Consider the following 49,862-nt stretch of genomic DNA (forward strand, 5'->3'; position numbering starts at 1 on the left):
GCCTTGCGCGGCGGTTGGCGGCCGCCCCCGAGCCCGCGCTCGCGGACGTCTGCCGTACCGCGGGGGAGGGCAGGACGCACTTCGCCCATCGCGCGCGGGTGCGGGAGGCCGGCCCGGCCGAGCTCTCATGCGGGATCATGCGGGATCAGAGGCCGCGGATGGCGTCACCGAGGTCGCTGCCGTAGGAGGACCAGCAGACCACCGATCCGTCGGAGTCGAGCTCCCCCATGTACCAGTCGTCGTCGCCCGCGGCCCTCACCAGGCACAGGCCGTGGAAGTCGATGATCACCTCGGGCGAGAGCGTCTCGTAGTCGGCCTGCCCGGCCCACTCGACCACGACCAGCCGCTCGAGCGGGAGCAGAGCCGCGGTCCCGTCCCCCGACAGCGCGCGTACGCGCTCGAGGGTCCAGCCGTCGGGCAGTTCGGAGTTCACCGCGCAAGGGTGGCAGACCGGGGCCGGCACGTTCCACGTGGTTATCCCGCCAGGCCGCCGAGCGCGTGATCGCGACCGGTCGACGGCGCGACGGCGCTAGGGCGCGGCACCCGCGGGGTCAGGCGGCCGGGGCGGCGGGAGCGGTGAGGTCCAGGCCCTGGGGGTAGAGGAGGACCGCGGCCGGGAGGGTGGCACTGCGGCCCGCGTGCAGGACGGTGAGCGTGCCGGAGCCCCGGCGGGCGGGGTCGGCGACCCGGCGCAGGGCCTGGGCCGCGACGGCGTCGGCCGAGCCGTGCAGGGTGAGGTGCGCGGCGGCGACGGGCGCGACGGCGGCGCGGATCCGGTCGGCGACCAGCTCGTAGTGGGTGCAGCCGAGCACGATGGCCTCCGTGCCGGCCGGGGTGCGGGCCGCCGCGTCCGCGACGGCCGCGTCGATCGCCGCGTCGTCGCCGTGCTCGACGGCGTCCGCCAGGCCCGGGCAGGCGACCTCGGTGACGGCCGCCGCTCCGGCGAAGTCCCGGATCAGACCGCGCTGGTAGGCGCTGCCGGTGGTGGCCGGGGTGGCCCAGATCGCGACCCGCCCGCCGAGCGCCGCGGCCGGCTTGATGGCCGGGACGGTGGCGATGACCGGCAGCGCGGGCTCCAGCTCGGCCCGGAGCGCGTCGAGCGCGTGGACGGAGGCGGTGTTGCAGGCGATCACCAGCGCGTCCGGTTCGAGGGCCGCCGCCGCCCGCGCGCAACCGAGCGCGAGCGCCGTGATCTCCTCGGGCGTGTGCGGGCCCCAGGGCATCGAGGCCGGGTCGGAGGAGAGCACCAGGTCGACGTCCGGTCGCAGGTTCCGAAGTGCGGAGGCGGCGGCCAGCAGGCCGATTCCCGAGTCCATCAGTGCGATCTTCACAGGGCAAGACTTTAGTCGATCCACCGCTGCGGGCCCCTGGTGCGGCAGACTGCCCGGGTGACCGTCCTGCTGTGGATCGCCGTCCTCTCCCTGCTGGTCTGGCTCTGGCTGGCCTGCTGCCACGGGTCGTTCTGGCGCACCGACGTGCGGCTGCCGCCCCGCCGCCCGCCGGCCCGGTGGCCGCAGGTCGCGGTGGTGGTACCGGCCCGGGACGAGGCGGAGGTGCTGCCGCTCAGCCTGCCGAGCCTGCTCGCGCAGAAGTACCCGGGGCGGGCCCGGGTGATCCTGGTGGACGACCACAGCTCGGACGGCACGGGCGCGCTGGCCGCCGCGCTCGGCCGGCCCGAGGGCCTGGAGCTGACCGTCACCACCCCTCCCCCGCTGCCGCCCGGCTGGACGGGCAAGCTGTGGGCGCTGCGGCACGGGGTCGAGCTGGCCGGCCCGGACGCCGAGTACCTGCTGCTCACCGACGCGGACATCGCGCACGGCCCGGACTCGCTCGCCGAGCTGGTGTCCGCCGCCGAGAGCGACCGGCGCGACCTGGTCTCCCAGATGGCCCGGCTGCGGGTCGAGACCGGCTGGGAGCGGCTGATCGTGCCGGCCTTCGTCTACTTCTTCGCCCAGCTGTACCCGTTCCGCCGCAGCAACCGGCCCGGGGCCCGGACGGCCGCCGCGGCGGGCGGCTGCTCGCTGGTGCGGCGGGAGGCGCTGGAGCGGGCCGGCGGGGTGGCGGCGATCCGGGGCGCGGTGATCGACGACGTGTCCCTGGCCCGCGCGGTGAAGGCGGCCGGCGGCCGGATCTGGCTGGGGCTGGCCGAGCAGGTGGACAGCGTCCGCCCGTACCCGCGGCTCGCCCAGCTCTGGCGGATGGTCTCGCGCAGCGCCTACGCCCAGCTGCGGCACTCCCCGGTGCTGCTGGCCGGGACGGTGCTGGGGCTGGCGCTGGTCTACCTGGTGCCGCCGGCGGCCACCGTGGCCGGGCTGGTCACCGGGCACGGCGCGGTGGCCGCGGCCGGTGGTGCGGCGTGGGCGCTGATGACGGGCACCTTCCTGCCGATGCTGCGCTACTACCGGCAGCCGGCGCCGGCCGCGCTGCTGCTGCCGTTCACCGCCTCGCTCTACTTGCTGATGACGGTGGACTCGGCGGTGCAGCACTGGCGCGGCCGGGGGGCGCGCTGGAAAGGCCGGACGTACTGAACGCGCCTGGTCCACACTGTTCGAATGAACCGTCAGACGATCTCCCGCCTCGCCCATGCCCACCACCCGATCGCCGCGCCGATCACCGACGAGTCGGTCGCCCGGCTGCTGACCCGGGCGACCGCGCACACCGGGACCGGCCGGGCGCTGGACCTCGGCTGCGGTGAGGGCGGCTGGCTGATCCGGGCGCTGACCGCGCACCCGCACTGGCAGGCGGTCGGGGTGGACCTCGACGCCGCGGCGCTGACCCGGGCCCGGGAGACGGCGGAGGCGGTCGGGGTGGAGCGCCGGCTCGGTCTGCACCACCTGGACGCCCGGGAGTTCAGTGCGCGGGAGCCGTTCGACCTGGTGCTGAACGTCGGGGCGACGCACGCCTTCGGCGGGCTGCTGCCGACGCTCGCGGCGGCCCGCGAGCACCTCGCGCCGGGCGGCCACGTCCTGGTCGGCGAGGGCTTCTGGGAGCGCGAGCCCTCCCGGGCCGCGCTGGACGGCCTGGGCGCGGCCCGGGAGGACTTCGCGGATCTGGCGACCACCACGGACCGGGTGATCGCGGACGGCTGGGTGCCGGTGTACGGGTACGTCAGCAGTCCCCAGGAGTGGGACGACTACGAGTTCTCCTGGACGGGCTCGCTCGCGCAGTGGGCGCTGGACCACCCGGACCACCCGGACGCGGCCGCCGCCCGGGAGGCCGCCGACCGGCACCGCACCGAGTGGCTGCACGGCTACCGGGGCACGCTCGGCTTCGTCACCCTGCTGCTGCGCCGCCAGGGCCCGCCGTCAGCGCCGCAGCAGCCGTAGCGCGGCCGGCTTGGTGAACTCGTACCTGGTCATCTGCTCCAGGTCCCGCAGCCAGCCGGTCACCCGCGCCGGGCGCGCGAGCACCCGGGTGTAGAGGTCCTCGAAGGCGGTGGTGACGCTGTCCAGCGAGAACCGCCCGACCACCCACTCCCGGCCCCAGTCGCCCAGCCGGGCCCGTCGGGCGGGGTCGTCGAGCAGGCCGCGGAGCTGGGCCGCCAGCGGCTCCGGCTCGCGCGAGCCGTCGCCGAAGCCGTACATGCAGCGCGAGGCGTGCGGTTCGACCAGCGGGCCCGGCTCGTGGACGGCGCTGTAGCCGGCGGCGCCGTGCACGACGACCGGCTTGGCGAAGGCGAGGCCGCGCAGGGCCGAGCCGCCCATGCCGAGCACGATGTCGGCGGCCTCGTAGGCGGGTCTCGGGTCGGCCAACTGCCCGGGCACCAGCACGGCTTGGCGGCCGAGCGCGGCATTGGCGGAGGCGGCGTCGGCGCGCAGCCGCTCCAGGCTGGGGCCGGCACCGACGACGACGAGCCGCACGCGCGGGTCGTCGAGCCGGCGGACGGCCTCGACGGTGAGCTCGGCGCCGGCGTCCTTCTCCAGCGCGGGGACCAGCCGGGTGACGATGACGAGCAGCAACTCGTCGGCCCGGATGCCGTGTTCGCGCCGGAACGCGGCGCCGTCCACCCGGCCCGGCGCGTCGGTGGCGGTGTTGACCGGCGGCTCGATCAGGCTGACGTCCTGGTGCCCGAAGGCCCGGCCGTCCCCCAGCAGCGCGCCGAGGCCCAGCACCAGCGGCTGGTGCCGGGGCAGGCCGCGCAGCATCCGGATGCCGTAGAAGGTGGTGACCACCGGCAGCCGGCCGTAACGCCCGGGCCCGAAGTAGGAGTTGCGGGCCGCCCGGACCTCCCAGGCGTGCAGCAGCTGGCTGCCGTGCTCGGCGGCGAGGCGGCCGAGCCGGCGGCGGACGTCCGCCCGCGGGGTGTCGGGCCCGCCCGCGACCACCACGTCGAGGCCGTGGCCGGTCGCGACGTCGAGCAGCGGGGCCGGGCCGGCCACCCCCTGGGCGAACAGCACCGGATCGTGCCCGCGGTCGCGCAGGGTGCGGGCGATGTCGACCGCGTTGAGCTGGGCGCCGCCCAGGGCGAGGTTGTTGAGGTGGACCAGCACCCGGACAGGGCTCACGGGTCACTCCTCCCAGTGGTGCGGGACGAACACCGGGGCGGCCAGCACCACCGCGCGCGGCGGCGAGTCCAGCATCGGCCCGAACACGTCGAACTGGCCGACCGAGTGCCAGCTCATCAGCGTGCCGCCGTCGGTCCGGCCGATGCTGTAGACGCCCGCCCAGAGCGTGTACCGGCCGCGCGGCAGCGGCAGTCGGGGAATCACGCAGGCGACCTGGTGGTCCTCCCCGGTGAGCCGGACCTCGTGGCTGATCTGGAAGATCGGGCTGGAGGTGCCCTCGCTGACGCCCAGGTGCAGGGTGGCGTCGCCCCGGTAGTCGCCGCCGAGGGTCAGCTCGACCGTCATCGGCTCGTCGGTGGTGAGGCTGTCGCGGTCCTCCCCCCGGACGGCGTGCTTGAGCAGTTGCAGCGGTTCGCCGGTGCGGCCGCCGGTCTCCGACTGCGCCTCGATGGAGTCCCGGTAGCCGGCCATCGCCTCCTTGATGCCCGCGTCCACCCGCACCGAGCCCTGCTCCAGCCAGATCCCGCGCCGGCAGATCGACTCCACGGCGGGCAGGTCGTGGGAGACGAAGACGATGGTGGTGCCCTGCTCGGCGACCTCGCGCATCCGGTCCAGGCAGCGCTGCTGGAAGACGGCGTCGCCGACCGCCAACACCTCGTCCACCAGCAGCACATGGGGTTCCAGGTAGGCGGCGACGGCGAAGCCGAGGCGCATCTGCATGCCGGAGGAGTAGAACTTCACCTGCCGGTCGATCGCGCCGCCGAGCCGGGCGAACTCCACGATGTCGTCGAAGCGGGTGGCCACCTCGCGCCGCCGCAGGCCGAGCAACGCGCCGAACAGGTAGATGTTCTCCCGGCCCGTCAGGTCCGGGTGGATGCCGGCCCGGATCTCGATCAGGGCGCCGATCCGGCCGCGCACGTCGATCACGCCGCCGTACGGGTACATCACCCGGGTCAGCATCTTCAGCAGCGTGGACTTGCCGGAGCCGTTGGATCCGATCAGACCGACCGACTCGCCCGGCTCGATGTGCAGGGTGATGTCGCGCAGCGCCCAGCGCCACTCCTCGCCCTTCTCGCCGCGCAGCCGGCGGGCCATCGAGTCGACCTTGTCGCGCAGCAGCATCCGCTGCTGGTCGGCCTTGAAGCGCTTCCACACCTGGTCGGTGCGGATGGTGCCCAGGGGGTGCGTCGGGCTAGGCGACATCGGCGATCCCCGTCTCCAGCTTCTTGAACAGCAGGTAGCCGCCGACCAGGAACACCAGCGAGGAGACCGCGGCGATCGAGGTGAGCGTGACGTCCGGCGCGTCGCCGTACAGCAGGGCGCCGCGGTAACCCTCGATGACGGCGCCCAGCGGGTTGAAGCCGACGTAGATCTCCTGCAGGCGCTGCGGGATCTGCGCCAGCGGGTACGCGACGGGGGTGGCGAACACGCCCATCTGGGTGATGATCGGCAGCAGGTGGCGGACGTCGCGCAGGTAGACCACGGCCACCGAGAGGATCAGCGCGACGCCGTAGGTGAAGGCGAACTGGATGGCCAGCAGCGGCAGCACCCAGAGGAAGGTGGCGGCCGGGGCGGTCCAGAAGATCAGGAAGAGCAGGCCGAGGACGCCGACGCCGATCACCATGTCCACGCTGGCGACCAGCATGGTGGCCAGCGGGAAGACCTCGCGCGGGCAGTACACCTTGTTCAGCAGGCTGAGGTTGTTGGCCAGGCTCAGCGCGCCCTGGTTCATGGTGTTGCTGAAGAACTGCCAGACGATCAGGCCGACGTAGGCGAAGAGCGGGTAGTCCACCGAGCCGGTGTCGATCTTCACGGCGCGGTGGAAGACGAGGGTGAAGATGGCGCAGAGCGCCAGCGGGGTCAGCACCGCCCAGGCGAAGCCGAGCACCGCCTGCTTGTAGCGGGCGCGCAGGTCGCGCTCGGCCAGGGCGCGTACCAGCTCCCGCGCGCCCCACAGCTCACGGGCCACCTGCGCGGGGCGCAGCCGGCGTTTGAAGACCAGTTCGGGTGGCGGCCCGTCGGCGACCGCGGGCCGCCCCGACGCGGCCGATGTCTGGCTGTCGCGCTCGTCGACGAGCTGCGCGCGTTGTCCCCCCACGGACCCCTGCCCTCTCCGGTACCGCCGGTATCGAGAAGTGGGCCCGCCACCATGGCAGTTCTCGACCCCGGCGGTGCGGCCCGGCGTCCACTCTGGCACAGAGTGTGGTCGCCGGGGGTCGGTTCGGTGAAGGTGATCGGTCGGTCGGGAGAGGGGTCAGTGCCGGGGGTTGCGCTGCTGGTCCTGCTCGACCAGCCGGTCGAGCTCGTCGGGCATCGCACCGACACCGCCGGCCTTGGTCGGCGAGGTCCGCTCCTCGCCCTGGACGACCACGGTGGGCAGCTCGTTGATCCGGTACTGGACGAACAGCGCGGCGGCGTCCTCGACGGACCGCTGCACCTCGGCCGAGCGGTACGCGTCGCGGAAGACCTGCGGATCGACGCCCTGGCGCACCGCCCAGTCGGTGGTGGCGTCCTCGGTGGTGAGGTCCTGCTCGTTGGTGTGAACGGCGCGGAAGGCGCTGGTCTGCAGGCGCTCGACCAGGCCGAGGCGCTCCAGCGTGTAGTAGAGGCGCGCATGGCCGCGCTGCGCGCGCTCCTCGGGGCTGCCCTGCCAGATCGCGGGCACCCGGCGCAGGTTGACGTCGGCCCGGTGCTTCTCGGCCCAGGCCTGGAGCGGCTGCTCCAGCTGCTGGGAGTGGCCGCAGTCGTACCAGAAGAACTCGACGGCCTCGGTGCGGGCGCTCTCGCGCACCGGCTTCAGCTGGTCGACCCGGACGGACTGGGCGCCCTCGCGGGACGGCTGGTGGACGGTGGCCGCGCCGGCCTGGACGGGGGACGCGGCGATCCCGGTGGCGACGGCCAGCAGGACGGTGGACCTCAGGAGTGATTTCACAGCCGGAAGTGTCTCCGTGACGCTTCGTTACCGGCCGGTTCGGGCGGTGCCACCGGGTTCGGGTTCACCCGTTCGGCCCAGCCCGACCGGCGCGGCGCAGGGCCGTCCGGCGCGGCGCGGCCCGGCGCCCCGTGACGGACCCGCGCCCCGGCCCGACGGCCGCCGCGGCACCGCCCGCAGGTCAGCGCACCAGCTCCGCGAACAGCCGCTGCCACGCGTCGGCCACCACACCGAGTTCGCAGTGCTCCAGCACGTGCTCCCGAGCGGCCGCGCCGAGCGCCGTCCGGTCGCCGGCCAGCACCTTGGCCAGCGCCTCGGCGAGCGCGACCGGGTCACCGGGAGCGACCAGCGCACCGGTGGCGCCGTCGCGGACCACCGAGCGGACCCAGCCGACATCGGTGGCGACGGCGGGCAGCCCGGCCAGGCCCGCCTCGATCAGGACGCCGGGCACCCCCTCGCTGTCACTGGTGAGCAGCAGGGCGTCGGCGGCCCGGTACAGCGGGGCCGGGTCCGCGAGGGTGCCGAGGAACTGGGCCCGGGCGGCGGCCGGATGCCGTTCCAGGGCGGCGCGCTGCGGACCGTCACCGGCCACCGCGAGGCGGACGTCGGGGAGCCGGTCCAGGGCGTCGAGGGCGAGGTCGAGCCGCTTCTCGGGGGCGATCGCGCCGATCCAGGCGACCAGCAGGCCCTCGGTGGGCAGGCCGAGCGCCTGGCGCGCGGCGCGCCGGTCGGCCTCGCCCCCGGCGGGCGGGTAGCGGTCGGCGGAGCGGGCGTTGGGGATGGTGCGGACCGTGCCGGCGGGCAGCCTGAAACGCTCCTGCAGCAGGGTGCGGGCCTCGTCGGCGAGCGCGGTGACGGCGGCCGCGCGGTGCAGCAGGGCGCCGGTGCGCAGCCGGCGCAGCGGGCTCGCCGTCCAGTGCCGGGGGTCGCCGATGGAGACGTAGACGAACGGGGTGCGGGTGCCGGCCAGGGCGAAAGCGCAGGCGGGGAGGGTGGCGGAGCCGTGTGCGACGACCAGGTCGGCGGTGCGCGCGGCGGAGCGCAGGGCGAGCAGGGTGGCGGGGTGCAGCCGGGCGGGGCCGAGCACGGGGGTGGCGAGGGTGTCGGGCGCGTCGGGGGCGGCGTCGGGGTGCGGGGCGAGGGCTCGCAGGGCGGAGCCCTGGCCCCGGCGGCGCAGTTCCCGGTGGAGGTCCCGGGCGAGGTTCTGGGCGCCGCGGCGGCGCGGGTCGGTGATCACGTGCAGGATGCGGGGGCGGGTTCCGGCCGTCTTCGCCGGCGTCGCGTCGGGCATGGCAACGACCTTGGCACAGGGGCAGGCGCGGGGCAGCCCCTTCGCGCAACCCGGCGGTGGCCCGCGCGCCAGCGCGGGTACTCCCGTTGGGCGCCGGCCGGGTGCCGTCGTACGCCGCCGGTGTCGGTCGCACGCCCCGGTGCGCGCCCCCGGCCGCCCCCGGCCGCTCCGGGCGGCGGGAGGCTCCTGGCCGAATACCTGGCGGGCGGGCGCCGCCACCTGCGATGCTGATCGGCAGTCAGGGTGCCGGCCGTCATGGGAGACCGGCCGCGCCCAGGAGGGCGGGGGTTGGCCTGTGCATGTGCTCTATGTGATCGACAGCGTGAGCCGGGTCGGCGGGGCCGAGCAGGGCCTGGTGGCGATGGCCCCCCAACTGGTGCGGGCCGGGGTGAAGCTGGACGTCGCGTACCTCAAGGACTCGCCCGGCGGCTTCCAGCCGGAGCTGACCGCGGCCGGCGCCGACGTGTTCGGCGTCGGCCGGGCCACCCGGGGCCGGACCGTCACCGCGCTGCGCAGGCTGGTCCGCGAGCGCCGCCCCGATCTCGTCCACACCACCCTGTACGAGTCGGACGTGCTCGGCCGGGCCGCCGCGCTGTCGGCCCGTACGCCGGTGGTCTCCAGTCTGGTCAACTCGGCGTACGGGCCCGAGCACCTCAACGCGCGCGGCCTCAGCCCCTGGAAGGTGCGGGCCGCGCAGGCGGTGGACGCCGCGACCGCCCAGGGCACCCGCCGGTTCCACGCGCTGACCCGGCACGTCGCCGGGGCGATGGCGCAGCGGCTGCGGGTGCCGCGGGAGCGGATCGACGTGGTGCCGCGCGGGCGCGACCCGGAGCTGCTGGGCGTCGTCACCCCGGAGCGCCGGGCCGCCGTCCGGGCCGCGCTGGGCCTGCCGCAGGACGCGCCGGTGGTGCTCGCGGCGGCGCGCCAGCAGTACCAGAAGGGCCTGGACGTGCTGCTGGAGGCGTGGCCGGCGGTCCTGCGGGCGGAGCCGGACGCGGTGCTGCTGCTGGCCGGCAGCGAGGGCACCGAGACGCCCCGGCTGACCGCGCTCGCCGGGGCGACGGGCAGCGTGCGCTTCCTCGGGCCGCGCGGCGACGTCTTCGACCTGATGGCCGCCTCCGACGCGTTCGCCGTGCCGTCCCGCTGGGAGGGGCTGGGCAGCGCGGCGATGGAGGCGATGGGCGTCGGCGTGCCGCTGGTCTGCGCGGACGTGCCGGCGCTGCGCGAGACGGTGGGCTCGGAGGACTACGCCCGGCTGGTGCCGGCGGAACAGCCGGCCGCGCTGGCGGCGGCGCTCGTCGACACCCTGGAGGACCGGGCGTCGGCCCGGGTGCGGGCGAAGGCCGCGCGGGCACGGTTCCTCACGGCCTTCACACTGCATCAGGTGTCGGCACAGATGGTCGAGTTCTACGAGCGCTCGCTGCGGCTGCGGACGATCTGACGGGATCCGACCGCTCACCACCCGCTCCCGGCCATCGGGCGGGCCCAGTATCGCCAAAGCGGTTGCGCCGCACGTCGCGGCTCGGCAAGCATCGCAGGGAGACCGGCGGGCGGGGGCCGGTGCGCGGGCGGGGCCGGGCCGTGCACCCCGGCCGGCACCGCTCCGCCGCGGGGAGCGAGTCGTCAGGGGGGCGAGTTGCGACATCGGGCGAGGGATTCCACCGGGCCGAGAGCGTGGCGCAGGACAGACAGCAGCACCCGGACCGCCGCGCTCCCGACGGGAGCCCAACAGCACCACCGCACCACGAACGCGAGGGGATCCGACCGGTGGAACCGGCAAACCACTTCACCGTCCTGCGGCGGTACTGGCGACTGCTCGTCGGCTGTACGCTCGCCGCACTCGTCGTCGGCTGGCTGCTGACCCCCACCGGTGACACGGTGGACAACGCCAAATGGAAGTGCAAGGTCGCCATCACGCCGGTCGCGGGGGCCGGCGACACCGTGCGGGCCGACCAGGTGCTCTCCTACGCGCAGGGCTCGGACGTCGCGACGGCGGCGGCCAAGCAGCTCGGCATCGCCGACGCGGCGGCGGTGATCGCCCGCCGGACCGTGACGGCCGACAGCGCCCAGATGCTCTCGATCGCCACCACCGGGCCGACCCAGCAGTCCTGCTCCGACCTGGCGGCCGCCTACTCGGCCGCGATCATCAAGGGTTTCAGCGACGAGTCCGCCAAGAGCGCCGCCGAGACCGTCAAGAAGCTGCAGGCCCAGGCCGACGCCCAGCAGAAGCAGCTCGACGACATCCAGCAGCAGTTCAGCCGCGCCTCGGCCGCGGACCAGCCCAAGCTCCAGCCCAAACTGACCGCCGCGTCCACCTCGCTGACCGCCACGCTGACCGCGATCAGCAAGCTGCAGAACGGCGCCCAGACCGACGCCATCCAGCAGTGGGGCAGCATCGACGCCCGGCAGAGCGCCGGCAACCTCCTCTCCTCCCCCAGCCGGAGCGTGCGGCTGGGCCTGGCGGTCGCGCTCGGCCTCGGCCTCGGCGTCGTCGCCGCGCTGATGCTCAGCCGGATGGACACCCGGCTGCGCACCCGCAACGCCGTCGAGGAGGGGTTCAACCTGCCGGTGATCGGCGAGGTGCCACAACTCTCCCGCCGGCTGCGGCGGTTGCGCGAGCCGCTGGTCCGCGCCCGCCCCTCGGACCCGGCCGCCGAGGCGTACCGCTCGCTGCGCTCCACGCTGCTGCTCACCGGTCCGGACGCGCTCGGGCGGTCGGCCGCCGGGCACACCGAGTGGGAGCGCGCCGATTCCGCCCCGCGCCGGCTCGCCGATCCGGCCCCGGTGGTCCTGGTCGCCTCCGGCAGCAGCGGTGACGGGCGGACCACCACCGTCGCCAACCTGGCCGCCGCGCTCGCCGAGACCGGGCGCGAAGTCCTCGTGCTGGACTGCGACTTCCGCCATCCGCAGCTGCACGCCCACCTCGGTGTGGGCGGCGGCCCGGGGATGGCCGAACTGCTCAGCGGCGAACAGCTCGGCGAGTTGGACGAGCTGATCCGGCCGACCAACGTGGCGGGCGTCTCGCTGATCACCGGCGGCAACACCACCGCCTACCCGGCCGCGCTGGTGCTGCGCGCCGCCGAAGTCCTGCGCCGGGCCCGCCGGTACGCCGACGTGATCCTGGTGGACACCTCGCCGCTGCTGCACGCCAACGACGCGTACGACCTCGTCCAGCACGCCGACGCGGTGCTGGTCACCGTGCGCAGCGGCAATGCGACCCCCGAACAGGCCGACCGGGTGGCCGAGTTGCTCTCCCGGACCGGTGTACCGGTGGCCGGGGTGGCGCTGCTCGGCAGCGACGGCCCGGCCGGGAGGCGCCGGCGCACCACGGCGGGCGGCGGTCCGGCGGCGCCGGGCGGCCGGGCCGACCGGGCCGCACTGCCACGCACGGCCGCACCGGCGCCGGCGCCGGCACCGGCGCCGGCCGCGGACCGGGGCGCGGAGCGGACGACGCCGAGCTGGGCCCGGCGCGACGCCCTCGGTCCGGGGAGGAACGGCGCCGGCGCCGCCGGCCAGGGCCTCAACGGCCACGGCCCCAAGGCCGGCGCGGTCGACGGCGACCAGGGCGAGCCGGCCCTGCTGCGCGAGGCGGAGGAGCGGTGACCGGACGCACCCGGGTGCTCTGGCTGGCCAAGGGCCTCGGCCGCGGGGGCGCCGAGCAGCTGCTGCTCAACTGCGCCCGCCACGTGGACGGTTCGCGCTACGAGGTCGAGGTCGCGTACGTGCTGCCCTGGAAGGACGCGCTCGCTCCGGCGCTCACCGAGGCCGGGGTGCGGGTGCACTGCCTGGGCGGCGTGCCGGGCACCCCCGGCCGGGCCGACCCGCGCTGGCCGCTGCGCCTGCGCCGCCTGCTCGCCGAGCGCCGCTACGGCCTGGTGCACACCCACATGCCCGTCCCGGCCACCGCCGCCCGGCTGCTCTCGTACCGGCCCGGCGGCGCGGGCTCGCCGCGGCTGGTCCACACCGAGCACAACGTCTGGGACCGCTACCGCCCGGTCACCCGCTGGGCCAACGCGCTGACGTACCGGCGCAACGACGCGGTGGTCGCGGTCTCGCACGCCGTCGAGCGGACCATCCCGGCCGCCCGCCGGCGCCCCGGCGCCTGGGTGCACGTGGTGCACCACGGGCCGGACCTGGCCGGCGCCCCGCAGGGGCCGGCCGCCCGCGCCGCCGCCCGGGCCGAACTCGGCCTGCCGCAGGACGCGTTCGTGGTCGGCACGGTCGGCAACCTGACGCCGAAGAAGGACCAGGCCACGCTGCTCCTCGCGCACGCCCGACTGCGCCGGGACCGTCCGCGGGCCCGGCTGGTGCTGATCGGCGCCGGGCCGCTGGACGGCCGGCTGCGGGCCCACGCCGAAGAGTTGGGCGTCAGCGACAGCGTGCTGTTCGCCGGCTCCCGCCCGGATGTCCCGGCGCTGCTGCCCGGCCTGGACGTCTTCACCCTGAGCTCCCGCCAGGAGGGCCTGCCGGTGGCCCTGATGGAGGCGATGACCAGCGGCCTGCCGTCCGTGGTCACCCGGGTGGGCGGCATGCCGGAGGTGCTGGACGACGGCGACCAGGGCCTCCTGGTGGAGCCGGGCGATCCGGCCGCCCTGGCCGCCGCCCTCGGCCGGCTGGCCGACGACCGGGAGCTGCGGGAACGCCTCGGCGCGGCGGCCCGGGAGCGCGCCGCACGCTTCGACGTCGCGGGCGCCCAGCGGGCCGTCGAGGCGGTGTACGAGCAGGTCCTGCGGCACTGAGCCCGCCGTCGATCCCCCGAAGGCTCCTACCACCGATCGGAGAGCGAGTCCGGACGTGAGTGCCCTGCCCGCCCCTGCCGAGCCCGTCTTCCGCCCGCTCGCGGAGGCCGACCTCCCGGCGGTGCTCGATCTGCTGACCGCCTCCCTGGCCGGCGGCCCGACCGGCACCCGCACCGCCGACTTCTTCGCCTGGAAGCACCGCCTGGGGCCCTTCGGCGCCAGCCCCGGCCTGGTCGCCGAGACCCCGGACGGACGGCTCGCGGGCGTGCGGCTCTTCCTGCGCTGGCAGTGGCACGAGGGCGTCACCGGCCGCACCGTCACCGCCGTCCGGCCGGTGGACACCGCCACCCACCCGGACTTCCAGGGCCGCGGGATCTTCCGCCGGCTCACCCTGGACCTGCTCGAACAGGTCTCCGGTCAGGCCGAGTTGGTGTTCAACACGCCCAACGGCAACAGCCTGCCCGGCTACCGGAAGATGGGCTGGCAGGAGCTCGGCCGGGTACCGGTGGCGCTGCGCCCGGTCCGGCCGGCCGCGTTCGCCCGGGGGGTGCGGGCGGCGCTGGCCCGGGAGTCGGCCGGTCCGGCCGCGCCACCGGTGTGCCGGCTGCCGACCGCCCGGTCGTGGTTCGCCGACCGGGTGGCGGGCTCCGGCCCGAACGACGCCCCGCGCGACGCCACGCACGACGCGCCGACCGGCCCGCGCGACGCCCCGACCCGCCCGACCGGCCCGCACGCGGCCCCGCCGGCCGACGGTCAGCCGGCCGACGGTCAGCTGGCCGAGCTGCTGCGCGAACGGGCCGCCGCCGACCGCGCCGATCCACGGCTGGCCGTCCTGCGCACCCCGGAGTTCCTGCGCTGGCGCTACGGCGAGGCCCCCGGCCTGGACTACCGGGTCCTCACCTGCCACCGGGGCGGCGAGCTGACCGGCCTGGCCGTCGGCCGGCCCCGCCGGCGCGGCCCGCTCGCCGAGTTCACCCTCGCCGACGTGCTGGTCCGCCCGGGCGACCGGGACAGCGCGGCCCGGCTGCTGCGCGCCGCCGCCCGCGAGTCCGGCTGCGACCACGTCGCCACCCACCTCTCCCCCGGCACCGAGGCCGCCGCCGCCGCGCTGCGCGCCGGCTATCTGCGGGCCCCCCGCACCGGGATGACGCTGGCCGCCCGCACCCCGGCCGGCCGGACCGGACTGGCGCTGTCCGACTGGCGGTTCACCCTCGGCGACCTGGAGGTCTTCTGATGGCCCGGCCGGCTCCGGCCCGGGCCGGACTGGGCCGCGCGCCCCGGCCGTCCGCCGTCGCGGCCGTCCGGGACCGGGTGCCCTGGCCGTCCGCCGTCGCCGCCGCGCTGGTGACCGGCTACGTCACCCTCTTCGTCGTCGCCATGGTGCACACCTCGTACGACACCTGGGGCGCGCTGCTGATCCTCCCGGTGCTGATGGCCGTCGGCACCCCGGTCCTGGCCCGGATCGCCGCCGCCAACCCGGAGCGGGACGTGTTCCGGCTGCTGATGCTGGCCATGACCGCCAAGCTGCTCTGCGCCTTCCCCCGCTACCTGATGGCCTTCGTGCTGTACGGCGGCGCGGCCGACGCCAAGATGTACCACCAGAAGGGCGCCGAGCTCGCCGCCTACCTGGACCAGGCCGACCTCCTCGCCGGCGTCCACTACGACCTCGGGATGAAGGTCGCCGGCACCGGCTTCGTCATCATCGTCACCGGCGTGGTCTACGCGATCACCGGGCCGTCGCTGATCGGCGGCTTCCTGGTCTTCTCCTGGCTGGGCTTCTGGGGCCTGCTGCTGTTCTGGCGGGCCCTGCAGATCGCCTTCCCCGAGGCGGACACCCGCAAGTACGCCAAGCTGGTCTTCTTCCTGCCCTCGCTGCTGTTCTGGCCGTCCAGCATCGGCAAGGACGCCTGGATGATGTTCTGCCTGGGCCTGACCACCTACGGCACCGCGCGGCTGCTGGACCGCCGGTTCGGCGCCTTCGCCTGCATCGCGCTCGGGTCGGTCGGTACCGCGATGGTGCGCCCGCACGTCACCGCGCTCGCCGGGGCCGGTCTGATGGTCGCCTACGTGCTGCGCAAGCGCCCGCAGCAGGTGAGCGCGCTCGGACCGCTGCGGACCATCCTGACCGCCGTGGTGCTCGGCGCGATGGCGGTGCTGATGCTGCAGCAGGTCTCGACCTTCTTCGGCACCGACGGCACCGGCGGCGACGCCGTGAACCAGGTCCTCTCGGAGACCACCCGGCGCACCAGCCAGGGCAACTCGATGATCAGCGCGACCGCCCCCGAGGACGCCGCGCCCCAGTTCAGCCTGAATCCGGCCGGGCTGCCGGTCGCCGTGGTCAGCGTGCTGTTCCGGCCGTTCCCGTTCGAGGCCTCGAACATCCAGAACCTGATCCAGTCGGTGGAGTGCTTCGCGCTGCTGGTGATGTTCATCCGGGGCTGGCCGCGGCTCAGCCGGCTGCCCCGGCTCTTCGTGCAGCGCTCGTACATCGCCTTCACCGCCGTCTACACCCTGCTGTTCTGCTGGGCCTTCTCGACCATCAACAACATGGGCATCCTGTCGCGCGAGCGCGTCCAGGTCCTGCCCCTGGTCCTGGTCCTGCTGGTCGTCCCGGCCGGCTCCACCGCCGCCCGAGGGGCCGCCGGACGCCGGCCGCCGCCGGTCTGGCGGGTCGCGCCGGGCCAGTGGGGCGGGCGCCGGCGGCCACCCGAAGCCCACCCCGCCCACATCGGCGGGCCGGGGTCCGACGAAGCGTCTCCGGTCCGGTCGCCGGCCGGGTCACCGGTCCGGTCGCCGACGCAGTCACCTACCCAGTCACCGACCCAGGGGGGATCCACCGCGCCATGACCACCGACACCCTTGCCCTGCCCGCCGCCCTCGGCGGCACGCCCGCCTTCCCGGAGGGCCTGCCGCTCACCCGCGTCCAGGTGCCCGACCGCGCCGCCCTGCTGGAACGGCTCGGCACCGTGCTGGACAGCGGGCAGCTGACCAACGGGCGGACCGTCGCCGAACTGGAGGAGGCCGCCGCCGAACTGCTGGACGTGCCGCACGTGGTGGCCGTCTCCAACTGCACCGCCGGCCTGATGCTGGTGCTCCAGGCGGCCGGCCTCGCCGACGGCCGGCCGGTGGTGATGCCCGGTTTCACCTTCTCCGCCACCGCCCACGCCGCCCACTGGGCCGGCGGCACCCCGGTGTTCGCCGAGGCCCGCGAGCAGGACATCACCCTGGACCCGGAGGACGCCGCCGCCCGGCTCGCCGCCGCCGACCGCCCGGCCGCGCTGATGGCCACTCATGTGTACGGCACGCCCTGCCAGGTGGAGCGCCTCCAGGAGGTCGCCGACGCGGCCGGCGTCCCCCTGGTGTACGACTCGGCGCACGGGTTCGGCAGCAGTCGTCGGGGCGTGCCGGTCGGCAACTTCGGCTACGCCGAGGTGTTCTCGATGAGCCCCACCAAGGTCGCGGTGGCCGGCGAGGGCGGCCTGGTCGCCACCCGGGACGCCGCCCTCGCGGCGCGGCTGCGCACCGCCCGCGACTACGGCAACCCGGGCGACTACGACACGCTCTTCCCCGGCCTGAATGCCCGGATGAGCGAGCTGCACGCCGCCGTCGGTCTCAACTGGCTGGCCGGCCTGCCCGAAAGGGTGGCCCGTCGGGGCACACTCGTCGCCGAGTTCGCCGCCGCGACCGCCGGGCTGCCGGGGCTGCGCCTGGCCCTGCCGGAGGAGGGCGACGTCTCCACCTTCAAGGACCTCACGCTCATCCTGGACGCCGCCGCCTTCGGGCTCACCAACCGCCAACTCGCCGACGCACTGCGGACGGAGGGCATCGACTCGCGCCGCTACTTCCACCCGCCGGTGCAGCGCCAGCGGGCCTACGCCCACCTCGGCCAGGCCGAGTCGCTCCCGCTGACCGACCGGCTGGCGGACTCGGTGCTGACGGTGCCGCTCTGGACCCAGATGGACGCCGCCACGGTGCGCCGGATCGCCGGGGCGGTGGTCCGGATCCAGCCGTACGCGGAGCGTCTGCGCGCCGCCTGACCGGGCCCCGGCCCGTTAGGCGGATCGGGTGAACGCGGTTGGACCGCGGGCACGCCCGGTCGGCAGGATGTCCGGCCGGGGCCCGCGGTCCCATCTCACCCTCCCCCGTACGGATTTGGAGTCACCCGGTGCTCAAGGGATTCCGCAGCTTCCTGCTGCGCGGAAACGTCGTGGACCTCGCGGTCGGCATCGTCATCGGTGCGGCGTTCACCGCCGTCGTCACCGGGTTCGTCACGGCCTTCCTGACCCCGCTGATCGGGGTCGCCACCGGGGCCGTCGGCGACTTCACCCAGAAGACCTTCGCGGTGGCCGGCACCGCCTTCCCGTACGGCGTCTTCGTGAACGCGCTGATCAGCTTCGTGCTGGTGGCCGCGGTGATCTACTTCATCGTGGTGGTTCCGGTCAGCCGGCTGCAGGCGCGGCTGGACGGCGCCAAGCCCGCCCCGGTGGCCAAGGCGGACTGCCCGGAGTGCCTCAGCCCGATCCCGGTGGCGGCGGTACGCTGCTCGTTCTGCACCTCGGAGGTGGCCGGCCGTCCGGGCTTCCCGGCGCAGGCCGTGCCGACCTCGGCACAGGCACGCTGACCTCGGGTTCTGCCGCCCCGGGAAGCGTTCACGGGAACTTTATCCCCGAAACATTCACGAGCCTCTGCCGCGCTGTCGGCAGGGGCTTGAATGCGCCGGCGCACGCCCCGACCGCAAAAGTTTCTTCGCGTGGCCCCGAACCGTCCACCGGCCCGTTACCGCACGGGGCTTCACCGGCTCAGTCCGGGCTCTGTTCGACCCCGCACCCCGACCCGAAGCTGGCCTGAAGTAGCCGCCGCTATGTCCGTTCTTCACACTTTCGAAGCTTTTGTGCGAGCGAAGACTGTGTAAACACTCGAACTGCTCGGCCTCCCACTCTCCTCAGCAGGCGCATTGTGGGCTTACCGTATGCCCCATGACCTCGCCCCGCTCCTACGACGGAGTCGGCTACCCCTCTCCGTCCTTCTCCTCCGGCACGCCCATCTACGACAGCCTCGTCGCAGAGCGCGGTGTCCCGCAGATCGCACCCATCAACGTGCCGGCCGCCCTGCCGCCGGCGCTCTCGTCCGGTTACGGATCCGGCCTCGGCCCGTCCTACGAGAACCGGTACGCGACCGGGTACGACACCCCCGGCAGCAACCTCCCCGCGCTGCCGCCCGCGCGCCTCGCCCTGGGCCCCGGCCCGAGCAGCGCTCCCTCCGCCGGCCCCGCCACGGCGTACATCCCGGCGCAGCCCGCGCCGGCGTACGCCGCCGCGCCCCAGCCGCCCGCCCCCGGCTACGGCGCCCCCCAGCCGTACCTGTCCGGACAGCGGCCGCAGGCTCCCGCCCCCGGCTTCTCGCAGGCCACCGGCGGCGGCTACCAGCCCTCCGGCGGCCAGAGCTTCGGCGGCCAGAACACCTTCGTCGGTGCCGGCCAGGGCGGCCAGCAGACCTTCGGCGCGCAGCCGCTGGGCACTCCCGGCTCCTTCGGCGGCCAGCCGAACGCCGCCGGCCAGCAGCACGGCGGTCCGCAGAGCTTCGGCGGGCAGCAGAGCTTCGGCGGCCAGCAGTCCTTCGGCGGCCCGGGCCAGGCCGGTTCCGGCTTCCAGGGCCACGGCGGCGAGCAGGGCTTCGGCGGCGCCCAGCTGCGCCCGGCCGTCACCCCGGTCGCGCCGGTCCGCCCGATGCAGCCGCAGCGCCCGGGCCCGGGCCCGTACGGCGAGCCCGGCCAGTTCCAGCAGGGCTACCAGCCGCAGGGGCAGGGCTACTGACCGACGACCCCGGGCCGGCCCCACCCGGCCCCATCCACAGCACCTGAGCACCACCCCGACGCCAACCCGCGCCGGGCGTACGGAGAAACGGGTCATCCACGGACCGCCCGGACCGCCACCCCCACGGCGGCCGGGCGGTCCGTGCGCGTAACGGGCCGGTCGTCCGCGCGGATCGGGAGGCCGGTCGTCCGCGCGGATCGGGAGGCCGGTCGTCCGCGCGGATCGGGAGGCCGGTCGTCCACCCGGAGCGGGAGGCCGGTCGTCCACCCGGAGCGGGAGGCCGGTCGTCCGCGCGGAGCTGGCAGGATGGGAGCATGCTGCTCACCGGACTCCACGTCTACCCCGTCAAGTCGATGTACCGCCTGAGCCCCGAGCATGCCCAGGTCGAGCCGTGGGGACTGGCCGGTGACCGGCGCTGGATGCTGGCGGACGCCACCGGACGCTTCGTCAGCCAGCGCGACCGCACCGCCCTCGGCCAGATCCGCGCCGAGCCCGCCGACGACGGCTCGCTGCTGCTCACCGCCCCCGACGGCTCCCGGATCGAGGTCCCGACCCCCGCCGTCGCCGTCGGCGACCCGCTCGCCGAGGTCGAGGTCTGGGGCACCCGGTTCCACGCCGCCGAGGCCGTCAAGGACGCCCAGCTCTGGATCGCCGAGCACCTGGGCGACTACCGGCTGGTGCACCTGGACGACCCCCGCGCCCGCCCGGTCGACCCGCACTTCGGCGCGCCCGGCGACACCGTCTCGATGGCCGACGGCTTCCCGCTGCTGCTCACCACCACCGCCTCGCTGGACCGGCTCAACGCCCTGATCGCCGAGGAGCACCCGGAGAGCCACGAGACGCTCCCGATGGACCGCTTCCGCCCCAACGTGGTCGTCTCCGGCAGCGAGCCGTGGGCCGAGGACGGCTGGCGCCGGATCCGGATCGGCGAGCTGGCCTTCAAGGTGGTCAAGCCCTGCGGGCGCTGCGTGGTCACCACCACCGACCAGGAGAGCGGTGAGCGGCGCGGCCCCGAGCCGCTGCGCACCCTGGCCCGGCACCACCGGCTGCTGAAGAAGGCGGCCTTCGGGCAGAACCTGATCCCCGAGCGCCCGGCCGGCGTCGAGGGCGACGTGCTCGGCACGCTGCGCCTCGGCGACGAGGTCGAGGTGCTGGAGGGCGGCGCGCACTGGCCGGCGGACGAGCGGGTGTGAGCCGGGGGCGCCCGCGGAGGGTGGGCACCCCTCCTGCCGGTGCCGTCGGCGGACGGGTGACCCGGGGGGCCGTCGCGACCGTCGCGACCTCCGCCGAGCGGTCCGGGGTGGTGGGCCGGCCCGGTCCGAGGCGGCCGCCGCAGGCGCTCCGGCCTCCTCGGGGGCCGCGGTCGCGGCGGCTGTCGCCGCCCGGGACGTCGGGTCCGCCGCCGGGGACGCAGCCGGGGACGCCACTGCCGGGGGCGGCTGGTCCGGCACCGCGTTCGGAACCCGAACTGTGCGCGCTCGTTGAAACATGTGGTGAACACGAAACGGTCCCCGGCCGGGCCCGACGGGCGGCGGCCGGACCACCCGCGCGAGCGCGCTACGGTGGGCGGGGCGACCGCGCACCCCGCGCGTACGGCCCGTTGATCGCCGGCTCGACGAAGGTGGGGACGACAGACCGTCATGGCTGAGCACAGGGTCCGAGTCACCCAGGACAGCGCCTCCCGCTGGCGTCGCCGCGCCGGCGAGTACGACACCCTCGCGGAAGCCCTCGCGGCCGCCGAACCGGGTGACACCGTGAGCGTCCGGCCGGGCACCTTCCGGGAGAACCTGGTCCTGGACAAACCGGTCACGGTCGTCCCGGCCCAGGGCCCCGGCACGGTCCGGATCGATCCGCCGAGCGGGGTGCCGCTGACCGTCACGGCCGCCGCCACCGTCCGCGACCTGGTGATCGAGGGCAGCGACAGCTCCCTCCCGGCCGTGCTGATCACCGGTCCGGAGGCGACGCCCGCCCTCAGCGGCTGCCGGGTGGAGACCCGCTCCGCCACCGGCGTCGAGGTCACCGCCGGAGCCCGGCCCACCCTGCGCGGCTGCGTGGTCGCCAACCCCACCGGGCTGGGCCTGCGGCTGCGCGGCGAGGGCACCGCGGCGGCCTTCGAGGACTGCGAGGTCGCCGCCGCCGGGCAGGCCGGACTGGCCGTACTCGGCGGCGCGACCGCCGCGCTGGAACGCTGCCGGGTCCACCACGCGACCGGCGCCGGGGTGCTCCTCACCGACCCGGGCAGCGCCGCCGAGCTGACCGGCTGCGAGATCTACGAGATCCGGGGCAGCGGCGTCCAGGCCGAGGCCCACGCCGGCGGGCGGCTGGTCGACTGCGACATCCACCGGGTCACCGGCAACGGGATCACCCTGGACGGCGAGGCCGAACTCGTCCTGACCGGCTGCCGGGTGCACGACCTGCCGGAGAACGGCGCCGACCTGCGCGGCCGGGCCCGGCTCACCCTGACCAACAGCACCGTGCGGGACTTCGGGCGGGGCGCGCTCTCGGTCTGGGACCAGGGCACCGAGGCCACCGCCGAGTCCTGCGAGATCCACGGCTCGACCGGCGAGTACCCGGCCCTGTGGGTCAGCGACGGCGCCCGGCTCACCCTCACCGACTGCTCGCTGCACGACCTGCCGGACGCGCTCTTCGTGCTGGACCGCGACTCCGCCGCCACCGCCGAGGGCTGCTCGTTCAGCCGGATCCGCAGCTCGGCCGTCTCGGTCAGCGGCGGCGCCGGGGTGACGCTGAGCGGCTGCCGGGTCCAGGAGGCGGGCACCGGGCTCTGGTTCCGCGACCACGGCAGCGGCGGGCTGCTCACCGACTGCGAGATCTCCGACGTCGCCACCGGCGTGATCGTCACCAAGGGCGCCGACCCCGTCCTGCGCGACTGCACCGTCCGGGCCAGCTCGGACGCCGGCGTCTACGTCTCGGCGCAGGGCCGCGGCACCTTCGAGGACTGCCGGGTCTCGCACGGCAAGGGCTTCGGCTTCCACATCATCGACGGCTGCCGCACCGTCCTGACCCGGTGCCGGGCCGAGCAGAACGAGCGGGCCGGCTTCGAGTTCTCCGAGCCCGGCCCGGTGGTGGAGGCCTGCACCTCGGACGACGTCGTACCGACCGCCCCCGCGGCCGACCTACCGGCCCCCCGCTCCGCGCGGGCCGCCCAACTCACCACCACCGCACCCACGTTGACCGCGCCTGCGGCGATCGGACCGATCCCCGACTGCCGACCCGCCGACGAGGCGCTGGCCGAACTCGACGCGCTGGTGGGCCTGGCCACCGTCAAGCAGGAGGTGCGGACCCTGATCGACCTGATCGCGGTCGGGCGCCGCCGCCGCCAGGCCGGGCTGAAAGCCCCCTCACTGCGCCGCCACCTCGTCTTCACCGGCGCACCCGGCACCGGCAAGACCACCGTGGCCCGGCTCTACGGCGAGATCCTGGCCTCGCTCGGGGTGCTCCAGCGCGGACACCTGGTCGAGGTGGCCCGGGTCGACCTGGTCGGCGAGCACATCGGCTCCACCGCGATCCGCACCGCCGCCGCCTTCGACCGGGCGCGCGGCGGGGTGCTCTTCATCGACGAGGCGTACGCGCTGGCACCCGAGGACGGCGCCCGGGACTTCGGCCGCGAGGCGATCGACACCCTGGTCAAACTGATGGAGGACCACCGGGACGAAGTGGTGGTCATCGTGGCCGGCTACACCCTGGAGATGGAACGCTTCCTCTCCGCCAACCCCGGCGTCTCGTCCCGGTTCTCCCGCACCATCACCTTCTCCGACTACACCGCGGACGAGCTGCTGGAGATCGCCCGCGCGCAGTGCGCCGAGCACGAGTACGCGCTGGCCGAGGCCACCGAGGGCGCGCTGCTCCAGCACTTCGGCACCCTGGAGCGCGGCCCCAACTTCGGCAACGGGCGCACCGCCCGGCAGGTCTTCGAGACCATGGTGGAACGGCACGCCATGCGGGTCGCCCAGCTCGCGGATCCGTCCACCGAGGAGCTCCAACTGCTCGTCCCCGCCGACCTGCCGGCGGCCCGCCTGCCGTAGGGGGGTGTTTGCAAAGTCCCGCCGGGTCCGACGCGACTTTGCAAACACCTCCTGGCCGGGGCGGGGCGGAGGCTCGCCGGGCGACCGCGGCGGGGTGGCGGCTCGCCAGGCGGGGCGGGCGTGTTTGCAAAGTCCCGCCGGGTCCGACGCGACTTTGCAAAGACCCCCTGGCCGCAGCGGGGTGGCGGGCTCGCCGGGCGGGGCGGCGGGGTGGCGGCTCGCCCGGCGACGGCGGCGGGAGCGTGAGCGGTCCGCGCTCAGCGGCGCTCCGGGGCCGCCTCCTTCCCCAGCATCCGCTCCACCAGCAGCTCCAGGCGGTGCTTCGCCTGGTCCGGCCGGAGCCGGCCGCTCCGGCGGAGGGTGGCCAGGCCGTGCAGGGCCGCCCAGACCACCTCGGTGAAGAGCTCCGGATCCTCGGCCCCGGCCACCTCGGCCACCGGTCCGGCGAGGGCGGCGAAGCCCTCCTTCAGCGGGGCGGGTGAGTCCGGGCGCCCGAACGGCAGCTCCGTTGCCAGGGTGAACATGGCGTCGTAGAGCGCCGGGTTGGCCGCCGCGAAGGCCAGATAGCGACCCGCAACGGCGCGGAAGGCCTCGACCGGCCCGTCCGCCTTCCGGGTGACCGCCCGCAGTTCGGCGGCGAGCTCCGAGAAGCCCTCCAGCGCGACGGCGGCCACGATCGCGTCCTTGCCGGCGAAGTGGCTGTAGAGCACGGGCTGGCTGTACTCGATCCGCTCGGCCAGCCGGCGGGTCGTCACCGCCTCCCAGCCCTCGGTCTCCGCCAGCTCACGGGCGGTTCGAATGATCAGCTGATGCCGCTCGGCGCGTTCGCGCTCGCGGCGCTCCTGGATTGACATGACATCAAGCCTAGCAGCGCTAGACAGTCGAGCAATGAACGCGCTAGCGTCATTCCTGTTCCTAGCGGCGCTAGCAGCCAGTGCAGCGCAAGCCTCACGCTTCCAGGGGGGATCCACCATGTCCGGCACCAGCACCGCAGCCACCACCCGCACGGCCGTCACCCGCACGGCCACCACCCCGGCGGCCGCCACCTCGGCCACCGGCACCACCTCCCCGACCGGCGGCGTCCGCCGACGGATCGCCGACGTCCTGACCGTGCTGGTCGCGCTCGGGATCGGCTACGTGGGCATCGGCTACCTGTTCGCCCCGGAGAGCATCGTCTCCGGCTTCGGCCTTCCCGAGTGGCCGCACGGCGAGGCCACCGCGTTCTTCTCCATCAAGGGCATCCGGGATCTCGCCTCCGGCATCGCCCCGCTCGTCCTGCTCGCCACCGGCCAGCGCCGAGCCCTCGGCTGGCTGCTGCTGGTCGACGCGCTCATCCCGCTGGACGACGCCGTCACCGTCCTGACCCACCACGGGTCGGCGGCCGCGGCCTTCGGCATCCACGGTGCGACGGCCGTCGTCGTCGCGGTCGCCGCCGCACTACTGCTCACCGAGCGCCGGACCGCCCCGCACACCCCGGCCGCCTGACACCCCGGCCGCCTGACACCCCGGCCGCCCGCGCCACGACCCGCCCGCACCACGACCGACCGACCGCGCACGCCACGGAGCCCGGTGCCGCATGCGGCACCGGGCCGTGACCGTCCGCCCTCGGCGCCGGCCGGGTCAGCCCGTCCAGCCCGCGCCGGCCAGGAACGACTCCAGGCGGGCACGGTAGGGCGCGATGTCGATCCGCTCGCCGGCCAGCCAGTCGTCCGAGTAGTACTTGTCGAGGTACCGGTCGCCCGGGTCGCAGATCAGGGTGACCACGCTGCCCCGCTCCCCCGCCGCCCGCATCTGGGCGACGATCTTCAGCGCGCTCCACAGCCCCGTCCCGGTGGAGGCGCCGGCCTTCTTGCCGAGCACCTGCTCCAGCACCCGCACGGCGGCGATCGAGGCGGCGTCCGGGACCTTCATCATCCGGTCGACCGCCCCGGGCACGAAGCTCGGTTCCATCCGGGGCCGCCCGATCCCCTCGATCCGCGACCCGCTGTCGCAGAGCGCGTCCGGATCGTGGCGGACCCAGCCGTCGAAGAAGCAGGAGTTCTCCGGGTCGGCGACGCAGATCCGGGTGTCGTACTGCATGTAGTGCACGTACCGGGCGATGGTCGCCGAGGTGCCGCCCGTCCCGGCGGTGGCGACGATCCAGGCCGGCTCGGGGTGCGGCTCCAGGCGCAGCTGCGCGAACATCGACTCGGCGATGTTGTTGTTGCCCCGCCAGTCGGTGGCCCGCTCGGCGTAGGTGAACTGGTCCATGTAGTGGCCGCCGGTCTCCTCGGCGAGCCGGGCGGAGGCCGCGTACACCTCGTCGGAGCGCGCGACCAGGTGACACTCGCCGCCGTGGAACTCGATCAGGTCGATCTTGGCCTGGCTGGTGGACTTGGCCATCACGGCGATGAACGGCACGCCGATCAGCTGGGCGAAGTAGGCCTCGGAGACGGCGGTGGAGCCGCTGGACGCCTCGATCACCGGCTTGCCGGGGCGGATCCAGCCGTTGCAGAGCCCGTACAGGAAGAGCGAGCGGGCCAGCCGGTGCTTCAACGAGCCGGTGGGGTGGGTGGATTCGTCCTTGAGGTACAGGTCGATGCCCCAGTCGAGCGGGAGCGGGAAGCGGAGCAGGTGGGTGTCGGCCGAGCGGTTGGCGTCGGCGTGGACCTTGCGCACCGCCTCCTTGAGCCAGCTGCGGTAGGCCGCGTCGGAGCGGTCCACATCGTCGGTCCGTTCGGCACTCGACTGGGCACCCATGGTCACTCTCCTCGCTCGAACCCCCCAATTGCTCACTACGAGTGTATGAGAGTCACGATAAGTGACGGTTTTCGTAGCCCCAGCTTCCGCTTATCCGCCGGCCCGGCGCTCGCCGGCGGCGGCCACCACGGGACCACCACGGGACCGCCGCGGCGAGCACCCCCGCCGCGGCTACGCCCCCGCCTGCACCGACTGCGGGTCCGCCAGGTACGGCCGCCAGGCCAGCTCGGCCGCGCCCGCCAGCGCGCTGTGCGCCAGCTCGGCGCCCACGATCGGCACCCGGCCGCTGCGCCCCCAGAGGCTGCGCTCGGCGACCACCGCGCGCAGCCGGTCCGGCGCGGCCTCCAGCAGGTCCAGGTGGAGCCCGCTGAGCACCACCCGGTCCGGGTTGAGGATGTTGGCGACACCGGCCAGCCCGAGGCCGAGCCGGTCGATGACGTGCTCGACGGCCGCCCGCGCCCGCTCGTCGCCGGCGGCGGCGTGGCAGAGCTCGCGGGCCTGGTCGAGCAGCGGGCGGTCCGGTGCGGGGGTCAGTCCGGCCGCGGCGAACAGCGCGTCCGGGTCCGTCTCGGAGTTGAGGCAGCCCCGGTTGCCGCACTGGCAGGGGCGGCCCTGCGGGTCGACCGTGAGGTGGCCGACCTCCAGCGCGAGCCCCGCGCTGCCGGTGTGCAGCCGGCCGTCGATCACCAGCGCGCCACCGACGCCGCGGTGGCCGGAGGTGACCAACAGCAGGTGGCGGGCGCCCCGGCCGGCGCCGTGCCGGTACTCGGCGAGGGCGGCGAGGTTGGCGTCGTTGGCGATGGAGGTGGGCAGCGGGTCGAGCGCGAGCGGTCCGTTGTCGGCGCGGCCGACCTCGACGTCGTACAGGTCGGCGACGGGCGTGCCGCTGGGCCAGGCGAAGTGCAGGGCGGCGAGCGCGGTGCCGTCCGGTTCGGTGACCGGGTTGGGCAGCGCGAGGGCGGCGCCGAGGCAGCGGCGACCGCTGTCGCGGGCCAGTTCGGCGCCGGCCTCGGCGACGGCGCGCAGCATCCGGACCGGGTCGGTGGCGGCGGGCAGCGGCCGGTGCACCGGCGGATCGAGCAGTCCGCCGAGCCCGGCGAGGGTGACGCTCAGTCCGTCGGCGTGGATCTGGCCGGCGATCACGACCGGGCCCGCGGGGTCGATGGCCAGCCGGTGCGAGGGACGGCCGCGGCCACCGCCGGCCGGCCTCGAGTCGACGGTGATCAGGCCGAGCGCCTCCAGCTCCGCGGTGACCGCTCCGGCGGTGGCCCGGGTGACGTCCAACGCGCGGGTGAGCGCCGAACGGGTGGGGGTCTGGCCGGTGTGGATGAGCGAGAGCGCCGGGCCGAGCAGCGTGCGACCGCGATCGGGGGCCGAGCGGCGGTGGGCGTCGCGCTGGGCGTCGTGGTCGGCCTCGGCGCCGGGCTTCGGACTTGATGGAGTGAGCTGCACGCCCCTATTGTTACTTTGTGCCGCCCCGAAACAAAATCCGCGCCCAGGACCGAATCGACCGGTCGTCCCCCCAGTCTCGCAGCACGCCGGGTGCGCCCGACACCCCTTGGGGTGCCGCGCGGCTCGCACTCACCGCTTTCTTCGCCGTCGACGGCTTCCTCTTCGCCGCCTGGGTGGTCCGCATCCCGGACATCCGCAGCCAGGTCAGCGCCTCCCACAGCGCGCTCGGGCTCGCCCTGCTCTGCGTCTCGGCCGGCGCCGTCGCCACCATGCCCCTGGTCGGCCGGCTCTGCCTCCGGTACGGCTCCCGGCCGGTCACCGTCGGCTCGCTCGCGCTGCTCAGCCTCGCCGTCCCGCTGCCCGCCCACGCCCACTCGGTGGCGGCGCTCGGCGGCGTCCTGCTGCTCTTCGGGGCGGGGTACGGCGGGGCCAACGTCGCGATGAACAGCGCCGCCGTCGACCTGGTGGCCCAGCTCCGACGCCCGGTGATGCCCAGCTTCCACGCCGGGTACAGCCTCGGCGGCCTGGTCGGCGCGGGCGTCGGCGGCCTGCTCGCCGGCTCCCTGACCACCACGTGGGCCCTGGCCCTGAGCGGCCTGCTGGGCCTCGCCGTCACGGTCGGCGCCGGCATCGTCCTGCTCCGCGGCCCGGACGCGCCGGTCGTCGCACCCGGCCGCGCGGCCGACTCCGCCACCGCCCCCGCCGCCCGCGAGAGGTCGGCCCGGGTGCCGCACGCCCGACTGCTCGTCCTGCTGCTCGGCCTCACCGCGCTCTGCTGCGCCTACGGCGAGGGCGCCATCGCGGACTGGACCACCCTGCACCTCACCGACGACGTCCACGCCAGTGCCGGCACGGCCGCCGCCGGCTACGCGGCGTACGCCTTCGCGATGACCAGCGGACGGGTCGGTGGCACCTGGCTCTCCATCAGGCTGGGGCAGACCAGGGTGATGGTCTTCGGCGGCCTGACCGCCGCGGCCGGCATGCTGCTCGCCGCCCTCGCGCCGTCGGTCCCGCTCGCGCTGACCGGGTTCGTACTGGTCGGCCTCGGCCTGGCCAACATCTTCCCGCTCGCCATCGCCCGGGCCGGCGCCACCGGCGGTCCGCAGGGCGTCGCCCTCGCCTCCACCCTCGGCTACGGCGGCATGCTGATCGGCCCGCCGGTGATCGGCTTCCTGGCCGACGGCGTCGGCCTCCCGGTCGCCCTCACCACGGTCGCCCTCGCCGCCGTCATCGCCGCCCTGCTCCCCCTCACCGCCCGCGCGCGCTGACGGCCGGGCGCGCTCGAAGCTCCGCCGAACGCCCCTCCCCCGGTCCGACGGGTCGCACCCGGTACCGCCCGGCCGTCCCGCGTCGCCCGCCTACCGGCCTGCCCACCTGCCCACCCGCCCACCTGCCCACCTGCCCACCTGCCCAGCGCGCCGGAGGTCCTCGGAGCACCGGGCCGTGGTCGTCCCGCCCGGACGCCCCGCCCGGCCCCGTGGCAGGATGCCGCCATGACGACGACCGGGCGGATCCAGGTACTGCGGGCGGCCGAGCGCCCGGCGACGGCGTGGCTGAACGGGGGCGGGGTGACCAGGGAGGTCGCCGGGTTCCCCGCCGGGGCCGGGCTGGACGCCTTCGACTGGCGGGTCAGCCTCGCCGACGTCGCCTCCGCCGGGCCGTTCTCCGCCTTCCCCGGGATCGACCGGGTGATCACCCTGGTCGACGGCGCCGGCATGGCCCTGACCGTCGACGGTGCGGAGCACCTCGTCGACACCCCGTTCCGCCCGTTCGCGTTCTCCGGCGAGGCCGACACCGGGTGCCGGCTGCTCGACGGGCCGGTGGTGGACTTCAACGTGATGACCCGGCGCGGGCGGACCGCCGCCGACCTCTCGCTCGCCACCGGGCCCCGCACGGTGGACGTCCCGGCCGACGGCACCGTCCTGCTCGTCTGCCTGGCCGGCCGCGCCACCGTCGGCGACACCGTCCTGGAGCGCTTCGACGCCGCCCTGCTGGACGGGCCGGGCCCGTACGAACTGCGGCCCGACGGCGTGACCGCCACCGTCACCTTCCGCACGCCGCCCGCCTGACACGGCGCCGTCGGGCCCCGACACGCCACTGCGCAGGAAGTCGGACCCGCCGACTTCCTGCGCAGCTCTCGGCCACCGGTGACCAGGCCTCAGCCCGTCACCCGCCGTGCACCGGTCCGGCCGCAGTACACCCCGTCAGCCGCAGTACACCCCGTCAACCGCAGTACACCGGGGACGCGTGCGCCGGGTCGAGCGCGTTGACGACCAGGTGCAGCGCGGTCGGCGAGAAGGCGATGGCCACGTGCTCGGCGAGCGAGATCGGGCAACGGTCCTGCAGGACGACGTTGTTGACGTTCGGCCCGCTGAGGAACTGTGTCCGGTACGGCGTGACGACCTCGTCGTACACGGTCGAGATCACCGTGTAGTCGACCCCCGGCACGGTGTCCGCCACCGTGGCCATCTTCCGGTTGAAGGCGGAGTCCACCACCTGGTCCTTGCACGCCGCGCAGGCCGTGTAGATCAGATCGGCCACCCCGGGGAAGTACGGGGCGAGGTTGGTGATGCCGGAGAGTGTCGTCCCGTGGTTGGAGGGCGCCAGGCCGATCAATTTGTCGACCTTCGCCGCGCCCCCGAGGAACTTCACGTAGTAGTTCGGGAGCATGCCGCCCTGCGAGTGGCCGACGAGGTCGACCTTGGCCGCGCCGGTCGCGCCGCGCACCAGGTCGACGAAGCGGCCGAGCTGGGCGGCGGACTCCGCGGCCGGGCCGAGACCGCCGATCGGCAGCAGCAGGCCGCTGCCGGAGGAGGTGATGCCGGGGACCATGCCGTAGTCCAGGGCGAAGACGCAGTAGCCCTGGCTCTTCAGCAGCGGCGAGAGCGCGAGCCAGTTCTCGTAGCGGTTGGCGAAGGTGCCGTGCACCAGGACCACCGGATTCGGGTGGGCCGCCGTCGGCTTGCAGGCCCAGTCGTTGGCCCCCGGCGGCGAGGCCACCGAGTCACCGTCCGGGGGCAGTTGAGCCGCCGGGCCGGACGCGGTGGGGGTCGCGTCCGGTACGGCGGCGGCGTGCGCGGCGGTGGCGGGAGCACCGGCCAGCAGGGCGCCGGCCAGCAGGGCCGAGCCGAGCGCTCCGAGGAGTCTGCGGCGGACCGGTCCGGCGGAGCGGCGGAGAAGTGGGGTTCTCAACTGTTGCCTCCACAGCGGAAGTTTGTTACCAACAGGTAACCCGAGTGCCTCCATCATGCGGCCGCCCCTCCGACCCGGCCCTTGGGTGTCCCCCAGACCTGGACGGTGTTTTCTGTGACCGGTCACAATTCACCCGCATGCGCCCCCGGTTGGCGGATCCCGGTGATCGGCGGAGTGCCCGCCGACCAGCGGCTGCTCGGCGCCGTACCCGCGTTGGTCGAGGCCGTCATCGCCACCTTGCTGGCGCGGGTGCCGACCTACCGCCGTCTGCCGCACGAGCAGGTGGCGGGCGAGCTCAGCCAGGTCACCGAGCGCCGGATCCGCGCCCTCGCCCAGGCCGTCCGCACCGGGCTGGCCGCCGACGAGGAGGAGTTCACCTCCGTCCGCGAGGCCGCCGCCCGGCGCGCCGAGGAGGGGCTGCCGCTGGACGCCGTCCTGCTCGCCCACCACCTCGGGATGGAGGTCTGCTGGGAACTGGTCACCCGGGACGCCCGCGACGACGACGCCGCCGACCTGCTGGTCCTCAACCGGCTGCTGCTCGACCAGCTCCGTCAGGCCACCTCCGCCGCCGGGGCCGGCTACGTCGAGGAACGCCGCACCATGGCCGACGAGCGGCAGGCCGCCCGGCACGCCCTGCTCACCGCACTGCTCGACGGCGCCCCCGCCGAGGAGGCCGCCAGCAGAGCCGGGATCCGGCTGCCGCCCTCGTACGCCGTCCTGTCCCTCGCCGTCGCCGACCACCCCGACGAACGCGCGCCCGGCGTCGACCGGACCGTGGCGGGCCACCGCAAGCTGCGCCGGCTGCGCACCGAACTCGACCACCGCACGCGGCAGTCGGCGCTCTCGGCGCTCTCCTCCTCGGGCGGGCCGGTGCTGATCCCGCTGGACTGCCGGACGGACGGCGTCCCGGCCGGCGCCTGGCAGCGCCTCGCGGACACCGTGAACAGCACCGCCCGGGCCGCCGGGGTCCCCGTCCAGGCCGGGGCGGCCGTCGCCGCGCCCGCCGGGGTGGCCGCGGCGGCCGCTCTCGCGTCCGAGGTGCTGGGGGTCGCCCAGGCCTTCGGCCGCCCGCCCGGGCTGCACCGCCTGGACGACGTCCTGCTGGAGTACCAGCTCAGCCGCCCGAGCCAGGCGAGATCCGGGCTCGCCTCGCTGCTCGCCCCGTTGGAGGACGGCGGTGAACTGCTCGCCACCCTCCGCACCCACCTGGCCGGCGGCCTCAACCGCCGCCACACAGCCCGCGCCCTGCACCTGCACCCGAACACCGTCGACTACCGGCTGCGCCGGGTGGCCGTCCTCACCGGCCTGGACCCGACCCGCCCGGCCGACCTGCTCCGGATCACCGCCGCCATCGCCGCCCGGGACGCCGAGCGCGCCCAGGAACCGGCCTGACCGGACGCGCCCCGCGCCTCAACCCCGACGCCTGCCAGCCCTCCGATACAGGGTTCACCCCGGCGCCTGCCTGCCCCCGGCACCGGGCTCACCCCGACCCCGCGCCTCACCCCGGCACCGGCCGTGCGGCACCGCCACCCCCGCGCCGGGCCTCACACCCCCGTCTCACCGGGCAGCCGCAGGTCCCAGCCGGCCAGGGCGCGCAGCTGGTCGGCGGTGATGCCCTCGGGCAGCGCGGTGGGCGGGTCCGTGCGGAACGGCGGCTGCCAGCCCTCCTCCGCGGTCCAGCGCCGGACGATCTTCGCGGGGGCACCGGCCACCACGCTGTGGTCGGGCACCTCGCCGCGCACCACCGCGCCGGCCGCGACCACCACGTTGCGGCCGAGCCGGGCGCCGGGCAGGATCACCGCGCCGGTGCCGATCCAGCTGCCCGCGCCGATCTCGATGGGCTCGTTGCGCGGCCACTGCTTGCCGATCGGCAGGTCGGTCGCCCGGTACTCGTGCGCCTGGTCGGATATGTAGACGCCGGGGCCGGTCCAGACGTCGTCGCCGAGGACGATCGACTGGTGGCCGACGATGTGGCTGTCGCGGCCGATCACGCAGCCGCCGCCGATCCGCACGATCGGCTCCGGCCCGAGGTCGAGGCCGGGCAGGAACCCCGCGCTGATGGTGACGCGCTCGCCGATGATCGAGAACGGGCCGATCGTGATCCACTGCTCGTTGAAGATCGCACCGAGCGGAAAGGTCAGCTTCGTCCCCGCGCCCAACTCGCCGAACCGGTACGGGCCGGGGCTCTCGCTGGACACCGCGCCGGCTCGCTGGACCAACGTCCAGCCCCGGTGCACGAGGCGGCCCGCGACGCGTCGGCTGCCGGCCCGGACGCCGGAGAGCAGGGAACTGGTGATCGACATGCTGGTCACGCTACCGGTCGCCCCGGCGCCGCCACCGAGGAGGCGGTCAACATCACACCGGTCCCGGGCGGCCTCGGCCGCCGTGTCCGAAACCCGCGAACGGTGCCACACTCGTCGACCATGGAGATCACCGAGCACATCGACGCGCTGCACCACGAGGGCGTCCTGCTGGCCGACGCCGCCGCCCGCACCGACCTCGCCACGCCCGTCCCCACCTGCCCCGACTGGCGGCTGCGCGACCTCGTGCTGCACACCGGCCAGGTGCACCGCTGGGCCACCGCGTACGTGCGGCACGGGCACCGGGCGCCGCTGGACGCCGACGGCGAGCGCGCCGCCTGGGGGCCGGCGCCGTCGGACGCGAGCCTGGTCGACTGGTTCCGCGCGGGCCACGGCGCCCTGGTGGAGGCGCTCGCGGCGGCGCCGGCCGACCTGGACTGCTGGAGCTTCCTGCCCGCGCCGACCCCGCGGGCGTTCTGGGCCCGCCGCCAGGCGCACGAGACGGCGGTGCACCGCTTCGACGCTGACGCGGCCGCCGGGGCCGAGGGCCCCGGGGTGGCCGGCGGCCTGGCACTGGACGGGATCGACGAGCTGCTGCGCGGGTTCATGGCCCGCAGCCACGCCCGGGTGCGCAGCGAGCGGCCGCGCACCGTCCTGGTCCGGGCCACCGACGCCGCACCCGCCGACGGGCCGGGCGAGTGGCTGCTCACCATCAGCCGGGACCCGCTCGCCGTCTCCCGCCGCACCGCCGAGGACACCGAGGTCGCGGGCCCGGCCGACCTCACGCTCGACGGCCCGGCCCGCGACCTCTACCTGCTGCTCTGGAACCGGCTGCCGGCCGAGCGGAACGACCGGGTCGAGCTCAGCGGTGACCGGGCGCTGCTGGACCTCTGGCGGGAGACCGCCGTCGTCCGCTGGAGCTGACGCCGCGACGGAGGCCCCGGTCTCGGTCACGACCGAGACCGGAGCCGCAACGGCGCCCGGACGGGCTCAGCGCGCCCAGGGCGCGGGCCGCTTCTCCAGGAACGCCCGCATGCCCTGCTGCGCCTCGTCCGAGCCGAACAGCCGCGCCGAGAGCCGGACCAGCTCCTCCGCATCCCGTTCGAAGGAGCGCACCACCTCGGCATTGGCCAGCCGCTTGGACTGCGCGAGGCCCTGCGGCGAGCCGAGCCGCAGGGCGTCCAGCAGGCCCTTCAGCGCGGTGCCGGTGGACTCCGCGGAGTCCGTCGCCTCGGTGATCAGGCCGATCCGGGCGGCCTCGGCGGCGTCGAAGACCTCGCCGGTCAGGTAGTAGCGGGAGGCCGCGCGCGGGTCCAGCTTGGGGCGCAGCGGCAGCGAGATGACGGCGGGTGCCAGACCGAGCCGCACCTCGGTGAACGCGAAGGTGGCGGCCGGGCCGGCCAGCGCGAGGTCGGCCGCGCCGACCAGCCCGAGGCCGCCCGCCCGGACGTGCCCGTCGATCACCGCGATCACCGGCTTCGCGCAGTCCACGATGGCCCGCTGGAGGTCCACCAAGCCGCGCGGGCCGACCGTCGGGTCCGTCCCGGTCGCCTCGGAGAGGTCCGCGCCGGCGCAGAACACCTTGCCGGTGTGGCCGAGCACCACCGCGCGGACCTCCGGGTCGGCCGCGGCGGCGGCCAGGCCGGCGGTCAGCTCGGCCATCAGCCGGGTGGAGAGCGCATTGCGGTTGTGCGGCGAGTCGAGGGTCAGGGTGGTGACGGCATCGGCGGTGGCAACACGGACGAAGGGCACTTCGCGGGTCATCGGTGCGGGCCTGCTTTCCGGCTGAGGGTGGGTCGGATTGCGCGGCGTCCGCCCCGGGTCCGGTCCGGCCGATCGTGCCGGGCAGGACCTGATCGGACGGCGCCCGGACGACTCTGACATGCCCACCCACCGCTCGGCCAGAGCCACCCGCCGCGAGACCCGTCACCCCTTCGCCCGGAAAACCGGTGGTCGGCCCGCCGCCCGCCACGGCAGCATCCGTGCCATGACCACCGACGCCGTCCTGCTGCTCGCTCCCCGGATCAACGACACCGGCCTGCAGCTGCGCACCGCCGCCGGCCGCCGCGGCCTGCGCGCGCACACCGCGACGGCCTGGCGTGCCCCGGAGGAGCTGATCGGCTCGCCGGTGCACGTCTACGGCGGCCCGCTGTTCGCCGATGCGGTCGGCGGCGCGTTCGGCCTGGCCCTGCTGGAGCCGCCGGACGACTGGACGGCCCGCCTGCCGGCGGAGCTGACCGGCCGGACGCTCACCCTCACCACCCTGGCCGGGGCCCGCCGGCTGCGCCGCCCGATGTTCCTCAAGCCGCCGGGCGACAAGCTGTTCCCCGCCCGGGTCTACCCGGACGGGTCCGGCCTGCCCGGTCCGGACGCGCTGGACGACGACACCCCGGTGCTGGCGAGCGAGGTGGTCCGGTTCCGCCGCGAGTACCGGCTGTTCGTCCTGGACGGCGAGGTGCGCACCGCCGCGCGCTACGCGGTGGACGGCGGCCTGGACGTCGCGCCGCTCGACGAGGACCGGTACCGCGCCGAGGTGACCGGCTTCGCCGCGGACGTGCTGGCCGCCTCGGCCGCGGCGCTGCCGAGCGCCGTCGTGATCGACGTCGGCCTGCTGGACGGCGGCCGCTGGGCGGTGGTGGAGGCCAACCCGGCCTGGGCCTCCGGCGGTTACGCCTGCGACCCGGCGGCGGTGCTGGAGGTGGTGCTGCGGGCCGGCGGACCGGCCGGCGGCCTCCCGGCGGCGGACCGGCGGTACTGCCGGGAGCTGCCCGAGGTGGTCCGCTGACCCGGCGACGACGTAGGACGAACCGGCCGACCCGGGCTGGGGCGGGAGGCGCTGGTGCGGTGGGCACCCGTCGGCCACGATGAGGGCATGACCTCCCGTGCCCCGCACCTCACCCACATCGCCGAGCCGCCCGGGGTCGCCCCCGCCACCGGCTACACCCAGGTCGTCACCGGCACCGGCCGCCTGGTGGCCGTCTCCGGCCAGGTCGCTTTCGACGAGCAGCGGCAGCTGGTCGGGGTCGGCGACCCGAAGGCGCAGGCGCGGCAGGTGTTCGAGAACCTGAGCCGCTGCCTGGCCGCCGCCGGGGCCGGCTTCGCCGACGTCGTCAAGCTGACCTACTTCGTCACCGACATCGCGTTCATGCCCGCCGTTCGCGAGGCCCGGGACGCGTACTTCGGCGCCACGCCGCTCCCGGCCAGTTCGGCGATGCAGGTCGCCGCGCTGTTCCTGCCCGAGGTGCTGATCGAGATCGAGGCGCTCGCCCTGGTCCCCGCTCAGGCCTGACCGGTCCGGTGCGCCGGGCCTGTCCCGGCGCACCGCCCTACCCTCCGGTGGCCCGGCCCTGACGCCGGGCCCACCGGACGGCGGGGCCCATGGCCAGGCCCGCCGCGGCGAGCAGCACGCCGAGGGCGACCCAGCCGAGCAGCCCCCACCCGATGACGGCGGTGCTGACCACGGCCGGTCCGATCATCAGCGAGGCTGCCGACCCGGCGTTGTAGACGCCCTGGTAGGCGCCGTGGTCGCGCTCCCCGGCCAGGTCGTAGCTGAGCGCCCACCCGCCGGCCTGGCTCAGCACCTCGCCGAAGGCCTGGAGCGCCACGCCGGTGAGCACCACCACGGCGGCGACCGCGGCGGGCAGCCCGTGGGCGAGGGCGAGCACCAGACAGGAGGCGGCGAGGATCAACCCGGCCCGGCCGCAGACCCGCGCGGCCGTCGCCGGGTCCTCGGTCCCCCGGGTGGCCCGGACCTGCAGGGTGATCACCAGCAGGGTGTTGACGATCAGGGTGCCGGCCACGGTGATCCGGGGCGCCTCGGTGTGCTGGACGACCCAGAGCGGCACGCCGACCTCCAGCATCGCGAACTGCAGGCAGAGCAGCGCGTTCAGCACCGTCACCACCAGGAAGGGGCCGTCCCGCAGGGCGGGGTTGCGCCGCCGGGCGGGCAGCCCGCCCGAACCGTCCGCGGCCGGGCCGCCTGCCCCGCCCGTCCGCGACGACACCGCCGCCGCCACCGGGACGGCCAGCCGGTGGAACAGCACCGCGACCACCAGGTAGGAGACGGCGTCGGCCAGGATCGCCGTCAGATAGGCCGGTCGGCTGTCCACCTGGAGTGCGACGGCACCGAGCGCCGTACCCAGGCAGAGGCCGACGTTGGTCACCACCCGCAGGTAGGCCCGGCCCGCCACCCGGCGGTCGGCGGGCAGCACTTCGGCGTAGAGCGCGTTACGCACGGCCGCCGCGCCGCGGTCGACGGCGCTCACCAGGCAGGCCAGCACCAGGAAGGCCGGGTAGCTGTGGACCAGGGCGTAGCCGGCGGTGCCCAGCGCGTTCACCGTGATCAGCACCACCAGCACCGGTCGCGCTCCCCAGCGGTCCGCGGCCCGCCCGGCCGGCACGCTGGCGAGGACGCCGCAGAGGCCGGCGGCGGTGAGCCCCAACCCGAGCTGGGCGGCGCTCAGTCCGAGGACGCGGGTGAAGAAGAGCACGCCGACGGCGAGCGAGAGCCCGCTGCCGACGGTGTTGACCAGGGTGATCCCGGCGAGCCGGCGCACCATCGGGTCGGGGTGCAGCAGCCGCGAGCCCGGGGCCGGGCGGTCCGCGGGCGGCGGGCCGGCGGGGCCGGCGGGGCCGGCGGGGTCCGCGGGCGGGCCGGCGGCAGGCGAAGGCACGGCGGATCGCGCCGGTGAGGTGGTCATGTCCCCGATCCCACCGCGTTCCCGTCCCCCGCAGTACTGATTTAGGCTCTGCCTCAAAGGAGCTGGACAGGCGGGGGGGGGGGAGAGATGCACCGATTCAGGCTGGATCTTGCCGATCTCGCCACCACCTGGTTCGCCTGCTCACCGATCCAGGAGGCCGCGCTCAGCCTGCGGATGTGGACCCACCCGGGCGTCTACCCGCTGCAGTCCGCCGCCTTCGAACGGCTGCGCCCGAGCTTCGAGCGGCTGGACTCCACGCTGTTGCTCTCGCTGGTCGCCGCCAACCGCTGGATCCCCGACTTCCTGACGCCCCGCCCGGCCGTCCCCTCGCCCGAGTTCCGCGCCGAGCTGGCCGTGGTCCGGTCACTGCCACCCGAGCAGCTGCGTTCCGAGCTGGAGCAGACCTTCCTGCCGCACGGCCGGCCGCTGCCCGCCCCGCTGGCGGCCGGGCTCGGCGATCCGGCCCGGCTGCTGGCCCGGATCGCCGACGCGCTGGAGGAGTACTGGGAGGTCTGCCTGGCGCCCGCCTGGTGGCCGCAGGCCCGGGTCGTCCTGGACGCGGACCTCGTGTACCGGGCACGGGTACTGGCCCAGCAGGGCGCTGCGGCGCTCTTCGCCGATCTGGACCACCGGCTGCACTGGGCGGACGGCGTGCTCTCGATCAACCGCCGCTGGACGGACTGGGACGGCGAGATCACCGTGGACGGCCGCGGGCTGGTGCTGGTCCCGACCTTCTTCGCCCGCGGCGCGATCACGATGATCAGCAACGACCGTCCGCCGCAGATCAGTTACCCGGCGCGCGGCGGGGCGGGGATGGCCGGGCCGGCCGTGCCGGTCACCCCGCGCGCCCTGGAGCTGCTGCTCGGCGCGCCGAAGGCCCGACTGCTGGCGCTGCTCGTCGAACCGGCCTCCACCACCGAGCTGGCCTACCGCCTGGGCGTCACCCCGGGCGCCGTCAGCCAGCACCTGGCGGTGCTGCACCGGACCGGCCTGGTCACCCGGGCCCGGCACGGGCGGTCGGTGCTCTACCACCGCAGCCCGCTCGGCGACGAGCTGACCGGCAGTCCGCGCCGGGGATAGCAGCCCGCTGTCAACTCCCCAGTGGTACAGACCTGTTGACGCATTGGTCCAGTCCTCCTACAGTGCCCATGCCCGCGCCCCCCACGGCGCGGGCACCGATCGGCCACGCACCACCGGCCACGTACACGGGCCGGGCACCACCGGCCACGTACACGGGCCGGGCACCACGGGCCGCGTACACGGGCCGCGCACCACCCGTACGGTTCTGCGTCACCCTGTCCAACCCCCACAGTCACAGGGAGAACCATGTCCGCTCGACCCCGGGCCAGACGCCCGCGAGCGCGCAGCAGACTGCTGACGCTGCTCTCCGCCCTGCTGCTGCCGCTGGCCGCGCTCACCGCGCTGGCCACCCCGGCGAACGCGGCCGGCAAGCTGACCGCCGCCTTCACCACCGCCGACAACGGCTCCTGGTGGAAGGGCACGTACATCGTCCACAACGACAACGCCGCCGCCGTCTCCGGCTGGACGCTGGAGTTCGACCTGCCGGCCGGCGTGACCGTCCAGAGCAGCTACAACGGAACCGCGACGACCAGCGGCCGCCACGTCACCGTCGCCAACGCCTTCTACAACGCGAGCGTCCCCGCACACGGCACCACCGAGCCGTACAGCTTCTGGTTCGTCGCCAACGGCCCGATCGCCGCCCCGACCGGCTGCCGGATCAACGGCGACAAGTGCGACGGGAGTTCGGACGTCCTGCCGTCCGCGCCCGGCACCCCGGTGGTCACCGATCCGACCGCGCACAGCCTGGCGCTGAAGTGGCCGGCCGCCACCGGCGGAGACTTCCCGGTCGCCTCCTACGAGGTGCTCGGCGGTACCACCGTGCTGGCCACCAGCACCACCACCGACACCGTGGTCACCGGGCTCACCCCGGCCACCTCGTACACCCTGACCGTGCGGGCCAAGGACACCCGGGGCAACACCGGCCCGCTCAGCGCGCCCGTCACGGCCACCACCTTCGACCCGGCGACCGACCCCGTCCCGCCCACCGCGCCCACCAACCTGCGTGCCACGGCCGTGACCTCCACCGACGTGACCCTGGCCTGGAACGCCGCCACCGACAATCTGCGGGTGGCCGCGTACGACGTCTACCAGGGCACCGCGCTGGTGCGGACGGTGACCGGCTCCACCCTGACCACCACCGTCAACGGGCTCTCGCCGTCGACGGGTTACACCTTCACCGTGAAGGCCCGGGACGGCGCCGACAACGCCTCCCCCGCCTCCGCGCCGCTCGCCGTCACCACCTCGGACCTGGTCGGGGCCGGAAAGTACGCCCGGGTCGGCTACTTCACCCAGTGGGGCATCTACGGCCGCCAGTACTTCGTCAAGAACCTCGACACCTCGGGCAGCGCGGCCAAGCTCGACGTCGTCAACTACGCCTTCGAGAACATCGATCCGGTCAACCTGACCTGCCTGGCGGGCGTCACCAAGGGCACCACGGCCGACCCGCAGGACCCGGACCAGGGCACCGGCGCGGGCGACGCCGACGCCGACTACGCCCGCCCGATGAGCGCGGCGCAGTCCGTGGACGGGGTGGCCGACGACGGCTGGGGCAAACTGCGCGGCAACTTCAACCAGTTGAAGAAGCTCAAGGCCAAGTACCCCAACCTGAAGGTGGTCGTCTCGCTCGGCGGCTGGACGTACTCCAAGTACTTCTCGGACGCGGCCGCCACCGAGGCCTCCCGCCAGAAGTTCGTCAAGTCCTGCGTGGACGTCTGGATCAAGGGCAACCTGCCGCTCTACAACGGCGCCGGCGGCGACGGCGTGGCGGCCGGGATCTTCGACGGCATCGACCTCGACTGGGAGTGGCCCGGCTCCGCCGACGGTCACGCCGGCAACCACTACAGCGCCGGCGACAAGGCCAACCTGACCCTGCTGCTCGCCGAGTTCCGCAAGCAGCTCGACGCGCTCGGCGGCTCCCACAAGCTGCTGACGGCCTTCACCCCGGCCGACCCGGTCAAGATCAACCAGGGCTGGGACCTCTCGAAGATCTTCAACTACCTCGACATCGCCAACGTCCAGGGCTACGACTTCCACGGCGCCGGCAGCGACAACTCGTGGGAGCCCAACCGGGCCGGCCACCAGGCCAACCTCTACGCCGACGGCCAGGACCCGTACCCCTTCCACTTCAGCGTGGACGCGGCGGTCCAGGCCTACCTCGGCGCCGGGGTCAACCCGCGCAAGCTCACCATCGGCTTCCCGTTCTACGGGCGCGGCTGGCAGGGCGTGGCGGACGGCGGCGCGGCGGGCGAGTGGCAGAGCGCGACCGGTGCGGCGCCCGGCCAGTTCGCCGAGGAGGCCGGCACCCGCGGGTACAACAACCTGATCACCACCTTCCCCAACCTCACCGTCCACCACGACACCCAGTCCGTCGCCACCTACGGCTACACGGGTGCGGGCGGGCAGTGGTGGACCTTCGACGACGCCTGGTCGATCGGGCAGAAGACGGCCTACCTGAAGTCGAAGAACCTGCTCGGCGCCATGATCTGGGAGATGACCGGCGACACCCCGAACGGCGCCCTCATCACGGCGCTCGACACCGGACTGAAGTGAGCCCGGGCGGCGCGCCGCCGCCCCGGCAGTGACCCGACCGAAGGGGGCTCCCGCGGACCGGCCGACGGCCGCCCGCGGGAGCCCCCGCCGGTCAGGGGTCCGGTCCGGTCGATCCTGCCGGGCGCACGGTCGACCGGACCGGGACCTACCGCGAGGCGAGCGAGGTCAGCTTCCGGGCGGCCCGGTACTGGCGCAGCACCTGGGCGAAGGTGGTGTGCCCCTGGGTGGTGCGGGCGAACGCCCGCCAGGCCGGGGCGACCAGGCAGACCGCCGCGTGGAACAGGTACGGGCGGCGCTCGAAGGCGGCCAGCATCAGCTTGCCGGCCCGCATCTCCACGCCCAGCCCGGCCTTGATGGCGAACGCGTAGTTCAGCGCCTCGCGGCGGACCTCGGCCGCGCCGCCCGCCTCGGCCACCTTGACCGCCCACTCCCCGGCCAGCCGGCCCGAGCGCAGCGCGTAGGAGATGCCCTCCCGGGTCCACGGCTCCAGCAGGCCCGCCGCGTCCCCGGCGACCAGCACCCGGCCGCGCGAGAGCGGCGAGTCCTCGGCCCGGCAGCGGGTCAGGTGCCCGGACTCCACGCTCGGCGGGAAGCCGGCCAGCCCGAGCCGGCGGATGTAGTCGGCCAGGTACTGCTTGGTCCGCTCGCCGTCGCCGCGCGCCGAGATGACGCCGACGGTCAGGCTGTTCGACTCCGTCTTCGGGAACACCCAGCCGTAACTGCCGGGCAGCGGGCCCCAGTCGAGGTGGATCCGGCCGGCCCAGTCCGCCACGACCTCCGCCGGGACGGGGATCTCCGCCTCCAGGCCGAGGTCGATCTGGTCGAAGGAGACGCCGACGTGCCGGCCGATCCGGCTGGCGCTGCCGTCCGCGCCGACCACCGCCCGCGCCTCGAAGGTGCGCCCGTCCGCGGCGGTGACGACGGCCGTGCGGTGCTCGCCGCCGCGCTGCTCGACCCCGGTGACAGTCACTCCGGTGACCAGCACCGCCCCCGCCTGCTTGGCCGCCTGCACCAGCCGCAGGTCGAACTCGTCGCGGTTGACCAGCCCGAACAGCATCCGCTTCGAGCGCCGCGTCCGGGTGAACCGGCCGCCGTACGCGAAGGTGACGGCGTGCACCCGGTCCTGCAGCGGCAGCCGGAAGCCCGGCGGCAGGCTGTCCCGGGAGGGGCCGATGATGCCCCCGCCGCAGGTCTTGTACCGGGGGTGCTCGGCCTTGTCGAGCAGCAGTACGCGGCGGCCCTGGGCGGCGGCGGCCTGCGCGGCCGAGGCCCCGGCCGGTCCGGCGCCGACCACGACGACGTCCCAGACGCCGTCCAGCGGGTCGGGCCCGCCCAGCGGCGGGGCGGGCTGCGGCTCGGACGGCTGTCCGGGCGCCTCGGCGTCGAGCGGGCTACGGGAATCGGAGCTTCCGGAGTCAGTCACGTCGAGCAATCCTATGCGTCCCGCGGAGCCGTCGTCCGTCGCGCCGCCCCGAACGTCCGCACGACCCTCCGGGCCACCCGTTCGAGTCGGCCTATGATCGACATATCCCCCTGTCAGCATCGTCCGCCCGGACCACCTCCGGGCCGGACCACCACCTCCGGAGCCCCCGATGCCGCAGCAGCCCCTGGCCGACGCCGTCCGGTCCCTGATGGACCGTGCCCGCACCGATCTCGCCGAACTGGTCGCCTTCCGCTCGGTCGCCGACCCGCGCCAGTTCCCGGTCGAGGAGTGCCACGGCGCCGCCCGGTGGACCGCCGACGCCTTCGCCGCCGAGGGCCTGACGAACGTGCGACTGCTGGACACCCCCGACGGCACCCAGGCCGTCTACGGCGAACTGCCCGGCCCCGAGGGCGCGCCGACCGTGCTGCTCTACTCCCACTACGACGTGCAGCCCCCGCTCGACGAGGACGCCTGGCTCAGCCCGGCCTTCGAGCTGACCGAGCGCGACGGCCGCTGGTACGGGCGCGGCGCGGCCGACTGCAAGGGCAACATCCTGATGCACCTGACGGCCCTGCGGGCGCTGCGCCAGGTGGACGGCGGCTACCCGGTCGCACTGAAGATCATCGTCGAGGGTTCGGAGGAGCAGGGCACCGGCGGCCTGGAGCAGTACGCCGTCGCGCACCCCGAACTGCTCGCCGCCGACGCCATCGTCATCGGCGACACCGGCAACTTCGCCGCCGGCCTGCCCACCGTCACGGCCACGCTGCGCGGTATGACGATGGTCGAGGTCTCGCTCACCACACTGGCCGGCAACCTGCACTCGGGCGCCTTCGGCGGCGCCGCCCCGGACGCCCTGCAGGGCCTGGTCCGGATGCTGGCCTCGCTGCACGACGAGCACGGCGACGTCGCGGTGGCCGGCCTGACCAGCGACCAGACCTGGCCCGGCGTGCAGTACTCCGAGGAGCAGTTCCGCACCGACGCCAAGGTGCTGGACGGCGTGGCGCTCACCGGCACCGGCACCGTCGCGGACCGGCTCTGGGCCCGCCCCGCCGTCACCGTCCACGGCATCGACGCCCCGCCGGTGATCGGCGCCACCTCCTCGGTCCAGGCCGCCGCCAAGGCACTGGTCAGCCTGCGGGTGCCGCCGGGCACCGACGCCGTCACCGCCCAGGAGGCGCTGATCGCCCACCTGGAGGCGCAGGCACCGGCCGGCGCCCGGGTCCGGATCGAACGGCAGGGCGCCGGCGAACCGTTCAACGCGGACACCTCCGGTCCGGCGTACGAGGCGATGGGCGCGGCGATGGCCGAGGCCTTCGGTACGCCGATGGTCGCCTCCGGCGAGGGCGGCTCGATCCCGCTCTGCAACACCCTGCAGTCGCTCTACCCGCAGGCCGAGATCGTGCTGATCGGCGTCGAGGAGCCGACCACCCAGATCCACGCGGTCAACGAGAGCGTCGACCCGCAGGAGCTGGAGCGGATGGCCCTGACCGAGGCCCTCTTCCTGCGCCGGTACGCCGAGCTGCGCTCCGCCTGAGCCGGCCGGCCCGACCGGGCCTCGCTCCCGGTGTGACGGCCGGACCGACCGCCGTCACACCGGGAGCCGCTCGGCCGGCCGCTCCCCACCGGCGGCCCGGCCTCCACGCCGGGCCGCCACCCGCGCCGCGCCCGCGTGCACCAGCGCGTACCCGACGGCGCCGACCGCGAGGCCGGCGCCGGCCCCGAAGCAGAACTCCGGGATCAGGTTCCGCCGCAGCGGCAGGAGCCGGTGCGCCACCCCGACCGCGGTCGCCGCGCCGAGCACCGCCACGGCGGCCCGCCGGGCCCCCGCCGGGAGCGCCGCGGCCGGCCGGACGGGCTCCACCGCGCGGGCGGCCCGCCTCAGGTGCCCGGCCAGCGCCGCCAGGGCCAGCGCCGAACTGCCGTACTGCAGCACGGTGTACAGCGGCAGCCCGGCGACCGTCCGGTCCAGCACCGGCAGCAGGGCGACGCCCAGCCGGCCCCCGTGGGTGAAGGCGTCCCAGCCGACGTGGGTGGCCGCGCCCAGCGCCGCCGAGCCGGCGAACCAGGCCGCGCTCGCGCCGCCGCCCCGCCGGACCGTCAGCGCCTCCGCCGCGCCGGCCCACCGCTCGGGGAGCAGGGCGAGCAGCGGGGCGCGCAGCAGCCCGTGCCACCCGGCGACCAGCACGCCGGCGATCGCCACGTCCACGGTGGGCACCGCCCACCAACGGTGGGTCGTCCCGCCCTGCCCGTAGACACCGGGCAGCAACGACTCCAGGAAGAACGGCACATCGGGCGCCATCGACCCGGCGACCAGGGCCGAGGCCACCAGCGGCCCGCGCGCCCCCGCCGCACGCAGCAGGGGCAGGACGGCGGCCGGATGACTCAGTGTGAACGGCATGCCCTCATCCTGCCGCCCCCGGGCCGGCTACGCCGCGTCGGCCGCCCGGGCCAGGCCGACCCCGGCCCGCCGCCCGGCCTCCAGGTAGCGCAGCTCGCCGCTGCGGCGGGCGTCCAGCGCGGCGGCGAGCCGCCGGTACCGGCCGGGGGGCAGCAGGCCGGCGGCCTCGTCCAGGCTGACGAAGCGCCAGCCGCGCAGCTCCTCCTGTTGGAGCAGCAGGTTCTGGCGGGCGGCGGCGTCCAGCAGACCGCCGTCGTAGACCAGCCGCAGGCCGCCGCGGCGCGGGCCGGTGCGCGGCTCCCAGTCGACGGCGAGCAGGCGCAGCGCCGCCGGGTCGAGCCGCAGGCCGAGCTCCTCGGCGGTCTCCCGCAGGGCGGCGTCGGTCGGCGCCTCGCCGCGCTCGACCACCCCGCCGGGGAACTCCCAGTCCGGCTTGTAGACGGGATCGACGAGCAGGACGCGGTCCTGCTCGTCGAAGAACAGCACGGCGGAGGCCACCGTGTCCCCGGTCGGGTCCGGGGTCTGGACGATCGGGCAGCGGGCCGACCCCTCCCGGACGAGCTGGGCGAGCCGGACGGCGGTCTCCCGCGGGGTCAGCTCACCGTTGTCGACCATCCGGGCGTCCTCGATGAGCCAGCGGCGGGCGGCCCGGTAGCGCGGCAGGTGCTCCAGGCACCACTGACGGACGCGCGCGCTGCGCTCGGGATCGCCGGGGCACTCGTCCCGCTGGGCGATACGCGCACGCAGGATCGTTTCTTCGGGGTCCAGGACGAGGTGGTGCACCGTGATGCCGTTCGAGGCCAGCGAGCCGAAGATCTCGTCCCGGTAGTCCTCCCGGAGCAGCGTCATCGGGACCACCAGCGGACCGGGCACCTCGCCGAGCAGCGCGGCGGCCGTCTCGGGGACGAGGCGGCGCCAGGCCGGGAGGTCCTGGAAGTCGGACACCGCGGCCAGCCGGTCGGCGGGCAGGAGGTTGCGCAGCCCGAACCCGACGAGCTCGGGGTCGAACAGCGTGCTCCCCGGCAGCAGCTCCACCAACTCACGGCAGGCCGTCGTCTTGCCCGCCCCGAATGTGCCATTGACCCAGACGATCACAACGTCCCCTGCCCCTCGACTTCCCCCGATGCCGTTCGCACCGGGCAGCGCCCCCGTCAGCCGAACCAGCGCCACCCGAGGTGGTACCCGCGCCGCGCCGGTCCCCATGCCTCCGCACCGGGCCCGGCCGCCGGAGCCGGCCACGCCCCGTGACAGCGGCATGTGCCCAGGCCAGACACCTCGTACCACGGTACGCGCGCCCGTCCGGACGCCGGTACGCGCGCCCCTGATCACCGGCGGGCACCCACCTTACGCGCGCCCCCTTACACACCTCTCGCGCCCCCACCCGCCCCAGGGCCCCCACGCCCCGACATAGCGACAAAGTGCCAAATCTCCGAATCGCTGAGGCGCTGAGCCCGCAAACCGCCGAACCTCCATACCTCCTGACCGCCCCCACCTACCGAGCGCCCGGCCGGTCGGACGGCGGCGCTTCCGTCGCCGTCCGACCGGCCGGGCGTCGTCCCGGCGGGCGCAGGCCTCAGGGGCGGCCCATCTGGGTGGGGTAGTAGCCGCTGCTGATCCGCGAGATGCGGATGTTGGTCCCGGGCCGGGCGGCCTCCACGTACTGGTTGTTGCCCAGGTAGATCGCCACGTGGTGGATGCCCCGGGCACTGCCGTCGTCCGACCAGAAGAGCAGGTCACCGCGCTGGAGCTCGCTGGCGCGGACCGGCGTGGTCGCCGCGTACTGGTCGTTGGCCACCCGCGGCAGGTCGATGCCGCCGCGCCGGAACGACTGCTGCACCAGGCCGGAGCAGTCGTACCCGTCCGGCCCGTTGCCGGCCGTCAGGAACGGCTTGCCCAGCTGGGCGAGCGCGAACTGCACCGCCGTCTCGACGTCCTCGTCGGCCGCCGTCGAGGCGGAGCCGGTGGACGCCCCGGCCGAGCCCGAGGAGGAACCGGAGGACGAACCGGCCGAGGAGCCGCCACCCGTCCGGTCCAGGTAGATGTCGTAGTGGGTGGTCCAGCGCCACTGGCCCTGGCTGTTCTTGAACCAGTACCGCGAACCGTCCCAGCCCTGCGTGATCCCCCCGGACGAGGCGGACGAGGCGGACGAGGACGACGGGGCCGATGAGCCGCCGGTCCGGGCCTGGTAGATGTCGTAGTGGGTGGTCCAGCGCCATTGACCCTGGCTGTTCTTGAACCAGTACCGCGAACCGTCCCAGCCCGCGTGGGCCGGCGCCGGCTCGGCGGCCGCGCTGCTCACGCCGGTACCGAGGCCGATCACGCCGGCGCCGGCCGCGATCACGGCCACCATGCCTATCCCCCGGCGGACCCGCGCGGCCCGGGAGGGTCGGGCGGCACGCGCCGGCCCGTCGGTGGTGGTGGCGGTCTGCCCGGTCGGGTCGTCGGCGGCACCCGGTGCGCCGGTGTTGACGGTCGTCATCCTGCTGTCTTCCTTTGCTGAACGCGGCTCAGCTCCGCCCAGCACCTCTGACGCTGCTGAACCGCGGCTGAACACTGAACGGGACGGCAGAGGGGTTTCCCGTCGACATGCCGCGGCTTCCGGTCCTGCGACCGGAAGCCGCGGCTTGTCACCCTGGGATTCAGTTCTGCCTGCGTGTCACGTTAGGCACGCGGCCGCTCACAGCGCGCAGTGGAGTGCGCCAAAGGAAGGGTTCACGGAAGGTGAGGAGGACGTGCGGGGTGACGGTCGAGGAGATGAGCGACCGTCACCGGATGACCTCCCGTCACCCGAGTGCCGACTCCGCCAGCAGCTGCTTCTTCAGCACCTTCCCCATGGCGTTCCTGGGCAGTTCGGACACCAGCACCACCCGCCGGGGCCGCTTGTGCACCGAGAGCCGCTCCGCCACGAAGGCCGCCAGCTGGTCCCCCGTCACCGCGCCGTCCGGGATGACGTAGGCGACCACCGCCTGCCCGAGGTCCTCGTCCGGCGCGCCCACCACGGCGGCGTCGGCGACCGCCGGGTGGTCGCGCAGGGCCGCCTCCACCTCGCCCGCGCCGATCCGGTAGCCGCCGCTCTTGATGAGGTCCACCGAGGCCCGGCCGACGATCCGGTGGAAGCCGTCCTCGCCGATCACGGCGACGTCCCCGGTGCGGAACCAGCCGTCCGCCGTCCAGGCCTCGCCGTTGGCGTCCGGCCGGTTGAGGTACCCGGTGAACAGGGTCGGCCCGGCGACCTGCAGCTCGCCGACGCTCTCCCCGTCGTGGGGGACGGGCTCGCCGTCCTCGCCGACCAGCCTGGTCCGCACGCCCGTCAGCGGCAGCCCGACGCTGCCGGGGCGGCGCTCGCCGTCCGCCCGGGTGGAGACGGTGATCAGCGACTCCGTCATGCCGTACCGCTCGATCGGGGCGTGCCCGGTCAGCGCCGCCAGCTTCTCGAAGACCGGCACCGGCAGCGGCGCGCTGCCGGAGACCAGCAGCCGGGCCGAGGCGAGCCGCCCGGCCGCCTCCGGGTCGGCGGCCAGCCGGGACCAGACCGTCGGCACACCGAAGTACAGGCTGGCCCCGGCGGCCGCGTAACCGGCCGGTGTGGGCCGCCCGGTGTGCACCAGCCGGCTGCCGGTGCGCAGGGCGCCGAGCACGCCGAGCACCAGACCGTGGACGTGGAAGAGCGGCAGGCCGTGCGCCAGGGTGTCGTCGGCGGTCCACCGCCAGGCCTCGGCCAGGGCGTCCAGGTCGGCCGCGACGGCGGAGCGGCGGAGCATCGCCCCCTTGGGCGCGCCGGTGGTCCCCGAGGTGTAGAGCACGAACGCCGTGGCGTCCGGCGCGGGCTCCGCGTAGGTGGTGGCGGACCGCTCGGTCAGGTCGACGGGCAGCGCCGCCACCCCGGCGTTCTCCGGCGCCGCCTCCCCGGCGGCGTGCGCGAGCAGCGCGGCGCCCGAGTCGCGCAGGATGTGCGCGCGCTCCTTGGGCCCGGAGTCGGGCGGCAGCGGCACCACGGGCACACCGGCCAGCAGCCCGCCGACCACGGCGGCGACGGTCTCGGCGGTGGGCCGGGCGAGCACCGCCAGCGCGGGGGCGCCGGCCACCCGGTCGGCCACCGCGGTCGCCGCGCCGAGCAGCTGCTCGCGGGAGAGCTCCCGCCCGTCGATCCGCAGCGCGTCGCCGCGGTCGCCGAAGTCGCCCTGAAGTGCCGTCAAGAGTGTCATGCGTCTGCCCTCGCCCTTGGTCGCGGTGTGGCGCCCTGTCACCGCCGGCCGTGTCGCCGCCGGTCCGGCGTCCGACTCTACGGGCCGGGCGCCGGGCACCCGCAGAGCCTCGGGGGCGCACCGCCGGACCCGGGGCGCGCCCGCACATGCCGCAGGGCGCACCCGGGATGGCTCCCGGGTGCGCCCTGCGTGCGGTCCGACGCGTCCGGTCAGCCCTTGCGGGCCTGGACCTCGCCGGTGAGCTGCGGCAGCACGGCGAAGAGGTCGCCGACCACGCCGTAGTCGACCAGCTCGAAGATCGGGGCCTCCGGGTCCTTGTTGACGGCCACGATGGTCTTCGAGGTCTGCATGCCGGCCCGGTGCTGGATCGCACCCGAGATGCCCGCCGCGATGTAGAGCTGCGGGGAGACCTGCTTGCCGGTCTGGCCGACCTGGTTGCTGTGCGGGTACCAGCCGGCGTCGACGGCGGCGCGCGAGGCACCGACGGCCGCGCCCAGCGC

The 49,862-nt window shown here is 75.2% G+C and carries 43 protein-coding genes; 23 read left to right on the forward strand and 20 right to left on the reverse strand.

What is annotated here, in order from left to right; translation table 11 throughout:
• The first annotated feature begins 14 nt into the window (after positions 1-14).
• The gene (locus tag ACWDRR_RS38130) at positions 15-185 is read left to right on the forward strand and encodes a hypothetical protein (protein ID WP_449776910.1); all 171 of its coding nucleotides are present in this window, start codon (positions 15-17) and stop codon (positions 183-185) included.
• Here the strand turns inward: ACWDRR_RS38130 and ACWDRR_RS38135 are convergent.
• Both ACWDRR_RS38135 and ACWDRR_RS38140 read right to left on the reverse strand, forming a co-directional pair.
• The gene (locus ACWDRR_RS38135; RefSeq protein WP_449776869.1) at positions 146-433 is read right to left on the reverse strand and encodes a hypothetical protein; all 288 of its coding nucleotides are present in this window, start codon (positions 431-433) and stop codon (positions 146-148) included. The two genes, ACWDRR_RS38130 and ACWDRR_RS38135, sit on opposite strands and share 40 nt — an antisense overlap.
• A 118-nt stretch (positions 434-551) precedes the next feature.
• Positions 552-1,331, reverse strand: coding sequence for a glutamate racemase (locus tag ACWDRR_RS38140; RefSeq protein ID WP_449776870.1), 780 nt, complete (start codon positions 1,329-1,331; stop codon positions 552-554).
• Positions 1,332-1,388: 57 nt separating this feature from the next.
• On the opposite strand from ACWDRR_RS38140, the gene ACWDRR_RS38145 reads away from it, so the two are divergent.
• Both ACWDRR_RS38145 and ACWDRR_RS38150 read left to right on the forward strand, forming a co-directional pair.
• Entirely contained in the window at positions 1,389-2,528 is a 1,140-nt protein-coding gene (locus ACWDRR_RS38145) for a glycosyltransferase (RefSeq protein WP_449776871.1), read from the forward strand.
• A gap of 24 nt (positions 2,529-2,552) precedes the next feature.
• Positions 2,553-3,326 (forward strand): SAM-dependent methyltransferase, encoded by a 774-nt coding sequence (locus ACWDRR_RS38150; RefSeq protein ID WP_449776872.1) that lies wholly within the window; start codon positions 2,553-2,555, stop codon positions 3,324-3,326.
• Here ACWDRR_RS38150 and ACWDRR_RS38155 read toward each other — a convergent pair.
• The 5 genes from ACWDRR_RS38155 to ACWDRR_RS38175 all read right to left on the reverse strand — a co-directional run bounded on the left by ACWDRR_RS38155 (position 3,306) and on the right by ACWDRR_RS38175 (position 8,728).
• Positions 3,306-4,505 (reverse strand): glycosyltransferase family 4 protein, encoded by a 1,200-nt coding sequence (locus ACWDRR_RS38155; protein ID WP_449776873.1) that lies wholly within the window; start codon positions 4,503-4,505, stop codon positions 3,306-3,308. The genes ACWDRR_RS38150 and ACWDRR_RS38155 overlap by 21 nt on opposite strands.
• 3 nt (positions 4,506-4,508) lie before the next feature.
• Positions 4,509-5,708, reverse strand: a complete 1,200-nt coding sequence (locus ACWDRR_RS38160) for an ABC transporter ATP-binding protein (RefSeq protein ID WP_449776874.1) — start codon at positions 5,706-5,708, stop codon at positions 4,509-4,511.
• Positions 5,698-6,603, reverse strand: coding sequence for an ABC transporter permease (locus tag ACWDRR_RS38165; RefSeq protein ID WP_449776875.1), 906 nt, complete (start codon positions 6,601-6,603; stop codon positions 5,698-5,700). The genes ACWDRR_RS38160 and ACWDRR_RS38165 overlap by 11 nt, the downstream gene beginning before the upstream one ends.
• A 156-nt stretch (positions 6,604-6,759) precedes the next feature.
• Complete coding sequence (locus ACWDRR_RS38170) at positions 6,760-7,437, reverse strand: thiol:disulfide interchange protein DsbA/DsbL (protein ID WP_449776876.1); 678 nt, start codon at positions 7,435-7,437, stop codon at positions 6,760-6,762.
• 181 nt (positions 7,438-7,618) lie between these two features.
• Positions 7,619-8,728, reverse strand: a complete 1,110-nt coding sequence (locus ACWDRR_RS38175) for a glycosyltransferase family 4 protein (protein ID WP_449776877.1) — start codon at positions 8,726-8,728, stop codon at positions 7,619-7,621.
• 301 nt (positions 8,729-9,029) lie between these two features.
• On the opposite strand from ACWDRR_RS38175, the gene ACWDRR_RS38180 reads away from it, so the two are divergent.
• The 10 genes from ACWDRR_RS38180 (at position 9,030) to ACWDRR_RS38225 (ending at position 23,323) form a co-directional block, all read left to right on the forward strand.
• Positions 9,030-10,169, forward strand: a complete 1,140-nt coding sequence (locus tag ACWDRR_RS38180; protein WP_449776878.1) for a glycosyltransferase family 4 protein — start codon at positions 9,030-9,032, stop codon at positions 10,167-10,169.
• A 326-nt stretch (positions 10,170-10,495) separates the two neighbouring features.
• On the forward strand, positions 10,496-12,331 hold the full coding sequence (locus tag ACWDRR_RS38185) for a nucleotide-binding protein (RefSeq protein ID WP_449776879.1): 1,836 nt from the start codon (positions 10,496-10,498) through the stop codon (positions 12,329-12,331).
• Entirely contained in the window at positions 12,328-13,467 is a 1,140-nt protein-coding gene (locus tag ACWDRR_RS38190; RefSeq protein WP_449776880.1) for a glycosyltransferase, read from the forward strand. Before ACWDRR_RS38185 ends, ACWDRR_RS38190 begins: the two co-directional genes overlap by 4 nt.
• A 55-nt stretch (positions 13,468-13,522) precedes the next feature.
• A complete protein-coding gene (locus tag ACWDRR_RS38195; protein WP_449776881.1) occupies positions 13,523-14,701 on the forward strand; it encodes a GNAT family N-acetyltransferase in 1,179 nt (392 codons plus the stop codon).
• Entirely contained in the window at positions 14,701-16,314 is a 1,614-nt protein-coding gene (locus tag ACWDRR_RS38200; RefSeq protein WP_449776882.1) for a hypothetical protein, read from the forward strand. The genes ACWDRR_RS38195 and ACWDRR_RS38200 overlap by 1 nt, the downstream gene beginning before the upstream one ends.
• Positions 16,311-17,504, forward strand: coding sequence for a DegT/DnrJ/EryC1/StrS family aminotransferase (locus tag ACWDRR_RS38205; protein ID WP_449776883.1), 1,194 nt, complete (start codon positions 16,311-16,313; stop codon positions 17,502-17,504). The genes ACWDRR_RS38200 and ACWDRR_RS38205 overlap by 4 nt, the downstream gene beginning before the upstream one ends.
• A gap of 128 nt (positions 17,505-17,632) precedes the next feature.
• The gene (mscL, locus tag ACWDRR_RS38210; RefSeq protein WP_449776884.1) at positions 17,633-18,088 is read left to right on the forward strand and encodes a large conductance mechanosensitive channel protein MscL; all 456 of its coding nucleotides are present in this window, start codon (positions 17,633-17,635) and stop codon (positions 18,086-18,088) included.
• Between the two features lie 355 nt (positions 18,089-18,443).
• Positions 18,444-19,280 carry a DUF6643 family protein gene (locus ACWDRR_RS38215; protein WP_449776885.1) on the forward strand — a complete coding sequence of 279 codons (837 nt, stop codon included), beginning with the start codon at positions 18,444-18,446 and terminating at the stop codon, positions 19,278-19,280.
• Positions 19,281-19,594: 314 nt separating this feature from the next.
• A complete protein-coding gene (locus ACWDRR_RS38220) occupies positions 19,595-20,473 on the forward strand; it encodes an MOSC domain-containing protein (RefSeq protein WP_449776886.1) in 879 nt (292 codons plus the stop codon).
• A 447-nt stretch (positions 20,474-20,920) separates the two neighbouring features.
• Positions 20,921-23,323, forward strand: coding sequence for a right-handed parallel beta-helix repeat-containing protein (locus tag ACWDRR_RS38225; protein WP_449776887.1), 2,403 nt, complete (start codon positions 20,921-20,923; stop codon positions 23,321-23,323).
• Between the two features lie 257 nt (positions 23,324-23,580).
• Here ACWDRR_RS38225 and ACWDRR_RS38230 read toward each other — a convergent pair whose 3' ends face one another.
• Positions 23,581-24,177 (reverse strand): TetR/AcrR family transcriptional regulator, encoded by a 597-nt coding sequence (locus ACWDRR_RS38230; RefSeq protein WP_449776888.1) that lies wholly within the window; start codon positions 24,175-24,177, stop codon positions 23,581-23,583.
• Between the two features lie 118 nt (positions 24,178-24,295).
• Between ACWDRR_RS38230 and ACWDRR_RS38235 the strand changes: the two genes are divergently transcribed.
• The gene (locus ACWDRR_RS38235; protein ID WP_449776889.1) at positions 24,296-24,808 is read left to right on the forward strand and encodes a DUF4267 domain-containing protein; all 513 of its coding nucleotides are present in this window, start codon (positions 24,296-24,298) and stop codon (positions 24,806-24,808) included.
• 135 nt (positions 24,809-24,943) lie between these two features.
• Here ACWDRR_RS38235 and ACWDRR_RS38240 read toward each other — a convergent pair whose 3' ends face one another.
• Both ACWDRR_RS38240 and ACWDRR_RS38245 read right to left on the reverse strand, forming a co-directional pair.
• Positions 24,944-26,062 carry a PLP-dependent cysteine synthase family protein gene (locus ACWDRR_RS38240; protein ID WP_449776890.1) on the reverse strand — a complete coding sequence of 373 codons (1,119 nt, stop codon included), beginning with the start codon at positions 26,060-26,062 and terminating at the stop codon, positions 24,944-24,946.
• Positions 26,063-26,233: 171 nt separating this feature from the next.
• Positions 26,234-27,415: an ROK family protein gene (locus ACWDRR_RS38245; RefSeq protein ID WP_449776911.1), complete on the reverse strand. Its 1,182-nt coding sequence runs from the start codon at positions 27,413-27,415 to the stop codon at positions 26,234-26,236.
• Positions 27,416-27,531: 116 nt separating this feature from the next.
• Here ACWDRR_RS38245 and ACWDRR_RS38250 point away from each other — a divergent pair, with 116 nt between their 5' ends.
• Both ACWDRR_RS38250 and ACWDRR_RS38255 read left to right on the forward strand, forming a co-directional pair.
• A complete protein-coding gene (locus ACWDRR_RS38250; RefSeq protein ID WP_449776891.1) occupies positions 27,532-28,782 on the forward strand; it encodes an MFS transporter in 1,251 nt (416 codons plus the stop codon).
• 225 nt (positions 28,783-29,007) lie between these two features.
• Entirely contained in the window at positions 29,008-29,583 is a 576-nt protein-coding gene (locus ACWDRR_RS38255; RefSeq protein WP_449776892.1) for a HutD/Ves family protein, read from the forward strand.
• 154 nt (positions 29,584-29,737) lie between these two features.
• Here the strand turns inward: ACWDRR_RS38255 and ACWDRR_RS38260 are convergent, their stop codons facing one another.
• Positions 29,738-30,706: an esterase/lipase family protein gene (locus tag ACWDRR_RS38260; protein ID WP_449776893.1), complete on the reverse strand. Its 969-nt coding sequence runs from the start codon at positions 30,704-30,706 to the stop codon at positions 29,738-29,740.
• A gap of 174 nt (positions 30,707-30,880) precedes the next feature.
• Here ACWDRR_RS38260 and ACWDRR_RS38265 point away from each other — a divergent pair, with 174 nt between their 5' ends.
• Positions 30,881-32,098, forward strand: coding sequence for a PucR family transcriptional regulator (locus tag ACWDRR_RS38265; RefSeq protein WP_449776894.1), 1,218 nt, complete (start codon positions 30,881-30,883; stop codon positions 32,096-32,098).
• Between the two features lie 152 nt (positions 32,099-32,250).
• Here ACWDRR_RS38265 and ACWDRR_RS38270 read toward each other — a convergent pair whose 3' ends face one another.
• A complete protein-coding gene (locus ACWDRR_RS38270; protein WP_449776895.1) occupies positions 32,251-33,009 on the reverse strand; it encodes an acyltransferase in 759 nt (252 codons plus the stop codon).
• Between the two features lie 120 nt (positions 33,010-33,129).
• Between ACWDRR_RS38270 and ACWDRR_RS38275 the strand changes: the two genes are divergently transcribed.
• Entirely contained in the window at positions 33,130-33,930 is an 801-nt protein-coding gene (locus ACWDRR_RS38275; protein ID WP_449776896.1) for a maleylpyruvate isomerase N-terminal domain-containing protein, read from the forward strand.
• Positions 33,931-33,996: 66 nt separating this feature from the next.
• Here the strand turns inward: ACWDRR_RS38275 and ACWDRR_RS38280 are convergent, their stop codons facing one another.
• Positions 33,997-34,770: an enoyl-CoA hydratase family protein gene (locus ACWDRR_RS38280; protein WP_449776897.1), complete on the reverse strand. Its 774-nt coding sequence runs from the start codon at positions 34,768-34,770 to the stop codon at positions 33,997-33,999.
• Positions 34,771-34,993: 223 nt separating this feature from the next.
• Here ACWDRR_RS38280 and ACWDRR_RS38285 point away from each other — a divergent pair, with 223 nt between their 5' ends.
• Both ACWDRR_RS38285 and ACWDRR_RS38290 read left to right on the forward strand, forming a co-directional pair.
• A complete protein-coding gene (locus ACWDRR_RS38285; protein ID WP_449776898.1) occupies positions 34,994-35,791 on the forward strand; it encodes an ATP-grasp domain-containing protein in 798 nt (265 codons plus the stop codon).
• 87 nt (positions 35,792-35,878) lie between these two features.
• A complete protein-coding gene (locus tag ACWDRR_RS38290) occupies positions 35,879-36,295 on the forward strand; it encodes a RidA family protein (RefSeq protein ID WP_449776899.1) in 417 nt (138 codons plus the stop codon).
• A gap of 37 nt (positions 36,296-36,332) precedes the next feature.
• Here ACWDRR_RS38290 and ACWDRR_RS38295 read toward each other — a convergent pair whose 3' ends face one another.
• Complete coding sequence (locus ACWDRR_RS38295; RefSeq protein ID WP_449776900.1) at positions 36,333-37,706, reverse strand: MFS transporter; 1,374 nt, start codon at positions 37,704-37,706, stop codon at positions 36,333-36,335.
• An 87-nt stretch (positions 37,707-37,793) separates the two neighbouring features.
• On the opposite strand from ACWDRR_RS38295, the gene ACWDRR_RS38300 reads away from it, so the two are divergent.
• Together ACWDRR_RS38300 and ACWDRR_RS38305 are read left to right on the forward strand one after the other, a co-directional pair.
• A complete protein-coding gene (locus tag ACWDRR_RS38300) occupies positions 37,794-38,786 on the forward strand; it encodes an ArsR/SmtB family transcription factor (RefSeq protein ID WP_449776901.1) in 993 nt (330 codons plus the stop codon).
• 246 nt (positions 38,787-39,032) lie between these two features.
• Positions 39,033-41,336, forward strand: coding sequence for a glycosyl hydrolase family 18 protein (locus tag ACWDRR_RS38305; RefSeq protein ID WP_449776902.1), 2,304 nt, complete (start codon positions 39,033-39,035; stop codon positions 41,334-41,336).
• A gap of 145 nt (positions 41,337-41,481) precedes the next feature.
• Here ACWDRR_RS38305 and ACWDRR_RS38310 read toward each other — a convergent pair whose 3' ends face one another.
• Positions 41,482-42,759, reverse strand: coding sequence for a geranylgeranyl reductase family protein (locus tag ACWDRR_RS38310; protein WP_449776903.1), 1,278 nt, complete (start codon positions 42,757-42,759; stop codon positions 41,482-41,484).
• Positions 42,760-42,928: 169 nt separating this feature from the next.
• Between ACWDRR_RS38310 and ACWDRR_RS38315 the strand changes: the two genes are divergently transcribed.
• On the forward strand, positions 42,929-44,293 hold the full coding sequence (locus tag ACWDRR_RS38315) for a M20/M25/M40 family metallo-hydrolase (protein ID WP_449776904.1): 1,365 nt from the start codon (positions 42,929-42,931) through the stop codon (positions 44,291-44,293).
• Positions 44,294-44,347: 54 nt separating this feature from the next.
• Here ACWDRR_RS38315 and ACWDRR_RS38320 read toward each other — a convergent pair whose 3' ends face one another.
• From ACWDRR_RS38320 to ACWDRR_RS38340, 5 genes are all read right to left on the reverse strand, one after another.
• A complete protein-coding gene (locus ACWDRR_RS38320) occupies positions 44,348-45,157 on the reverse strand; it encodes a DUF4184 family protein (protein WP_449776905.1) in 810 nt (269 codons plus the stop codon).
• Between the two features lie 27 nt (positions 45,158-45,184).
• Positions 45,185-46,252, reverse strand: coding sequence for an NUDIX domain-containing protein (locus ACWDRR_RS38325; RefSeq protein WP_449776906.1), 1,068 nt, complete (start codon positions 46,250-46,252; stop codon positions 45,185-45,187).
• Between the two features lie 478 nt (positions 46,253-46,730).
• The gene (locus ACWDRR_RS38330; RefSeq protein ID WP_449776907.1) at positions 46,731-47,636 is read right to left on the reverse strand and encodes a C40 family peptidase; all 906 of its coding nucleotides are present in this window, start codon (positions 47,634-47,636) and stop codon (positions 46,731-46,733) included.
• A gap of 304 nt (positions 47,637-47,940) precedes the next feature.
• Positions 47,941-49,362 (reverse strand): acyl-CoA synthetase, encoded by a 1,422-nt coding sequence (locus ACWDRR_RS38335; RefSeq protein ID WP_449776908.1) that lies wholly within the window; start codon positions 49,360-49,362, stop codon positions 47,941-47,943.
• A gap of 209 nt (positions 49,363-49,571) precedes the next feature.
• Positions 49,572-49,862: electron transfer flavoprotein subunit alpha/FixB family protein (locus ACWDRR_RS38340; protein ID WP_449776909.1), on the reverse strand; the 291-nt coding region annotated here is incomplete at its 5' end.

The sequence above is a fragment of the Kitasatospora sp. NPDC003701 genome, from assembly GCF_053587085.1.

What these genes read in the sequence shown, in the direction of transcription:
- ACWDRR_RS38300 (WP_449776901.1), top strand. Translation starts at nt 37,794, where the DNA reads ATGCACCGATTCAGGCTGGATCTTGCCGATCTCGCCACCACCTGGTTC.
- ACWDRR_RS38315 (WP_449776904.1), top strand. Translation starts at nt 42,929, where the DNA reads ATGCCGCAGCAGCCCCTGGCCGACGCCGTCCGGTCCCTGATGGACCGT.
- ACWDRR_RS38280 (WP_449776897.1), bottom strand. Translation starts at nt 34,770, where the DNA reads ATGACCCGCGAAGTGCCCTTCGTCCGTGTTGCCACCGCCGATGCCGTC.
- ACWDRR_RS38205 (WP_449776883.1), top strand. Translation starts at nt 16,311, where the DNA reads ATGACCACCGACACCCTTGCCCTGCCCGCCGCCCTCGGCGGCACGCCC.
- ACWDRR_RS38335 (WP_449776908.1), bottom strand. Translation starts at nt 49,362, where the DNA reads ATGACACTCTTGACGGCACTTCAGGGCGACTTCGGCGACCGCGGCGAC.
- ACWDRR_RS38320 (WP_449776905.1), bottom strand. Translation starts at nt 45,157, where the DNA reads ATGCCGTTCACACTGAGTCATCCGGCCGCCGTCCTGCCCCTGCTGCGT.
- ACWDRR_RS38215 (WP_449776885.1), top strand. Translation starts at nt 18,444, where the DNA reads ATGACCTCGCCCCGCTCCTACGACGGAGTCGGCTACCCCTCTCCGTCC.
- ACWDRR_RS38220 (WP_449776886.1), top strand. Translation starts at nt 19,595, where the DNA reads ATGCTGCTCACCGGACTCCACGTCTACCCCGTCAAGTCGATGTACCGC.
- ACWDRR_RS38175 (WP_449776877.1), bottom strand. Translation starts at nt 8,728, where the DNA reads ATGCCCGACGCGACGCCGGCGAAGACGGCCGGAACCCGCCCCCGCATC.
- ACWDRR_RS38235 (WP_449776889.1), top strand. Translation starts at nt 24,296, where the DNA reads ATGTCCGGCACCAGCACCGCAGCCACCACCCGCACGGCCGTCACCCGC.
- ACWDRR_RS38270 (WP_449776895.1), bottom strand. Translation starts at nt 33,009, where the DNA reads ATGTCGATCACCAGTTCCCTGCTCTCCGGCGTCCGGGCCGGCAGCCGA.
- ACWDRR_RS38290 (WP_449776899.1), top strand. Translation starts at nt 35,879, where the DNA reads ATGACCTCCCGTGCCCCGCACCTCACCCACATCGCCGAGCCGCCCGGG.
- ACWDRR_RS38285 (WP_449776898.1), top strand. Translation starts at nt 34,994, where the DNA reads ATGACCACCGACGCCGTCCTGCTGCTCGCTCCCCGGATCAACGACACC.
- ACWDRR_RS38200 (WP_449776882.1), top strand. Translation starts at nt 14,701, where the DNA reads ATGGCCCGGCCGGCTCCGGCCCGGGCCGGACTGGGCCGCGCGCCCCGG.
- ACWDRR_RS38240 (WP_449776890.1), bottom strand. Translation starts at nt 26,062, where the DNA reads ATGGGTGCCCAGTCGAGTGCCGAACGGACCGACGATGTGGACCGCTCC.
- ACWDRR_RS38275 (WP_449776896.1), top strand. Translation starts at nt 33,130, where the DNA reads ATGGAGATCACCGAGCACATCGACGCGCTGCACCACGAGGGCGTCCTG.
- ACWDRR_RS38225 (WP_449776887.1), top strand. Translation starts at nt 20,921, where the DNA reads ATGGCTGAGCACAGGGTCCGAGTCACCCAGGACAGCGCCTCCCGCTGG.
- ACWDRR_RS38150 (WP_449776872.1), top strand. Translation starts at nt 2,553, where the DNA reads ATGAACCGTCAGACGATCTCCCGCCTCGCCCATGCCCACCACCCGATC.
- ACWDRR_RS38160 (WP_449776874.1), bottom strand. Translation starts at nt 5,708, where the DNA reads ATGTCGCCTAGCCCGACGCACCCCCTGGGCACCATCCGCACCGACCAG.
- ACWDRR_RS38305 (WP_449776902.1), top strand. Translation starts at nt 39,033, where the DNA reads ATGTCCGCTCGACCCCGGGCCAGACGCCCGCGAGCGCGCAGCAGACTG.
- ACWDRR_RS38255 (WP_449776892.1), top strand. Translation starts at nt 29,008, where the DNA reads ATGACGACGACCGGGCGGATCCAGGTACTGCGGGCGGCCGAGCGCCCG.
- ACWDRR_RS38330 (WP_449776907.1), bottom strand. Translation starts at nt 47,636, where the DNA reads ATGACGACCGTCAACACCGGCGCACCGGGTGCCGCCGACGACCCGACC.
- ACWDRR_RS38295 (WP_449776900.1), bottom strand. Translation starts at nt 37,706, where the DNA reads ATGACCACCTCACCGGCGCGATCCGCCGTGCCTTCGCCTGCCGCCGGC.
- ACWDRR_RS38230 (WP_449776888.1), bottom strand. Translation starts at nt 24,177, where the DNA reads ATGTCAATCCAGGAGCGCCGCGAGCGCGAACGCGCCGAGCGGCATCAG.